60 protein-coding genes and 1 pseudogene (2 of these 61 only partly in view) are annotated in these 54,828 nt (G+C 67.2%); 25 read left to right on the top strand and 36 right to left on the bottom strand.

Features of this window, described 5'->3' with window-relative positions; genetic code table 11:
• On the bottom strand, positions 1–1,130 hold the 5' portion of the coding sequence (locus tag DR843_RS16670; RefSeq protein WP_109687611.1) for an alpha/beta hydrolase family protein. The gene continues 442 nt to the left of window position 1, outside the view; 1,130 of the gene's 1,572 nt are visible here — the first part of the coding sequence; the start codon lies at positions 1,128–1,130; its stop codon lies off the left edge, out of view.
• Positions 1,131–1,349: 219 nt separating this feature from the next.
• On the opposite strand from DR843_RS16670, the gene DR843_RS16665 reads away from it, so the two are divergent.
• Positions 1,350–2,126 carry a hypothetical protein gene (locus DR843_RS16665; protein ID WP_109687609.1) on the top strand — a complete coding sequence of 259 codons (777 nt, stop codon included), beginning with the start codon at positions 1,350–1,352 and terminating at the stop codon, positions 2,124–2,126.
• 42 nt (positions 2,127–2,168) lie between these two features.
• On the opposite strand, the gene DR843_RS16660 is transcribed toward DR843_RS16665, so the two are convergent.
• The gene (locus tag DR843_RS16660) at positions 2,169–3,365 is read right to left on the bottom strand and encodes an ATP-binding protein (protein WP_109687607.1); all 1,197 of its coding nucleotides are present in this window, start codon (positions 3,363–3,365) and stop codon (positions 2,169–2,171) included.
• Positions 3,366–3,476: 111 nt separating this feature from the next.
• Between DR843_RS16660 and DR843_RS16655 the strand changes: the two genes are divergently transcribed.
• Both DR843_RS16655 and DR843_RS16650 read left to right on the top strand, forming a co-directional pair.
• On the top strand, positions 3,477–3,677 hold the full coding sequence (locus DR843_RS16655; protein ID WP_170119908.1) for a CopG family transcriptional regulator: 201 nt from the start codon (positions 3,477–3,479) through the stop codon (positions 3,675–3,677).
• Between the two features lie 2 nt (positions 3,678–3,679).
• On the top strand, positions 3,680–4,069 hold the full coding sequence (locus tag DR843_RS16650; protein ID WP_109687605.1) for a type II toxin-antitoxin system death-on-curing family toxin: 390 nt from the start codon (positions 3,680–3,682) through the stop codon (positions 4,067–4,069).
• On the opposite strand, the gene DR843_RS16645 is transcribed toward DR843_RS16650, so the two are convergent.
• Entirely contained in the window at positions 4,066–4,431 is a 366-nt protein-coding gene (locus DR843_RS16645) for a hypothetical protein (protein WP_109687603.1), read from the bottom strand. The genes DR843_RS16650 and DR843_RS16645 overlap by 4 nt on opposite strands.
• 47 nt (positions 4,432–4,478) lie before the next feature.
• On the opposite strand from DR843_RS16645, the gene DR843_RS16640 reads away from it, so the two are divergent.
• Positions 4,479–5,228, top strand: a complete 750-nt coding sequence (locus DR843_RS16640; RefSeq protein WP_109687601.1) for a VC0807 family protein — start codon at positions 4,479–4,481, stop codon at positions 5,226–5,228.
• 87 nt (positions 5,229–5,315) lie between these two features.
• Here DR843_RS16640 and DR843_RS20170 read toward each other — a convergent pair whose 3' ends face one another.
• Positions 5,316–6,155, bottom strand: coding sequence for a CHAP domain-containing protein (locus DR843_RS20170; protein ID WP_211310273.1), 840 nt, complete (start codon positions 6,153–6,155; stop codon positions 5,316–5,318).
• Positions 6,156–6,174: 19 nt separating this feature from the next.
• A complete protein-coding gene (locus DR843_RS16630) occupies positions 6,175–7,023 on the bottom strand; it encodes a phage tail tip lysozyme (protein WP_109687599.1) in 849 nt (282 codons plus the stop codon).
• Between the two features lie 232 nt (positions 7,024–7,255).
• Here DR843_RS16630 and ppk2 point away from each other — a divergent pair, with 232 nt between their 5' ends.
• A complete protein-coding gene (gene ppk2 / locus DR843_RS16625) occupies positions 7,256–8,164 on the top strand; it encodes a polyphosphate kinase 2 (protein ID WP_245934169.1) in 909 nt (302 codons plus the stop codon).
• A 3-nt stretch (positions 8,165–8,167) separates the two neighbouring features.
• Here ppk2 and pdxY read toward each other — a convergent pair whose 3' ends face one another.
• On the bottom strand, positions 8,168–9,016 hold the full coding sequence (gene pdxY, locus DR843_RS16620; RefSeq protein ID WP_109687598.1) for a pyridoxal kinase PdxY: 849 nt from the start codon (positions 9,014–9,016) through the stop codon (positions 8,168–8,170).
• Positions 9,017–9,089: 73 nt separating this feature from the next.
• On the opposite strand from pdxY, the gene DR843_RS16615 reads away from it, so the two are divergent.
• Both DR843_RS16615 and DR843_RS16610 read left to right on the top strand, forming a co-directional pair.
• Entirely contained in the window at positions 9,090–9,689 is a 600-nt protein-coding gene (locus DR843_RS16615) for a TetR/AcrR family transcriptional regulator (protein WP_109687597.1), read from the top strand.
• On the top strand, positions 9,686–11,068 hold the full coding sequence (locus tag DR843_RS16610) for a CapA family protein (protein WP_109687595.1): 1,383 nt from the start codon (positions 9,686–9,688) through the stop codon (positions 11,066–11,068). The genes DR843_RS16615 and DR843_RS16610 overlap by 4 nt, the downstream gene beginning before the upstream one ends.
• 3 nt (positions 11,069–11,071) lie before the next feature.
• On the opposite strand, the gene DR843_RS16605 is transcribed toward DR843_RS16610, so the two are convergent.
• Together DR843_RS16605 and DR843_RS16600 are read right to left on the bottom strand one after the other, a co-directional pair.
• Positions 11,072–11,863 carry an ABC transporter permease gene (locus tag DR843_RS16605; protein ID WP_109687593.1) on the bottom strand — a complete coding sequence of 264 codons (792 nt, stop codon included), beginning with the start codon at positions 11,861–11,863 and terminating at the stop codon, positions 11,072–11,074.
• Positions 11,860–12,756 (bottom strand): ABC transporter ATP-binding protein, encoded by an 897-nt coding sequence (locus DR843_RS16600; protein WP_109687592.1) that lies wholly within the window; start codon positions 12,754–12,756, stop codon positions 11,860–11,862. The genes DR843_RS16605 and DR843_RS16600 overlap by 4 nt, the downstream gene beginning before the upstream one ends.
• A 126-nt stretch (positions 12,757–12,882) precedes the next feature.
• Between DR843_RS16600 and DR843_RS16595 the strand changes: the two genes are divergently transcribed.
• Positions 12,883–14,046 carry a sensor histidine kinase gene (locus tag DR843_RS16595; RefSeq protein ID WP_109687590.1) on the top strand — a complete coding sequence of 388 codons (1,164 nt, stop codon included), beginning with the start codon at positions 12,883–12,885 and terminating at the stop codon, positions 14,044–14,046.
• On the top strand, positions 14,043–14,672 hold the full coding sequence (locus DR843_RS16590; RefSeq protein WP_109689106.1) for a response regulator: 630 nt from the start codon (positions 14,043–14,045) through the stop codon (positions 14,670–14,672). Before DR843_RS16595 ends, DR843_RS16590 begins: the two co-directional genes overlap by 4 nt.
• Here DR843_RS16590 and DR843_RS16585 read toward each other — a convergent pair.
• Together DR843_RS16585 and DR843_RS16580 are read right to left on the bottom strand one after the other, a co-directional pair.
• The gene (locus DR843_RS16585) at positions 14,669–15,148 is read right to left on the bottom strand and encodes a YbaK/EbsC family protein (RefSeq protein ID WP_109689104.1); all 480 of its coding nucleotides are present in this window, start codon (positions 15,146–15,148) and stop codon (positions 14,669–14,671) included. The two genes, DR843_RS16590 and DR843_RS16585, sit on opposite strands and share 4 nt — an antisense overlap.
• 91 nt (positions 15,149–15,239) lie before the next feature.
• Entirely contained in the window at positions 15,240–15,839 is a 600-nt protein-coding gene (locus DR843_RS16580; RefSeq protein WP_245934168.1) for a DUF1269 domain-containing protein, read from the bottom strand.
• A gap of 185 nt (positions 15,840–16,024) precedes the next feature.
• Between DR843_RS16580 and DR843_RS16575 the strand changes: the two genes are divergently transcribed.
• Positions 16,025–16,333, top strand: coding sequence for a rhodanese-like domain-containing protein (locus tag DR843_RS16575; RefSeq protein ID WP_109687588.1), 309 nt, complete (start codon positions 16,025–16,027; stop codon positions 16,331–16,333).
• 3 nt (positions 16,334–16,336) lie between these two features.
• Positions 16,337–16,963 carry a DUF1345 domain-containing protein gene (locus tag DR843_RS16570; RefSeq protein WP_109687586.1) on the top strand — a complete coding sequence of 209 codons (627 nt, stop codon included), beginning with the start codon at positions 16,337–16,339 and terminating at the stop codon, positions 16,961–16,963.
• Between the two features lie 3 nt (positions 16,964–16,966).
• Here DR843_RS16570 and DR843_RS16565 read toward each other — a convergent pair whose 3' ends face one another.
• The gene (locus DR843_RS16565; RefSeq protein ID WP_109687584.1) at positions 16,967–17,662 is read right to left on the bottom strand and encodes a GAP family protein; all 696 of its coding nucleotides are present in this window, start codon (positions 17,660–17,662) and stop codon (positions 16,967–16,969) included.
• Positions 17,663–17,718: 56 nt separating this feature from the next.
• On the opposite strand from DR843_RS16565, the gene DR843_RS16560 reads away from it, so the two are divergent.
• Positions 17,719–18,303, top strand: a complete 585-nt coding sequence (locus tag DR843_RS16560) for a TetR/AcrR family transcriptional regulator (RefSeq protein ID WP_109687583.1) — start codon at positions 17,719–17,721, stop codon at positions 18,301–18,303.
• Here DR843_RS16560 and DR843_RS16555 read toward each other — a convergent pair.
• Both DR843_RS16555 and DR843_RS16550 read right to left on the bottom strand, forming a co-directional pair.
• On the bottom strand, positions 18,245–19,408 hold the full coding sequence (locus tag DR843_RS16555) for an MFS transporter (RefSeq protein ID WP_170119906.1): 1,164 nt from the start codon (positions 19,406–19,408) through the stop codon (positions 18,245–18,247). The genes DR843_RS16560 and DR843_RS16555 overlap by 59 nt on opposite strands.
• Positions 19,409–19,436: 28 nt before the next feature.
• Positions 19,437–20,204 carry an isocitrate lyase/PEP mutase family protein gene (locus tag DR843_RS16550; protein WP_109687579.1) on the bottom strand — a complete coding sequence of 256 codons (768 nt, stop codon included), beginning with the start codon at positions 20,202–20,204 and terminating at the stop codon, positions 19,437–19,439.
• Positions 20,205–20,240: 36 nt separating this feature from the next.
• Here DR843_RS16550 and DR843_RS16545 point away from each other — a divergent pair, with 36 nt between their 5' ends.
• Positions 20,241–21,248, top strand: a complete 1,008-nt coding sequence (locus DR843_RS16545) for an LLM class flavin-dependent oxidoreductase (RefSeq protein ID WP_109687578.1) — start codon at positions 20,241–20,243, stop codon at positions 21,246–21,248.
• Here DR843_RS16545 and DR843_RS16540 read toward each other — a convergent pair.
• Complete coding sequence (locus DR843_RS16540; RefSeq protein WP_109687576.1) at positions 21,241–22,095, bottom strand: Fpg/Nei family DNA glycosylase; 855 nt, start codon at positions 22,093–22,095, stop codon at positions 21,241–21,243. The two genes, DR843_RS16545 and DR843_RS16540, sit on opposite strands and share 8 nt — an antisense overlap.
• The gene (locus tag DR843_RS16535) at positions 22,088–23,197 is read right to left on the bottom strand and encodes an App1 family protein phosphatidate phosphatase (protein ID WP_109689100.1); all 1,110 of its coding nucleotides are present in this window, start codon (positions 23,195–23,197) and stop codon (positions 22,088–22,090) included. The genes DR843_RS16540 and DR843_RS16535 overlap by 8 nt, the downstream gene beginning before the upstream one ends.
• 51 nt (positions 23,198–23,248) lie before the next feature.
• Here DR843_RS16535 and DR843_RS16530 point away from each other — a divergent pair, with 51 nt between their 5' ends.
• Entirely contained in the window at positions 23,249–24,529 is a 1,281-nt protein-coding gene (locus tag DR843_RS16530; protein WP_109687574.1) for a glycoside hydrolase family 15 protein, read from the top strand.
• Between the two features lie 73 nt (positions 24,530–24,602).
• Here the strand turns inward: DR843_RS16530 and DR843_RS16525 are convergent, their stop codons facing one another.
• The 6 genes from DR843_RS16525 to DR843_RS16500 all read right to left on the bottom strand — a co-directional run bounded on the left by DR843_RS16525 (position 24,603) and on the right by DR843_RS16500 (position 30,344).
• On the bottom strand, positions 24,603–25,853 hold the full coding sequence (locus tag DR843_RS16525) for an MFS transporter (protein WP_245934167.1): 1,251 nt from the start codon (positions 25,851–25,853) through the stop codon (positions 24,603–24,605).
• 75 nt (positions 25,854–25,928) lie between these two features.
• A complete protein-coding gene (locus DR843_RS16520) occupies positions 25,929–26,387 on the bottom strand; it encodes a MarR family winged helix-turn-helix transcriptional regulator (protein WP_109687573.1) in 459 nt (152 codons plus the stop codon).
• Positions 26,388–26,498: 111 nt separating this feature from the next.
• Positions 26,499–28,025, bottom strand: coding sequence for a long-chain-fatty-acid--CoA ligase (locus tag DR843_RS16515; protein WP_109687571.1), 1,527 nt, complete (start codon positions 28,023–28,025; stop codon positions 26,499–26,501).
• A 31-nt stretch (positions 28,026–28,056) separates the two neighbouring features.
• On the bottom strand, positions 28,057–28,476 hold the full coding sequence (locus tag DR843_RS16510) for a YrdB family protein (protein WP_109687569.1): 420 nt from the start codon (positions 28,474–28,476) through the stop codon (positions 28,057–28,059).
• Positions 28,477–28,587: 111 nt separating this feature from the next.
• Complete coding sequence (gene murQ, locus DR843_RS16505) at positions 28,588–29,334, bottom strand: N-acetylmuramic acid 6-phosphate etherase (RefSeq protein WP_245934166.1); 747 nt, start codon at positions 29,332–29,334, stop codon at positions 28,588–28,590.
• Between the two features lie 77 nt (positions 29,335–29,411).
• A complete protein-coding gene (locus tag DR843_RS16500) occupies positions 29,412–30,344 on the bottom strand; it encodes a MurR/RpiR family transcriptional regulator (protein WP_109687567.1) in 933 nt (310 codons plus the stop codon).
• A 126-nt stretch (positions 30,345–30,470) separates the two neighbouring features.
• Between DR843_RS16500 and DR843_RS16495 the strand changes: the two genes are divergently transcribed.
• Both DR843_RS16495 and DR843_RS16490 read left to right on the top strand, forming a co-directional pair.
• On the top strand, positions 30,471–31,385 hold the full coding sequence (locus tag DR843_RS16495; protein ID WP_109687565.1) for a BadF/BadG/BcrA/BcrD ATPase family protein: 915 nt from the start codon (positions 30,471–30,473) through the stop codon (positions 31,383–31,385).
• A complete protein-coding gene (locus tag DR843_RS16490; RefSeq protein ID WP_109687563.1) occupies positions 31,382–32,536 on the top strand; it encodes an anhydro-N-acetylmuramic acid kinase in 1,155 nt (384 codons plus the stop codon). The genes DR843_RS16495 and DR843_RS16490 overlap by 4 nt, the downstream gene beginning before the upstream one ends.
• Here the strand turns inward: DR843_RS16490 and DR843_RS16485 are convergent.
• The 4 genes and pseudogenes from DR843_RS16485 to DR843_RS16470 form a co-directional block, all read right to left on the bottom strand.
• Positions 32,529–33,947 carry a hypothetical protein gene (locus DR843_RS16485; RefSeq protein WP_109687561.1) on the bottom strand — a complete coding sequence of 473 codons (1,419 nt, stop codon included), beginning with the start codon at positions 33,945–33,947 and terminating at the stop codon, positions 32,529–32,531. The two genes, DR843_RS16490 and DR843_RS16485, sit on opposite strands and share 8 nt — an antisense overlap.
• Positions 33,944–34,540 (bottom strand): annotated as a pseudogene (locus DR843_RS16480) (ABC transporter ATP-binding protein); the annotation flags it as partial. The pseudogene DR843_RS16480 and the gene DR843_RS16485, both read right to left, overlap by 4 nt.
• 213 nt (positions 34,541–34,753) lie before the next feature.
• Positions 34,754–35,581 carry a CPBP family intramembrane glutamic endopeptidase gene (locus tag DR843_RS16475; RefSeq protein ID WP_342767191.1) on the bottom strand — a complete coding sequence of 276 codons (828 nt, stop codon included), beginning with the start codon at positions 35,579–35,581 and terminating at the stop codon, positions 34,754–34,756.
• A 25-nt stretch (positions 35,582–35,606) separates the two neighbouring features.
• Positions 35,607–36,113, bottom strand: coding sequence for a hypothetical protein (locus tag DR843_RS16470; protein ID WP_109687557.1), 507 nt, complete (start codon positions 36,111–36,113; stop codon positions 35,607–35,609).
• Positions 36,114–36,266: 153 nt separating this feature from the next.
• Here DR843_RS16470 and DR843_RS16465 point away from each other — a divergent pair, with 153 nt between their 5' ends.
• Positions 36,267–37,814, top strand: a complete 1,548-nt coding sequence (locus DR843_RS16465; protein WP_109687555.1) for an amidohydrolase — start codon at positions 36,267–36,269, stop codon at positions 37,812–37,814.
• A gap of 6 nt (positions 37,815–37,820) precedes the next feature.
• Here DR843_RS16465 and DR843_RS16460 read toward each other — a convergent pair whose 3' ends face one another.
• Positions 37,821–38,333, bottom strand: coding sequence for a phosphorylase family protein (locus tag DR843_RS16460; RefSeq protein WP_245934247.1), 513 nt, complete (start codon positions 38,331–38,333; stop codon positions 37,821–37,823).
• On the opposite strand from DR843_RS16460, the gene DR843_RS20165 reads away from it, so the two are divergent.
• Positions 38,296–38,595, top strand: a complete 300-nt coding sequence (locus tag DR843_RS20165) for a hypothetical protein (protein WP_170119697.1) — start codon at positions 38,296–38,298, stop codon at positions 38,593–38,595. The two genes, DR843_RS16460 and DR843_RS20165, sit on opposite strands and share 38 nt — an antisense overlap.
• A 46-nt stretch (positions 38,596–38,641) precedes the next feature.
• Here the strand turns inward: DR843_RS20165 and DR843_RS16455 are convergent, their stop codons facing one another.
• The 5 genes from DR843_RS16455 to DR843_RS20160 all read right to left on the bottom strand — a co-directional run bounded on the left by DR843_RS16455 (position 38,642) and on the right by DR843_RS20160 (position 44,034).
• Complete coding sequence (locus tag DR843_RS16455) at positions 38,642–39,739, bottom strand: DUF475 domain-containing protein (RefSeq protein ID WP_109687551.1); 1,098 nt, start codon at positions 39,737–39,739, stop codon at positions 38,642–38,644.
• Positions 39,736–41,094: a toxic anion resistance protein gene (locus tag DR843_RS16450; protein WP_109687549.1), complete on the bottom strand. Its 1,359-nt coding sequence runs from the start codon at positions 41,092–41,094 to the stop codon at positions 39,736–39,738. The genes DR843_RS16455 and DR843_RS16450 overlap by 4 nt, the downstream gene beginning before the upstream one ends.
• A gap of 91 nt (positions 41,095–41,185) precedes the next feature.
• The gene (locus DR843_RS16445) at positions 41,186–42,322 is read right to left on the bottom strand and encodes an AI-2E family transporter (RefSeq protein ID WP_109687547.1); all 1,137 of its coding nucleotides are present in this window, start codon (positions 42,320–42,322) and stop codon (positions 41,186–41,188) included.
• A 16-nt stretch (positions 42,323–42,338) separates the two neighbouring features.
• Positions 42,339–43,772, bottom strand: coding sequence for a dihydrolipoyl dehydrogenase family protein (locus tag DR843_RS16440; protein ID WP_109687545.1), 1,434 nt, complete (start codon positions 43,770–43,772; stop codon positions 42,339–42,341).
• Positions 43,773–43,872: 100 nt separating this feature from the next.
• Positions 43,873–44,034 (bottom strand): hypothetical protein, encoded by a 162-nt coding sequence (locus DR843_RS20160; protein ID WP_170119904.1) that lies wholly within the window; start codon positions 44,032–44,034, stop codon positions 43,873–43,875.
• Positions 44,035–44,116: 82 nt separating this feature from the next.
• On the opposite strand from DR843_RS20160, the gene DR843_RS16430 reads away from it, so the two are divergent.
• On the top strand, positions 44,117–45,010 hold the full coding sequence (locus tag DR843_RS16430; RefSeq protein WP_109687541.1) for a LysR family transcriptional regulator: 894 nt from the start codon (positions 44,117–44,119) through the stop codon (positions 45,008–45,010).
• A 46-nt stretch (positions 45,011–45,056) separates the two neighbouring features.
• On the opposite strand, the gene DR843_RS16425 is transcribed toward DR843_RS16430, so the two are convergent.
• The 4 genes from DR843_RS16425 to DR843_RS16410 form a co-directional block, all read right to left on the bottom strand.
• Positions 45,057–46,079: a CapA family protein gene (locus DR843_RS16425; RefSeq protein WP_109687539.1), complete on the bottom strand. Its 1,023-nt coding sequence runs from the start codon at positions 46,077–46,079 to the stop codon at positions 45,057–45,059.
• 212 nt (positions 46,080–46,291) lie between these two features.
• Positions 46,292–47,512, bottom strand: a complete 1,221-nt coding sequence (locus DR843_RS16420) for a CapA family protein (protein WP_146202606.1) — start codon at positions 47,510–47,512, stop codon at positions 46,292–46,294.
• A 35-nt stretch (positions 47,513–47,547) separates the two neighbouring features.
• A complete protein-coding gene (locus DR843_RS16415) occupies positions 47,548–48,744 on the bottom strand; it encodes a fatty acid desaturase family protein (RefSeq protein WP_109687535.1) in 1,197 nt (398 codons plus the stop codon).
• A 51-nt stretch (positions 48,745–48,795) separates the two neighbouring features.
• The gene (locus DR843_RS16410) at positions 48,796–49,986 is read right to left on the bottom strand and encodes a ferredoxin reductase (protein WP_245934164.1); all 1,191 of its coding nucleotides are present in this window, start codon (positions 49,984–49,986) and stop codon (positions 48,796–48,798) included.
• A gap of 93 nt (positions 49,987–50,079) precedes the next feature.
• Here DR843_RS16410 and DR843_RS16405 point away from each other — a divergent pair, with 93 nt between their 5' ends.
• Positions 50,080–51,234 carry a PucR family transcriptional regulator gene (locus tag DR843_RS16405; protein ID WP_109687533.1) on the top strand — a complete coding sequence of 385 codons (1,155 nt, stop codon included), beginning with the start codon at positions 50,080–50,082 and terminating at the stop codon, positions 51,232–51,234.
• A 1-nt stretch (position 51,235) separates the two neighbouring features.
• On the opposite strand, the gene DR843_RS16400 is transcribed toward DR843_RS16405, so the two are convergent.
• On the bottom strand, positions 51,236–52,189 hold the full coding sequence (locus tag DR843_RS16400) for a Fic family protein (protein WP_245934246.1): 954 nt from the start codon (positions 52,187–52,189) through the stop codon (positions 51,236–51,238).
• Between DR843_RS16400 and DR843_RS20635 the strand changes: the two genes are divergently transcribed.
• The 5 genes from DR843_RS20635 to DR843_RS16380 form a co-directional block, all read left to right on the top strand.
• The gene (locus DR843_RS20635) at positions 52,112–52,411 is read left to right on the top strand and encodes a hypothetical protein (RefSeq protein WP_245934250.1); all 300 of its coding nucleotides are present in this window, start codon (positions 52,112–52,114) and stop codon (positions 52,409–52,411) included. The two genes, DR843_RS16400 and DR843_RS20635, sit on opposite strands and share 78 nt — an antisense overlap.
• 349 nt (positions 52,412–52,760) lie before the next feature.
• Positions 52,761–53,240, top strand: coding sequence for a DUF1524 domain-containing protein (locus DR843_RS16395; protein ID WP_109687529.1), 480 nt, complete (start codon positions 52,761–52,763; stop codon positions 53,238–53,240).
• The gene (locus tag DR843_RS20155) at positions 53,230–53,382 is read left to right on the top strand and encodes a hypothetical protein (RefSeq protein ID WP_170119903.1); all 153 of its coding nucleotides are present in this window, start codon (positions 53,230–53,232) and stop codon (positions 53,380–53,382) included. The genes DR843_RS16395 and DR843_RS20155 overlap by 11 nt, the downstream gene beginning before the upstream one ends.
• 78 nt (positions 53,383–53,460) lie before the next feature.
• A complete protein-coding gene (locus DR843_RS20815; RefSeq protein ID WP_109687524.1) occupies positions 53,461–53,700 on the top strand; it encodes a FitA-like ribbon-helix-helix domain-containing protein in 240 nt (79 codons plus the stop codon).
• 215 nt (positions 53,701–53,915) lie between these two features.
• A protein-coding gene (locus tag DR843_RS16380) for a plasmid pRiA4b ORF-3 family protein (protein ID WP_109687522.1) crosses the window boundary here: on the top strand, positions 53,916–54,828 show its 5' portion. The gene runs 608 nt beyond the window's last position; the window shows 913 of its 1,521 coding nt (coding positions 1–913); it begins with the start codon at positions 53,916–53,918; the stop codon falls past the right edge of the window.

Below are 54,828 nucleotides of genomic sequence, written 5' to 3'. Positions count from 1 at the left end.
ACCAGCGACAACGTTCCGGACCCGCCAGCGCTCACACCGCGGTGGCTGACCTTGTTCGGCCGGTACGACGCGGCGGAGTGCCAGACCCCGTTCTGGTCCACCCACTCGAACCCGGCGCCGGTGCTCACGCGCTGACGCTTCACGTATCGGTTCAGCCAGGCGAGGGTGTCCCGCTCGATGACACTGGTGTCGCCGGGGTTGGTCAGGCACACGCCGTGGCCGCCGCAGAACCACACCATCTTGACCGGCACCCGGTTGCGGCTGACTGCTGCGTAGTTGGCCGCGGCCTCATCCAGGGGGAACAGGGTGTCGACCGTGCCCTGCAGGATCAGCGCCGGCGCATGCACCCAGGCGGCGAGGTTCGTGCGCTGCCAGGAACCCAGGAAGTTGATCCCCTGCTGGGAGATCGTCACCGAGCTGGCCGCCTGCTGGAAGGTCGTGTCGATGACGGGGTTGTTGCGCTGCCCCGCGCCGACGGCCGTGAGGTAGAGCGAGGTCGCCCACCCGGACTTCGCGGTGCGGTTGGGGTAAAGGCTGGTCGTCAGCGAGTTCCACGAAATGTCCGGGGCGATCGCGTCGATCCGTCGGTCGAGGGCCGCGGCCGCCCACTGCACCCCGCCGCCGTACGAGCCGCCCACCATCCCAACGGCCGGGTCGCCGGGACGGTCCAACTGGGCCCACGGCTGGTGGGCCACCCAGTTCAGGATCGCCGAGACGTCGCGACCCTCGTAGAGCAGACTGTCGGCCTGCGCCTGACCGGTCGACGTACGGAATCCTCGCGGGTTCCAACTGACCACGTTGTAGCCGTTGGCCAACAGCGGCGCCACGCCGATGGTGCCGCCGGAGGTGCTCGTGCCTGCCGTGGGGTCCGTCAGCGCCGCCCCGCCCCAGCCCGGGCCCTCCAACACCGTGGGTGCTCGGCGCCCGTCGCTGGCGGGTGACCGGAAGTAGTTGCCCGTGATCGTCGTACCGTCAAACGACTTGATTGAGAACGCAATTGGGCCAGAAGGTACGGCGGCCGGTGCCGCCTTCGCGATCGTTGCGGTGCCGAGGAACCCACCACCGGCAATTCCTACTGCACAGATCGCGGCCAGGCTGCGGTTGCGCATGCGGCTGGTGGCTGGGGTCATCAGGGACCACTCCTTCGAGGTCGGGTTTCGCTATGCCGACGCTGTGCGCCAGGTCACAGCGACTGACGCTAGACCTGCCCGGCAGGCACGGCAACAGCCGGGCGTGTATCTGCGGCGAGATTGGCTGCTCCTTGCCCATGCCGGGCGTTGCGGGCCGATGCCGGGTCCCGTCTCCTATCCAAGGCCCACCCCAGAAAGGCACGGCTGATGAATGGTGCAATGCGATTCAAAGTGATCGGCACTCTGGCGACGACCGGCGTACTGGCGATGACCGGCAGCGCGGCGATGGCGTGTGTGCCCGGCCCCGGCGGTTCCTCCGGGTACACCTGCACCGGCGGGCTCGTCCCGTCCGGCACCTACTCCAACCTGAAGGTCACGGGTCAGTGCGGGGTTGCCGATGGCGCGACGATCACCGTCCGCGGCAACGTCTGGGTCGCATCCAACGCGACCTTTGACGCCCAGAGTGCACCGGCCACGATCACCGTGGGGGGCGATGTCACCGCCGGCTCAGGCTCGTTGCTTGGCTTGGGTTGTCAACCGGCTGAGCTCGTCGGCAACTCCGCTCACCCATGCGAGACCAACCCGACCGGCCACTCGACGATCTCGGTCAAGGGCAACGTGACCGCGTTCAAGGCGTCCGTGGTGCTGCTCAACGGCGTCACCGTCCGGGGCAACGTCGCGGTGCTCGGCGGTGGCTCACCGGTGATCCCGTGGTCGATCAAGAACAACAACGTCGGACGCAACATCACCGTCGCCGGTCAGAACACCGAATGGATCGGCGTGATGTTCAACAAGGTCGGCCGCAACGTCCTGCTGTACGACATCGCGCTGAGCGACCCTGACCCGGGCGCCCCCGGCGTCTTCATCGTCAAGAACACGATCCAGCGGAACCTCATCTGCTACCGGCTGACCCCCGGTGTCTCGGGTGGGTTCGCGCCGGGTTCGGTCAACGTGGTGGGCGGAAGCGCGCTCGGCCAGTGCGCGTCACTGGTGTAGGCCGCGCCCACTCCGGACCCGCTCGGGCAACGGAGCAACCAGCTAGGCATGCGAGCGCAGGTACTGCCCGAAGTGCGGCACCGTGAACGCGATCCGCCCACGCTCCCCGGAGTAGATCAGCCCCTTCTTCAACAACGCATCCCTTGCAGGAGAAAGGGATTGGGGTTTGCGGCCCAGCACGACCGCCACCTCGGACGTCGGCACCGACTCGGTGTCGTCCAACTCCTCCAGGGCCAGTGCTGCGTCAGCCATCGCCCGCAGATACTCCCGCTCGCCCGGCGTCGCCCGGTCGAACCGCGAGCCGAAGAAGCCCACCGCCAGCTCCGCCTCCGCGATCGGCGCCGCCATCTCCACGTCGGCCGCCGTGATCGGCGAGGCCGTCGCCGCGTCCCACACGACCTTGCCGTACGCCTGGATGAAATACGGATAGCCGCCCGTCACGGCGTACATCGCCTCCAATGCTTCCGGCTCGTACGCCGCGCCCTCCTCTTCGGCGGGCGTCACCAATGCGCGGTCAGCCTCCGCACGCGGTAGCCGGTCGATGCGCGCGAATCGAAACAGCCTCTCGCTGTACGACTTTGACGCCGACAGCACTGCCGGCACGTGCGGCAACCCGGCTCCGACGATCAGCACCGGCAGCCCCGACTGGCTGATCTCGTGGCACGCGGCGCACAGCGCCGACACGTCCTCGGGGTGCAAGTCCTGCATCTCGTCGATGAAGATCGCCACCCCGCGACCGACGTCCGAGGCGAATCCGCCCACGTCTGAGAGCAATTCGACCAGGTCGATCTCGATGTCACCGGAGTCTGCACGTCCGGATACCGCAGGTACGTCGATCCCCGGGCTCCACTTGTCCCGCAACTTGGCGTTCGGTCCGGCCTCGCGTTGTGCGAAGGCCTTCACCACCCCGAGCACCTGATCGAAGACCGGCCCGGATGCTCCGAGCTCACGCAACCCCTGGTGCAGCGCCGAGGACAGCGGTCGGCGCAGTCGCTGCTCCGGACGGGCCTCGAGCTTGCCGGTGCCCCACCCCGCCCGCACCGCCGAGGAGCGCAACGCGTTCAGCAGCACCGTCTTGCCGACACCCCGCAATCCGATCAGCACCACCGACCGCTCCGGACGCCCTCGGGCGACGCGTTCCAGGGTGATCGCGAAGGTCGACAACTGCTCATCGCGACCGGCCAACTCCGGCGGTCGCTGCCCGGCGCCGGGCGCGTACGGGTTACGGATCGGGTCCACGATCGCACCGTATACGCGAATCTAGCGTCCGCCCGATATATCCCTAGCGAACCCGATCGTGTCGCAAAAATTGGATTGATACTGCGCGATACCACTCGGTATCATCGGCCCATGGCCATGACACTACGGCTGACCGACGATCAGACCGCTGCTCTTCGCAAGACGGCCGAGCACGAAGGTCGCTCGATGCATGCCGTCGCGGTCGAGGCGATCGAGCAGTACACGGCAGCCCGAACCGCTCGCCGCGATGCGCTTCTGGAACGATTGGTCGTCGAAAACCGCGAGGTACTTGACCGCTTGGCCGATGCCTGATCGTGACCGACTTCCTCACACTGGACGACATCCTCGCTGCCGGAACCGCCGCCCTCGGGCAAGAACCGGTCGTCCTCGATGCCGGACTGCTCGAGTCCGCGATCTTCCGCCCGCAGGCCACGGTCTTCGGTGACCCCGCCTACCCCGACACCCACGAACAGGCGGCGGCGCTCTTGGAGTCGCTGGTCAAGAACCACGCCTTCCAGGACGGCAAGAAGCGAACCGCGCTGATCTCCACGTTGCTCTTCCTCGCGATGAACGGTTGGCGAGTGACCGCCACGCAGGACGAACGGTTCGACCTCGTCATCGCCGTCGCGACAGACGAGTTGAGCGGAGTTGCCGACATTGCTGCGCGGCTGCGCGAACTCACCGAGCCCTCCTCAAGGCCCTAAACGCGCGGGACCTCGTGCCGCGCCATCACCGCGTCGACGAACTCCTTGAGCAGCGGCTGCGCGGCGACGTTCGGGTACTTCACCGCCACGTTGCCCTTGCCACCGGCTGCCCCCGGGATCCGCGCGCGATACTCCGACACCAGGTCGAAGTCGATGGCGTGCGTCGCGAAATGGGTTTTGGCGGCCGTGAACATCACGTACCCCTTGAGGTAGGAATCCTCGAATTTATACATCGGCACTCCCCGGAACATCACGAGCGGCACCGTCGGGTAGTGCGCGTCGACGTACGCCCAGAACTCACGCAGCCACCCCCGACCTGCCTCGGGAGCGCTCGCCAGGTAGTCCGCCACAGAGTCCGCCACCCTGGCAGTATGGCCTAGGTCACACCCCACCGACGCAGGAGCGCCACGTGCACCCCATCCGCACCGTCAACGAGATGATGGCTGACGGCGGTCGCTATGCCAGCACCATCGCGATGCGCGGCCTCGGCACCATGATGGCGCTGGACGTCGCGATCCCGCTGGTCGCCTACTACCTGGCCCGGCTGGCGCACATCGGCATGACCCCGTCGCTGTTCATCGCCACGATCGCTGCTGGCATCCGGATGGTCTGGCTGATCCGCAAGAACGGCGAACTCGACGGCTTCTCCGTCTTCATGCTGGTGGTTTTCGCCGGCGGCCTGGCGTTGTCGCTGGTCACCGGCGACCCCCGGTTCATGCTCGCCAAAGGCGCAGCCGCCACGATCGCCGGTGGCCTGGTCATGATCGGATCCGCCGCCGTCAAACACCCGATCACCTTCATGGTCGGCAAACGCTTGGCCGGCAAGGACGTTCAGGCCCGCGGTGAACTCGAACGCGGCTGGGCCGTGTCCCAGAACTTCCGGATCGGGTTCTACGTGATGGCGTGCGTGTGGGGCATCGGTCTGATCCTCGAATCCATCCTGCGCCTCTGGCTGATCTACACCGTGAATCTCGATGTAGCAGTAGCCAGTACGACGGCCATCACCGTGGTGACGTTCCTGATCCTGGTCGCGTGGCAGATCTGGTTCGTCCAGCGCTCACGCACCCTGGCCAAGCGAGCGGGCTACCTGACCAACGACAACGTGCTGCGCATCGACGCACCGGAGGCGGCAACCGCCGAGGCCGCCTTCCTGGAATAGCGCGCCGAAGCGGCCGGTGCTGCGGCGTACCCCGCCGCTGTGCACACCAGCGACGGGGTACGTCGGTCCCTACCGACCGAGCGCGTCCTACTTGAAGTGGATGAACGCGTCGAACGAGTTCGTGCCGCTGCCCACCGAGGCCGTGCGGTGGTCGTAGGCGTCCTTGTGGACGAAGTTGTACTCGTCGACCTCGACGGTCCCGTTGCTGTTGACCTTGGTGACGAACGCAACGTGGCCATAGGTACCGCTGTTGCGTACGGCGATGTCCCCGGCCTTGGGGGTACCGCTCACCGGGATCCCGGCGGCCCGGGCCGCGTTGTCCCAGTTGATCGCATTGCCCCAGTGCTGGCCCTTGTAGGAGTTGCTGAACTTGATCCCGAGGCGCGAATTGACCGTCCAGGCAGCGAAACTCGTGCACTGGCCCTTGTAGAAGTTCCACGGGTCGACGCCGCTGGTCGCGCCCTTGTACGGGTAGTCGTCCTTCGGTGTGTAGGAACCGCCGCCGGTGCTGACGCCGATCTTGTGCGAGGCGTTCTGGTTCTTCAGCGCACCCAGGTTCACCTTCGCACCGGCCTTGATGTCCAGGTACTTCCCGCCGTAGTTGCTGTTGTAATACACGCGCACCGTCTTGGACGTGCGGTTCCATGCCGAGGCCGCTTGGTTCTTGATGCACTTGCCCTTGCCGGCACCAGCACCCTTGAAGTCGTAACAGGACGGCTGGGTTGTCCCGTAGTCCGCAAGTGAGCCGGTGAAGTCCGACACCGACCCCGCCTGGCCGGAGTTGTAGTAGTAACAGAACTCGCCACTGTCACAGACACCGTTGCGACCCGCAGCCTGCGCCGGCGCTCCCTGCGCCAGCATCCCGCCAGCTACGACACCGGCGACGCCGAGGACGCCCAGAACTCGTTTGGTAGCAGTCGTTTTCATCATCATTCCTCCGTTGCGATCAGTGGTACTGGTTGTAGACATCGGTCGCCGCGTTGACCCGCGCGGTGGAGTTGCAGGCACCGCATCGCTCGAACTTGCTCATGAACGTCGTGGTGGCGCTGGAGATGGTCGTGGTCCCCTTCAGGGAGGACAGACCGTAGGTCGAGAACGTATTCAGCTCGTACCAGGTGAAATTCAGCTGTGTCGACAAGCTCAGCGAGCTGGTGCCCTTCTGCCCGGCGTACCAGATCACGTTGTCTTTGCTGTCGTGATCCCACCGGCCGCCAACACTCCACTGCGCGATGCCCCGGCCCGGGCCGCCGCCGATCTGCTTGATCGTGGGATCCACTCCTGACTCGACCACGAGGTTGCCGACGATGCCCGCGGACTGCCGCGCGGTGAGTCCCTTGCCCACGAAGAAGTCGAAGGCGACCTCCTTGTTGGACTTGGTCGCGGAGACACCGATCTTGTGCGAGGCGTTCTGGTTCTTCAGCGCACCCAGGTTGACCTTCGCACCGGCCTTGATGTCCAGGTACTTCCCGCCGTAGTTGCTGTTGTAGTAGACCCGCACCGTCTTGGACGTGCGGTTCCACGCCGAAGCCGCCTGGTTCTTGAGGCACTTGCCCTTGCCGGCACCCGCACCCTTGAAGTCATAACAGGACGGCTGGGTTGCCCCGTAGTCCGCCAGCGACGACGTGAAGTCCGACACCGACCCCGCCTGACCGGAGTTGTAGTAGTAACAGAACTCACCGCTATCACAGACACCGTTGCGACCAGCAGCCTGCGCCGGCGCTCCCTGGGCCACCATTCCGGCGGCAATCACGCTGAACGCGCCAACCGCGCCCAGGGCCTTGCGTGTGGTGCTCATCCCGTTCTCCCGCATCGTCGTACCTCCGCGTGCTGGGCCCACCGGGTCGGTGGACTGACGCTGGAGACGTTAGGAGCGACGTACGCCGATCGACCCGGTCTGAGCGCCAACGTGCATAACGCTGGGGGTGACGTGCATGACCCCGGCGGATCCCCGCGCGACCCGGCGCGTAGCACGCAAACGCGGTAGTTTTTCGGCGTACCACTCATTCGTTCCTGCCGGAGGTTTCCCCGTGGCCAAGTCGAAGTCCGCCAAGAAGACGGACCTACTTCAACCCGAAGAGGGCACGGTCCTCACTCCTCTCGGCGGCGTGGACGAGACCGAGACGTGGAAGCACAACTACCCCTACGACAAGAAGATGTCGCGGCGGGAGTACGAGCGGCTGAAGAAGGGTATGCAGATCGAGCTGCTGAAGATGCAGGCCTGGGTCAAGGAGTCCGGTGAGAAGGTCGTCCTGGTCTTCGAGGGCCGCGACGCCGCCGGCAAGGGTGGCTCGATCAAGCGGTTCACCGAGCACCTGAACCCTCGTGGTGCGCGCGTCGTCGCGCTGGAGAAGCCCACCGAGCGGGAGATGTCCCAGTGGTATTTCCAGCGCTACGTCACCCACCTGCCGACCGCGGGCGAGATCGTTTTCTTCGACCGCTCCTGGTACAACCGGGCGGGCGTCGAACGGGTCATGGGCTACTGCACCGACGCGCAGTACGACGAGTTCATGCGGTCCGCGCCCGGCTTCGAGCAGATGCTGGTCAACTCCGGGACCCGCCTGATGAAGTTCTGGTTCTCGGTGGGCCAACAGGAGCAGGTGACCCGCTTCGAGAAGCGCCGCACCGATCCGCTGAAGCAGTGGAAGTTGTCGCCGACCGACCTGGCCAGCCTCGACAAGTGGGACGCGTACACCGAGGCCAAGGAGGCGATGTTCGCCGCCACCGACACCCCGTGGGCGCCCTGGACGGTCGTGAAGTCCAACGACAAGAAGCGCGGCCGCATCGAAGCCATGCGCTTCGTGCTGTCCCGGTTGCCCTACCCGGCCAAGGACCCGACGGTGGTGGGCGCACCGGACCCGCTGATCGTCGGCTCGGGCAAGCAGATCCTGGACGAGGGCGAGGCCGGCTTCCAGGGCGGCTACCGCGCCGGTCGCTAGACCTCAGCGCAGCCGCACTGCCTCGAATTGCCCACTGGGATGGGCGATTCCGTCCTGTGCAGCGATCAGCGCGATCTCCCGAGAACCCGCTTCGTGCGTGGTCGCCATGATCGTGAAGACCGAGTCGGCGGTCTCCGCGAGCGCCGTGGCCGGGTCCTGACCCAGCACGTGCGCCAAGAAGATCGCGGCCGTCGCATCGCCTGCACCGGAGACGTACATCGGCAGCAGCGGAGTGGTCACCAACCACGCGCCCGCATCGGTGGCCAGGACCATCTGCACCGAGTCGGCCGGTGTCTCGTCGGTCTGCACCGAGGTGACCAGCACCGTTTTGGGACCCCGTTCCCGTACGTCGTCCACGGCCCTGAGCAGGTCATCAACCGTGGCGATGGGCCCACCGGTGAGGTACTCCAACTCGAACTGATTAGGGGTCAGGATGTCGGCAACGGGTACGACCCGGTCACGCATGAACTGCGGGATGCCCTCCCGCACGAAGAAACCCCGCCCCACGTCACCCATGACCGGGTCGGCACAGTAGACCGCCGCCGGGTTCGCGGCTTTGACGCGCGCGACAGCATCGAGGATGACTTCGCCGATCTCGGCATCCCCCATGTACCCCGACAGCACCGCGTCGCACTGCGGCAGGACGCCCCGCTCCTCGATGCCCAGCACGACGTCGGCCACGGTGTCGGGACTGAAGACCGGCCCGCGCCACTGGCCGTACCCGGTGTGGTTGGAGAAGTGCACGGTGTAGACCGGCCACACCTCGTGGCCCAGCCGCTGCAGCGGGAAGACCGCGGAAGAGTTGCCGGCGTGCCCGTAGGACACGGAGCTCTGGATCGACAGGACCTTCACGACCGGTCAGCTTAATCGCGCAGTTCCGCACAAACGGTCGACAGACGCATTTCCGATACATACCGTCACGTAAATGAAGGCCAAGCAACCCGGCACGATAGGCCGACCACAGGACGAGGGCCTGACCGACCGAATCCTGGCGGCGACGGTCCAGCTGGTACTGGACGGTGGCTATGCCGCTTTGAGTATGGAGGCTGTCGCACAGGTCGCCGGCTGCGGGCGACCGGCCATCTACCGCCGGTTCTCCGGCAAGGACGAGTTGGTCGCCGCCGCCGCCGCCACGGTTCTACACCTCGGGCCGCTGCCGGACCACGGCAACCTCGAGGACGATCTGATCGATCACGTCCTCTACAGCCGCGACTACCAGAATCAACCGCGACTGATCCGTGCGGGCGTCGTGCAGGGCCTGCCGGCCATCTTCGAACCGGGCGTCTTCGCGCTGCTGTGGGACAGGCTGCTCAGCAAACGCCGTGACCAAGGCGTCGAGATCATCGAGCGCGGCATCGCGCGCGGTGAGATCGATCCCTTGGTCGACCCGGACGTCGTCCTCGATCTGCTGGCCGGGCTGACGCTCTACCGGCAGTCCATCAAACGCATCGACGTACCCGAGCAGCAGTACCGCACCGCCATCCAGGCCCTCATTGCCCACCCGCCGCTGATGGTCACGCCATGAGCAGCCAAACACCGAAGGTCCCGGTCGAATACTCCGCCGCCTTCGTGGGCGACATCATCATCACGCAGCCGATTCTGCAGCTGCTGCAACGGGATTCGACTGACCTGCTGCAGATCCTCGAGCAGGCGGATCTGGTGGTGGGCAACTTCGAGGGCAGCATCGTGGACCTGCACACCTTCACCGGCCACCCCGCGGCACAGTCCGGGTTCGGCTGGCTCAACTCCCCACCCGAGGTCGCGGCGGACCTGGCCGGGCTGGGCTTCCACCTGCTGTCGCGGGCCAACAACCACAGCACCGACTGGGGACACGAAGGGCTACGCAGCACTGATGACCACCTGCGTGCGGCGGGTCTGCGTGTCGCGGGGACCGGGGCGACGCTGTCCGCGGCCCGGGCTCCGGTCACCCACGACGGCCCGGCCGCCCGGTCCGCACTCGTCTCCTGCACGACGACGTTCGAAGGAGACACCCCGGCGGAGGACCCACTCGGGCAGGTCGCCGGCCGGCCGGGTGCGAGCACGATCGGCCTGAACCGGGTGGCCCTGGTGACCCCGGAGCAACTCGAGCAGTTGCGCTCGATCCGCGATGCCCAGGTCGCTCATCTACGCCCTGACATCCTGCTGCTGGTCGACCAGTTGCTCGAGGTCGTCACTCTCTTCGACCAGCAGTACGCCGCGCTGCCGGAGGGCGCCGCTCAGGTGGTCGATGCGATCTACCGGATGGACGAGCAGGACCTGGCGGGCGTGCTGCTCAACGTCCGGCAGGCCCGACAGACCGCGGACTACGTGGTCGCAGCGGTGCATGCCCACGAGCCGAACAACTGGGCCACGCAGGCGCCGTCGTTCCTGCGTGACCTGGCCAGACAGGCGGTCGCCAACGGTGCGGATGTCGTGGTGGGTCACGGGCCGCATCAACTGCGGGGCATCGAATGGATCGACGGCCGGCCGGCGTTCTACTCGTTGGGCAACTTCTGTTTCATGGACAACGCCCAACCGGTGGTCACTCGCAGCGAGTGGGAGCGTCGGATCTGGCGTCTGTCGCCCGCCTGGACCGGGATGGATCCGCGCACCACCACACCTGCGGAGTTCCTGGAGTGGCAGCGGGTGAACGGAGTCTTCGGGGAGTCCGTGTGGTTCGAGAGTGTGATCCCGGTGGTGCGCTACCGAGCCGATGGTTGCGTCGAGCAGATCGTGCTGCGTCCGATCGAGTTGCGGTACGACGGTCGAGACGCGGAGCGGGGCATCCCCCGGGTCGCCCCGCGCGATATCGCCGTGCGCATCCTGCAGCGGCTCGCCCGGTTGAGCGAGCCGCTGGGCACCCGCATCGAGATCGACGAGGCGACGGGGCAGGGCGTCATCGACGGGATCACCATCGGCACCTGAGGGCTACTTCACCTCGCGGTGCAGCACCCGCCAGACCCCGATCGCCATCGGAATGCCGACCCAGACGGCCGCTCCGGTCGCCAGGTGTGCCCAGTCCGAGCCGTGCAGCTCGCCGTCCAGCAGCGGACCGGTGACCCGGTTCAGGTCCAACCAGACGGCCGCCTTGTCCAACCAGGTGGCCAGCGAGGACGCAGCGGTCCAGATGGTCGGCAGCACGAAGGTCGCCACGATGGCCAGCGGGGTGTTCAAGAAGGCGAAACCGAAGGCCAGACCCTGCAACACGAAGATCAGCAGACCCACGATCACCCCCAGCAGCAGACCGACGCTGCCGTCCCAGCCGCCGTCGGCGCCGCGCACCCCACCGGCGATGACCTGCGCGATCGCGGACGCCGCGATGGCGATGGCAATGACCAGCAGGCCCAGGACGATGGCCGCGACAACCTTCGCGACGATCACCCGGCCGCGGCGCGGTTCCAGCGTGAAGGTGACCAACCCGGTGCGCTGGGTCCATTCGGCGGTCCCGGCCATCACGCCGATGATCGGCATGATCACGCCCAGCACCAGGGTGTTCAGCCCGAGGAAACCCTTGAAGGTCATCTCCTGCGGGTGACCCCAGATCAGCAGGCTGCCGGTGACCACGATGACGAGCACGCCCATCGCGATCAGCATCCAGCGGCCGGCCCGGGTGTCGACCATCTTGCGCAGTTCGACCTCGATCAGTCGGGTCATCGGGGTCCGGTCCCCGCCCATCTCCCCCGAGGTGATGGGCGGGGTGGTCTGTGTGTCGGTCGTCATCGTGCGTCGCCTTCCCGGGCGTGGTCCGCCGTGAGTTGTAGGAACATCTCTTCCAGTCCGTCGCTGCCTGCCGCCCGCAATTCGGTGAGTACGACGCCGCTTGCCAGAGCGGCACGCCCCACCTCATCGGTGCTGGCGGCTGTGTGCACCGCGTCCCGGTCCGGACGCGCCTCGAAGCCAGCCGCGACCAGAGCGCCCGCGAGCGCCGGGGCATCCAAAGACCGCGCGATCGAGCCGCGGCTGCCGAGCAATTCGGCTTTGCTGCCCTGCGCGACGATCCGTCCGTTGCCGATCATCACCAGCTCATCGGCGACGATCTCCACTTCGTGCAAGAGGTGGGAGGACAGCAGCACGGTGCCCCCGCGGTCGGCGAAGTCGCGCAGCAACGTCCGCATCCAGTGGATCCCTTGCGGGTCAAGGCCGTTGGCGGGTTCGTCCAGGATCAGGACCTGCGGGTCGCCGAGCAACGCGCCAGCCAGACCGAGTCGCTGGCGCATCCCCAGGGAGTAGTTGCGCACCCGCCGGTCGGCTTCCTTGGCGCTCAGGCCGACGCGGGCCAGGGCAGCGGGCACGGCATCCTTGCCCAGCCCCAACTGCATCGCCACCAGTCGCAGCACTTCACCGCCGGTGCGACCGACGTGCTGCGCGGACGCGTCCAGCATGACGCCGACGTGCCGCCCCGGGTTGGGGATGTCGCGGTACTCGCGGCCGAGTACCAGGGCGCGGCCGCTGGTGGGTGGGGTGAGGGCGGTCATCATCCGCATCGCGGTCGACTTGCCGGCACCGTTCGGGCCGAGGAAGCCGGTGACGGCTCCCGCGCGGGCCACGAACGACACGTCGTCGACGGCGGTCATCGCGCCGTACCGCTTCGTGAGGTTCTCCGTGACGATCATGGCCTCAACCCTGCCCGCGCCCAAGGGCAGCCCACATCGGCCAGGTGGCTATCGGCGTACCGACTTTGGTCTACGGCTAGCCGCTGGAGGCAGTCGGCTGGCCGGTCGCGCCCTAACCTGGCGGACATGTCCTCCCTGCCGGCCCGCACCCCCTGGGGTATCGCGTGGCGCTTCGTGCTCGCCCTGCTCGTGGGTGCGTTGTCGTGGGTGGCCTTCTTCCCGCAGGAGCAGGCGTCGGACCTGGTCAACCTGTGGCTGATGGTCGGCGATCCGTTGATCGGCGTCCTGTCTTTGATCGGGGCGCTGCGGTGGGTGCGGCGCTATCCGGTCGCGGTCGGGCTGATCACCTCGGCGGTGGCGTGCGTTGCGCCGGTCGCGGGCGGCGCCGCGTCGTACGCGCTCGGGTCGGTGTCAACCCGGCGGCGCTGGAGCGAGATCGCCGTGGTCGGTGTCGCCAACGTGCTGTCCGGGATCGTCGCGGGGCGCCTCTACAACCGCATCGAGGACGCCTCGCCGTGGTGGTCCGATCTGCTGATCGGGGTCCTCGTGACCGCGGTGGTGATCGCGGTCGGTGTGGCTGTCGGGCAGCGGCGGGAGTTGGTGGCCAACCTGCGCGAGCAGGTCGCCTCGGCGCAGCGCGAGCAGGCGGTGCGCGAGGATGCGGCGCGCGCCGGTGAGCGCACTCGGATCGCGCGGGAGATGCACGACGTTCTGGCCCACCGGATCTCACTGGTCGCCATGCACGCCGGCGCGCTGGCCTACCGACCGGATCTGACGGAGACAGAGCGCAGTACGGCGGCCCGCACCATCGAGGAGAACGCCCACCAGGCGTTGCAGGAGTTGCGCGACGTACTGGGCGTGTTGCGCGACCCGGCGTCCGGTCTGGATGCACCTGAGGGACCGCAACCCCTGATCGGAGACATCCCATCGCTGGTCGCCGAGAGCCAGGCGGCCGGCGTACGCATCGAGTTGGAGCAGCGGGTCACCGGCGAGCCGCCGGCGACCATCTCCCGCACGGCGTACCGCGTGGTCCAGGAGGGCCTGACCAACGCACGCAAACACGCCCCCGACACGGCGGTCCAGGTCTTGGTCGACGGCGCCCCCGAGGACGGCGTCAGCATTGTGGTGGCCAACCCACTTCCTCTGTCCCGCAACGGTTCTCAGCTTCCGGGCGCGGGGATGGGGTTGCTCGGGGTCAGCGAACGCGTCAGCCGGGTCGGGGGAACGGTCAGCCACGGGCCTGAGCGGGGCGACTTCCGGTTGGCCGTGTGGTTACCGTGGTCGACGTGATCTCGCCCGTGCGCATCGTGCTCGTCGACGACGACCCGATGGTGCGTACGGCGCTGGGCATGATCCTCGGGGGCGACCCGTCGCTGCAGGTCGTCGGTGAAGCCGCTGACGGGCAGGAGGCGCTGGAGGTCGTTGCTGCGCTGGACCCGGACGTCGTGCTGATGGACATCCGGATGCCCCGCATGGACGGGTTGACCGCAACCCAGGAATTGTTGCGTCGGCAGCCGCCGCCGCGGGTGATCGTGCTGACCACCTTCGACACCGACGACATGGTGGTGCGGGCTCTGCAGATCGGCGCTGCCGGATTCCTGCTCAAGGACACCCCACCGGCGCGCCTGGTGGAGGCGGTGCGTTCGGTAGCGGCCGGTGCCTCCACGCTGTCACCACAGGTCACCGCGGCGCTGGTCGCCTCGGTCAGCGGTTCGGGTGCCTCGAATCCGGCGCTGGGCGAGTTGTCCGAGCGGGAGCGGGAGGTGGCCGAGGCCATTGCGCGCGGGCTGTCGAACGCGGAGATCGCCGCTGAGCTCTACATGTCGCTGGCCACGGTCAAGGCGCACGTCGGCCGGATCCTGACCAAACTCGGGGTCGACAACCGGGTGCAGATCGCGTTGGCGGTCCGGGGCTAGTTCTCCGGCAGTTTGCTGACGGTCACCCAGCCGGCAGCGTGCGACAGTCGCTCGAGGTCGGGCAGGGTGAGTTCGACGGCGGAATCCGGGCTGCCGGCCGCGGGGAACACGGTCTCGAAGCGTTGCAGCGAGGTGTCCAGCCATACCGTTGCGCCCGGTGGATTCGCGAACGGACAGACGCCGCCGACCGGGTGGCCGGTCAACGTCAGGACGACCTCTGGTTTGAGCATGCTGGCCTTGCGGCCGAAGCGGCTCTTGAACAGCGCGTTGTCGCTGCGGGCGTCGCCGGCCAGCACGATGAGTTCGCAGCTGTCGTCGGTCTCGCCTTTGTAGGCAAGCGTTTTGGCGATCCGGGCCGGTTCGACACCAAACGCGGCCGCGGCGTCGGCGACCGTGTGGCTGGAACCGGGCGTCACGAGCAGTTCACCCTCGCGACCCAGCGCGGCGAAGTAGGCACGGACGGTGTCGAGCGACATGCCGTCACCGTAGTGCGGGCCCGGCCACAGACGCCGCATGGCCCACGAGATCAGCTCTCGTGGGCCACGTCGGGTTGTGATCCAACCGAGGTCAGTCGTGGCGCAATTTGGCCTTCAGGTTGGCGATCTTCTCGTCACGCTTGGCCTTGCGCTCGGCCTTGTGGGCCTCGTGCAACTTCTCCTCGGCGGCAGCAGCCGCGGCGTCAGCAGCCTCGTCGGCGTCGGCGATCTCGTCCAGCACGTCCTCCTCGGAGCGGCGCAGCACGGTGGCGCCGTTCTGGGACGCAAACTCATCGAGGGTGTCATTGGAGGTCTCTTCGACCTCGGCGACGATCGCGGTGCGACCGGCCGGAATGGCCCGACCAGCGGAGGACACCACGCTGTCGGAAGCCTCGCCCCGGTCCAGGTCCGCCAGCGACCCGATCAGGCCACCGGTGGCGCCACCCAGGAGCACCCCGAGCGGACCGCCGAGGACGCCGAGCAGCAGGCCGATGGTGCTGCCGCCCAGGGTGCCGATCCCGATCACGTTGTCCTGACCGTCGGTGACCTTCAGTTGACCGTCGGTCCCACGCTCGACAACGGCAGAGCTGTTGATGCGGATCGTCCCCGCGTCGAGATCCTTGAACTTGCTGAACGCCTCGTAGGCCTTGCTGGAATCGTCCCAGCTGATCAGCACGATGTTTTTGGTCATCACGAACTCCTTTGTCGCATAGGCAATCTGGCTCTTCGCGGGGCTCCCGGAAGCAAAGATCGTGGTTGCCCCGACCACGTGCGACGCTACCGATGCCGACCCCTCCCTAGGGGTGAGGTGACGGCAGTCCGGAACCCGTTGACGCAGGTGGGACAGCGGATCCCCGGACAGGGGACAATGTGGGCATGACGGATATCACTGTGAGCCAGGTTCCCGACGATGCGGTCATCCTCGATGTGCGCGAGCAGGACGAATGGGACGCCGGACACGCGCCGAACGCCGTACACATCCCGTTGTCGGAGCTACCCACGCGGATCGACGAGTTGCCGGAGGTCGATGAGTTGCCGGTGGTCTGCCGCCGGGGCGGTCGTTCGGCCCAGGCGGTGGCGTGGCTGGAGCAGCAGGGCTTCGACGTGGTCAACGTCGAAGGCGGGATGAGCGCGTGGGAGTCGGCCGGTAAGCAGCTGGACCGCGACGGCGCGACGATCATCTGACCAGTGCTTCCGAAGGAGTCGCCGTCAGCGGCGCATCTGGCGGTCGGGGCCGTCCTGGGGGTCATTGTCGGCGCGATCTTCGCGGCGACGACCGGGCGGTTGGTGGCCTCGGTCCTTGCGGGTTGGGCGGCTCTGGCGCTGACGTTCGTGGTGTCGATGATCTGGACGCTGTGGCCGCTGGACCCCGCGCAGACCAACGCCCGCTCGACCCGGGAGGAGCCCTCGCGGCGGCTCACGCACACGGTGGCGCTGGCCGCCGCGGTGCTGAGTCTGGCCGGGGTGATCGCCGTGATGGCCTCGGGTAACCAGGAGGACCGGATCGCCAGCATCGTGGTCGCCGTCCTCGCCGCGTTGTCGTCGTGGGCGATGATCCACGTGCTGTATGCGCTGCGCTACGCGCGGATCTATTACACCGAGCCCAAGGGCGGGATCGACTACCACCAGACCCAGGACCCGCAGTACTCCGACTTCTTCTACACCGGGTTCGCGGTGGGCATGAGTTACGCGATCTCCGACACCGATCTGGCGTCGACGCAGATGCGCAAGTCAGCGTTGGCGCAGAGCCTGCTGGCGTATGTGTTCGGCGCGATGATCCTGGCGGCGCTGATCAACCTGATCGCGGGGCTATAGGGGTCAGCGACCGATCCAGCCCAGCTCACCCGCCGCGCTGCCGGCGAGGAACAACCCGGCGAGTGCAGCGATCCACAACGTGGTCTCCCGGGCGCTGCGGGTGAGCCACTGGTCGAGCCGTTGCAACGCTGGAGCAATCTGCCGGTGCGCGGCCAGTCTGGCGAGGGTGGCCAGCGCAGCTGGCAGAATCATGACCAAGCAGTACGCCGCGACCAGGGCGACCGCGACCAACAGGTTCGATGCCTTCCGGGCAATCAGCCCGGTTCCGATCAGGTAGGGCAGCATCGTGGCGACTTCGATCACGACCGCAGCGATGGCCAGCCCCATCAGAGAGTTCCTCGCACCCTCGCCGGTGACCCGATCACGCCATTCGCGCAATCGCCCGGAACTGCCCCTGGGCGTGGAACTGGCTCCGACCCCGAAGGCGAAAAGCCCCACACCGAGCGCGAGTTGACCCAGAAGGACGGGCGTGCTCGAGATGAGCCCACCGGCTCGATCGAGGACCGCACGGCCACCGGACACCAGGACGACGCCGATCACCAGGTACGCCGTCGCGACGGTCGCGAGATACGTCGCCAGGGCGCGACCTCGGAGAACCCCTGGGGCCGTGAGGAACCACAACGGAATCAGCAGGGTGCCAACGCTCATCGAGTCCGCGAGAGCGAGCGCCGCGAGGACGCCCAGGTCGTTCATCGTCATCGTGCACCCTTCGTGTTAGTACGGTCGTACTAATACGACTGTACTAGACTGTGGCCATGGCGCAACTATCTCGCGACGCCCGCCGGGCTCGATTGGCAGAGGTGGTGTGGGCGATCATTCGCGAGGACGGCATCAGCGCAGTGTCCGTGCGATCGGTCGCGAGTCGGGCGGGGATCGCGGTCGGGTCACTGCGGCACCTGTTTCCCACGCAGACCGAACTGCTCGAATTCTCCGCAGAATTGATGCTTCGGCACGCTACCGAGCGGATTCAAGCCGTGCCTCGCGAAGGCGATCCGCTGGAAGTCGCCTGCACGATCATCGATCAGTTGCTGCCGATAACCGATGATGTCCGAGCTGAGTTCGAGGTCAATCTGGCACTTATCGCCGAGGCCCCTGCGTATCCAGGGGTACGCCGTTTGCGCGACCAGACCCATCAAGCATTGCTGGAGTTGACCTCGGCCGTCGCCCAGTGGCTCGACCCAGCCGCGACCGAGACGGACGGAAGGCGCCTGCTAGCCCTGACCGACGGTCTGGCCCTGCAGTTGCTGCACGACGAGACGATCGCCGATCAAGCTCGGTATCTCATCCGGACCGAACTGCAGTCGATCGCCGATCGGGGAGCAGCACGACGGGGATCGTGAGGGCCAGCAGCACCGCTCCGAAGAGCATCACCGCAGTGCCGGAGACGTGCTCCAGCGCCAGGGTGATGAGGTACGGAACGGCGAACCCGACGTACGTCAGGCTGTAGAAGATCGCGTTGAGGGTGCCCAGGTCGCCCGGTTGGGCGACCGACTCCACCCCGGTCAGGCCACCGACGAGGATCAGCCCGTACGCCGCGCCAAGCCCGATCGCGGCCGGCACCACCAGCCACCACGCGCCCGTCATCGCCATGACCGCAGCGATCAGCAGACCGGCGGTCCCGGCGAGCGCCCCCGCGATCAGCATCTTGGACGCGCTGCCCAGACGCCGACCGAACGGTTGCAACAGCACCCCTGAGTAGAGCGTAAGCGCCGCGAGCGCACCGCCGACTGCGATCGAAGGACCGGGGATGTGGGTCAGCACCGGAAGCGTCGCAAAGCTGACGGATGCACAACCGAAAACCCATGGTGCAGTGGGCAGTACGCGACGGATGAAGGTCGGCTGACGCAGGGCCTCGGCGACCTCACTCTCCTGCTCGCGCTCGGTGACCACAGCTCGCGCGGGCTCGGGCGTGTTCCACGCGATCGCCGTGATGACGGCAGCCAGGACCAGGTGTGGCAGGTAGGGCAGCACGGTCGGCCAGGGCGCCCATTGCGCGAGGACCCCGGCCACCAACGGTCCGCTGGCAAAACCGGACGACAACGCGATGGTGGCGCGCCGGGCACCGGTCCCGGCTGCTCCGGCGGACAGTTCCTTCACCCAGGCCGTACCCGGCGCGAACGCCGCGCCGGAGGCGATCCCGGCCAGCAACCGGCCGAGCAGCAGCAACCACAGGTGGCTGCCGCCGGCGATCAGCACGCAGGTCGCGACGATGGACAGCAGCAACACCGGTCGCAGCACCCGGCGCCGCCCGATCCGGTCCGAGATCGGCGAGACGATCAGCAGCGCGGGGATGATCCCGATGGCGTAGGCACCGAAGAGCAGGGTGACCGCAGCGGACGAGGCGTGATCGTGCGCTTTGTAGACCGGCAGCATCGCGGCGAACTGGTTGGCTCCCCAGCCGACCGCGAACAGCGCGAGGGCAGCGCGCAACCAGGGAGTCTTCACGCCGCCCCACCATACGGAGGCTATGGATTCAGTTCAGGGCGGGGGTGTCGGTCGGGATGACCCCACCGTCGTAGAGCGACTCGCCGAGGTCGCGCAGCGCCCGCAGCGCGACGCGCTGGGTCAACGGTCCGTAGGAGATGCGCGCGACACCGAGCGCTTCGTATTCCTCGGCAGGCAACGCACCGGGCAGACCGATGACCGTGAGCCGGCCCGGCCCGAGACCCTCGACCAGTCGCCGCACGTCACCGGCGCCCACGGCACCCGGCACGAAGACCACGGGAGCGCCCGCGTCGATGAACGCCCGGCCGCGCCTGATTGCTTCCTCGATCCGGTCCTCCCGAGACAACGTGTCGTTGCGCATCGCGTCGGTGCGCGCGTTCAACTGGAACTGCACCCCCTCTGCCAGAGCGGCCTTCGTGATCGCAGCCACCCGCGCGACGGCCTCGTCGAAGGGCCGGTTGCGGTCCTCGACGTTCGCGCCCACGATCCCCAGCCCGATCGCGCGGCGGACCGTCTCGCCCGGGTCGTCGTACCCGTCGTCCAGATCCGCAGACACCGGCAGATCCACGGCATCGACCACGACCTTCGCGCCCGCCAGGGCGACGTCCAGCGGCATCCCGCCATCGTCGTACCCAAGGGAGGCGGCGATCGAATGCCCAGCGGTGGCAATGGCTTTGGTGCCGGGCAGGTCAGCGATGGTCTTGGCGCTGATGGCGTCCCAGACGTTGACGACCTGCAGGATCTCGGGGGCTTCGTGCAGCGCCTTGAGGGTGAGGGCGCGGTCCGCGGTGCTCATATCCCTGGACTGTAAGCACCCGTCTACGATCGCGCTATGACCCTTCGGCGGCTGGGCTTCCTCACGATCGGCCTCTTCGACCCCTCCGATCCGGCGCCGGGGCACGAGTCGTTGCTGCAGGTGATCGAACTCGGCGAGCAACTCGGCTTCGACAGCGCCTGGTTGCGGCACCGGCACTTGCAGCACGGCGTCTCCTCGCCCATCGCGATCCTGGCGGCGGCCTCCCAGCGCACGTCGCGGATCGCATTGGGCACGGCGGTGACGCCGTTGGGCTGGGAGAACCCGCTGCGTCTGGCCGAGGACTTGGCGACCGTCGACATCCTGGCCGGCGGGCGGATCAACCCCGGCGTGAGTGTCGGGCCGCCGATGAACTTCGACTCGCTGCGCGATGCGCTCTATCCCGACACCGCCGACGTCGAGGACTTCACCTACGAGCGGGTTCTGCGCCTGGTGCGCTTCCTGCGCGGTGAGCGGGCCTCCAGCTTCGAAGGCACCCGCGGCATCGAGGTGTTCTCTTCCATCGTCCAGCCGCACTCGCCGGGTCTAGCCGACCGGGTCTGGTACGGCGGGGCGAGTCTGCGCTCGGCGGTCTGGGCCGGCCGCGAAGGGCTGAACTTCCTGACCAGCAGTGTGCTCAAACCCGAACCGGAGGACGGGCTGGATTTCGCGCGCATCCAACAGGAGCAGATCCGCGCCTACCGTGCGGCGCACCCGCTCGGCTCGAAAGCTCGTGTGTCCCAAGGGTTGGTGGTCATCCCGACGGACTCGGCGAGCCCGGAGCAGAAAGCCAAGTACTCGGCGTACGTCGAGGCTCGGCTGCCGCGCACGCGCGAACTCCAGGGGCCGGGCATGCTCTTCTCCCCCGACCTGATCGGCACGAGCGCCCAACTCGCAGAGCAGCTTTCGGCGCACGCGGGCTATCAGGAAGTCGACGAGGTGGTCTTCGCGCTGCCGTTCAGCTTGCAGCACGAGGACTACGTGCAGATCCTGACCGACATGGCCCAGCACCTCGGGCCGGCGCTGGGCTGGTCGCCAGCTACTTGAGCAGCCGGGACATTCGCCGGTCGGCGAGGATCTTGCCGCCGGTCTGACAGGTCGGGCAGTACTGCATCGACCGGTCCGCGAACGACACCTCGCGCACCGTGTCCCCGCACACCGGGCAGATCTCGCCAGTGCGACCGTGCACCTGCATCCCGGCCCGTTTCGCGTCCTTCAGATCCTTGGCCGGCTTGCCTTCGGAGGCGGCGATCGCCGTCTCCAGCGTGGCTCGCAGCGCCAGGTAGAGCCGTGACACCTCTTCCTCCGTCAGCGATCCCGCCACGGCGTACGGCGACAGTTTGGCCGTGTGCAGCACCTCATCGGAGTAGGCGTTCCCGACGCCGGCGATCACCGACTGGTCGCGCAACAACCCCTTGATCTGCGTACGCCGACCGGCCAGGAGCGCGGCGAAGTCCGGTTCGGTGAGGGACAGCGGCTCAGGTCCCAACGACGCAATTCCCGGGACCTCGGAAGGTGCTCGCACGACGTACGCCGCCAGTCGCTTCTGGGTCCCGGCCTCGGTCAGGTCGAACCCGGATCCGTCATCGAAGCGCATCCGCACCGCGATCGGCGACTTCCCTGGCCGCAGAACGGTATTCGACAACGACTCCGACCAGCGAAGCCACCCGGCCCGGGACAGGTGGAAGACGAAGTGGATGCCGTCCACGTCGATGTCGATGAACTTCCCGTGCCGGGCAACGGACGTCACCATCAGGCCGGAGAGGGCCGTCACCGGCGGGTCATACGTCTTCAACACACTGAACGAACCCAGTTCGACCCCGGCAACCGCGTGATCCACGATCCGCGAGGACAGGAAGTCGACCAGGCCCTGCACCTCCGGCAGCTCAGGCATCCCGCTCCCCGGCCGACGACAGCGTCGTCGCATCGATCCGAGGCGTCACTTGCTCCCACTGCCGCCGCGTCGCTGCGCGGGCGAACTGGAACGCACCGCGCAACTGCCGGTGCAACGCGTAACCATCCGGTCCTTCGAAGACCATCACCCGCACCGGGCGACCGGTCACATCGTCGTGGGTCAGCGGGTGCCCGTGGGAGAGCACCTTCTGGGTCGCGGTCAGTTTGCGGATCGCGATGCCAGCGACATGGTCGGGCTGCTCGAGGGTGAACTCCTCGTAGATCTTCGGGTCGTGCTGGCCGTCGTCGCCGACGAGTAGCCATGACACCTGGGGGAATTCGCTGGCCAACCGACGCAGCGCACCCCGTTTGTGACCCTGCCCGCTGCGGAACCACGAATCCTCGGTGGGTCCCCAGTCGGTGAGCAGCATCGGGCCGGAGGGAAACCCGTGCCGGCGCAGGAACCGTCGCAAGATGGGTTCGTTGTTCCACGCTCCGGTGGACAGATAGATCACCGGGGCGTCGGGTTCGCGGGCCCGCAGCGCCCGGTAGAGCGCAGCCATTCCCGGCACTGCGCGACGGGCGGTCTCGACCAACACGAACGAGTTCCAGGCCGCGATCATCGGCCGCGGCAGTGAGGTGACCAGGCAGGTGTCGTCGATGTCGCTGACGATCCCGAAGCGCACGTCGTCGCCGATGATCTGCAGCTTCACCTGCTGCACGACCCCGTCCGCCGTGATCGTCGCCTGCTGCCAGCCGTCGGGCAGACCGTGCCCTTCGACGACCAGATCGAAGTAGCCGCCGCGGTCGGTCACCGTGGTCACTTCGGCGTCGCCGACCGTGATGGTGACGTCGATCTCGGTCAGCGGCGCCGTGAAGTAGGCCCAGTACCCGCGTCGACCATCGGGGTGCTCCTGCTCCCAGTCCTGGTTGGGGTCTCCCGGGCGACTCAACACCACGCGCCCGAAGACGCGCGCGAACCGCGGGCTGCCGTACCCGACGTACCCCAGAACCCGCGTCGTCCAGCCCCGACCGGCCAGGCGCCCCGCGAGCCAGTCGTTCAGCGCGTCTTCGGCGCGTGCAGCTAGATGCCTCTCGGACATGGGCACAGCCTATGCGTCGACCTGCCCCGGCACATCTATCCTGACGCGGTGGTGAGCGACCCGCAGGCTGGTCTGAGCCGGCGGGGTGTGCTCGCGGGTGCAGCCGGAGTCGCCGGCATCCTGGGCGCAACGCAGTGGTGGCTGACCGAGCACCCCGGACCGATCTCGCTGCTGTCGCAGACGATCGCCTGGCAGCGCCCTGGTCACCGGGTGTTCGTGCAGGACCCGAGGGACGTCGTACCCTCCTCCCGCGTCCTGACCGATGCCACCTCCCGGGAGGAGTTGCTCGCCGGGGAGCAGGAGTGGCGCGCAGCGGCGCCGGCCTGGCTGCGGCAGGGCCCGTTCAGTGTGCTGGCTGACAGCGCCATGCTGGATCTGCGGGTGCTGAGCCTGGGATTGCCGGCGACCGCCGCGGGTTGGTCGAAGCGGTGGCGTTACGTGTGGCCCCGTGATGCGAGTACGGCGGCCGCGGCCCTGGCCGTGATCGGCCAGCCCGCGGGGGCGCTGGCGAATCTGTCCTATTTGCAGCAGGTTCAGCGAGCTGACGGCTGGTTCCAGGCTCGCTACGACCCGCTCACCGGGAAGTCACCCGACGACCGGACCCGCCAGTTGGACGGGGTGGGTTGGGCGCTGTGGGCGACCGATCAGGTACGCCGAGTGCTCACCTCCGGCGCGGACCAGGCGGTGGCGTCGTTGGCTGACCTGGTGCGTCGTAGCACCGCCCTCATCCTGGAGGTGACGGACAACGGCCGGCAGTTGCCACCCGCGGGTCCGGACTACTGGGAGATCAGCGAGCGGATCGTCACGCTGGGCACGGTGGCGATGCTGGCCGCGGGTCTGGAAGCAGCCACGCACCTGTTGCCGATCCTGGACGACGATCCGGCACCGGCGACGGCCGCACTGCGAGAGTTGGACGCGTTGCGCGAGCAGCACTTCGCCGCTTTCCCCCGGCATGCCGATGGCGATGACCCCGACGTCTCGATTGTTTTCACGATGCCGCCGTTCCGCCAGGAGCCGGCCCCCGGGGCACTCGAGGCGCTGGTGTGCTTGAAGCCTCGGATCACCCGCAGCGCCGGCGGTCTGGCGCCGGGGTCCGGCTGGCGCGACGACGGGATCAGCTGGACCCCGGAGACGGCTCTGGTGGCGTCGGCCTTCGCGGGTACGGGTGCAGGCGACAACGCGACGTACTTGCTGCATTGGCTCGAGAATCACCGGACGGCGGCCGGCTCGCTGCCCGAGAAGGTCCTTGCCTCGGGGGCGCCGGCCGCGGTGGCCCCGCTGTCCTGGACGGCCTCGCTGGTGCTGCTGACCATCCCCCGCCTGACCCCCTGACTTTTGATGCGCTAGCGACGTGAGATCGCAGACCTCAGGTCGCTAGCGCATCAAAACTGGGGGGGCAGGGGTCTCACATCTCGTCGGCCGTGGTCAGCAGCTCGGCTTCCTCGATGGAGTCCCGCTCGAGAGCGCCGTGGCGCGGCTCCTCGTCGATGTGTGCGAACAGCGGCCGCCAGGCAATCAGCACCCCCATGGCCAGCAGCACCATCACGGCACCCAGCCAGAACGGGGCGTGCGGGTTGATCTTCTCGCCCAGTTTGCCCGCCAGGTACGGCGCGATGGAGCCACCGAGGAACCGCACGAAGCTGTAGGCGGCAGACGCTACGGGCCGCTCCACCGGAGCCGCCTTCATCACGGTCTCGGTGACCAGGGTGTTGTTGATACCGAGGAAGATTCCGGCGACCACCACGCAGATGATGACCACCGGCTTCGATGAGGTCGCCAACGCCATCACCGCCAGGATCAGCGCGAAGCAGAAGAGGGCGCCGGTGACGGAGTTCATCGTGCCGAAGCGAGCCTGCAGTTTCGGCGCCACGAACACCGAACTGATCGCCAGCATGATGCCCCAGCCGAAGAAGATGAAGCCGACCTGGATGGCGGTCATGTTCAGGGTGAACGGGGTCCACGCCAGCAAGGTGAAGAAGCCGAAGTTGTACAGCAGCGCGGTGATGCCGACCGTGCGCAGCGCACCATGCCGCAGCGCCCGCAGCGGCTCGAGGACGGAGGTGTGGTGATCGGGCTTGGGCGTCGTGGGCAGCAGGAAGGCGGTCACCAGCATGGCGATGACCATGAGCACGGAAACGCCGAAGAACGGTCCGCGCCAGGAGATCTCACCCAGCAGGCCACCGATCAGCGGACCGGCCGCGATCCCCAGACCCAGGGCGGCTTCGTACAGCAGGATCGCCTGGGCGACCGAGCCCCGGGCAGCGCCCACGATGGCCGCGAGCGCGGTGGCCACGAACAGCGCGTTGCCCAGACCCCAGACGGCACGCCATCCGATGATCTGGTTGATCGTGCTGGAGGATCCGGCCAGCGCCGAACCCACGACGATGATGCCCAGACCGACCAGCAGGGTCTTCTTGGCGCCGATCCGGCTGGAGACCGCGCCGGTGATCAGCATCGCGAAGGCCATCACGACCAGGTAGCTGGTGAACAGCAGCGATACCTGCGACGGGCTGGCGTGCAGTTGTTCGGCGATCGGGGCCAGGATCGGGTCGACGAGGCCGATGCCCATGAAGGCGATGACCGAGGCGAACGCCACGGCCCACACGGCTTTGGGCTGTTTCCACATCGACACCTGCGACGAGGGTGCGTGTTCCATTTTGTTCCTTTGTGTATCTATATATGTGGGCGGACTTCACCACGCTCGTCGGGAACGTGGAAAAACTGCGGGGTGCTAGTCGTCGTCGACCGCGGAGACCATCCGGTCGATCGCGCCGATAGCAGTCTGGATCGCCGCGATTTCGTCCGTCGTCAGCGACGCGAGGGCCGGTGCGAGCGCGACTCGACGGGCTCGGCGTACCTCATCGAGGGCGGCACTGCCCTCGGGGGTGATCTCGATCAGGGCAACCCGGGCGTCGGAGGGATCCGAACGCCGTTGCACGAAGCCGGCCGCCTCGAGCCGCTGCACCTGGATGGTCATCGTCGGCTGACTCGAATGGTCGGCCACGGCCAACTCCCCGATCCGCGCCGGACCCACCTCGCTGATCAGCGCGAGCAGCCGGGCTTGTGCCGGCGGTGTGTCGAACTCCGCCTGACGAGTCGCCCAACGGTTCAGTCGCGCGACGGCGGACAGCAGCCGGGAGCCGGTGTCGGCCACCTCGGGGTCGATCACGACGGCAGCGGGAGCGTTCATAGGACCATGTTAAATAGATACACTATGTTTCGTCAACACCAGGCGCCCCGGCCGCCATTGGCCGGGGCGCCTGGTGTTCAGGACGGGCATGAAAACCCTGTGGGTAATGTTTTACACGCCCGCGCTCTGGTTCGTCTCCGTTTGCGCCGAATCTTCGGCCAACGTGCGCAGTTCGCGCTTGAGGATCTTGCCGGTGGCACCCTTGGGCAGCTCACCGATGAACTCGATCACCCGCGGGTACTTGTAGGCCGCGACCCGCTCCTTGATCCACTCGCGCAGCGTGTCCACGTCCAGGTCGGCACCCTCGGTCGGCACGACGTACGCCGCCACTTCCTCCCCGTAGTGCTCGTGGGCGATACCGATCACGGCCGCCTCGGCCACCTGCGGGTGCTCGTAGATGACCTCCTCGATCTCTCGCGGGTACACGTTGTAGCCACCGCGGATGATCATGTCCTTGGCCCGGTCGACGATGTAGTAGTAGCCGTCCTCGTCCTTGTTGGCCAGGTCGCCACTGAAGAACCAGCCGTCGCGGATCGCCTCGGCAGTCGCGTCGGGACGGTTCCAGTAGCCCTTCATGATGTTGTGGCCCTTGATCGCGATCTCACCGATCTCACCGGCAGGGGTGTCCGAGCCGTCGGAATTGGCCAGACGCATCTCGACGTCCTCGATCGGCGTGCCGATGGAGCCGGGCTTGCGCTCGGCGTTCGGGTGGTTGAAGGAGGCGACCGGCGAAGTCTCCGACAGGCCGTAGCCCTCCAGGATCTTGGTGCCGAAGCGCTCCTCGAACTTGCGCATGACCTCCACCGGCATCGACGAACCACCCGAGCAGCAGGTGCGCAGCGAGGAAACGTCCACATCCGGCAGCGACGCACCGGCCATCAGCATGGCGTTGTACATCGTGGGTACCCCCGCGAAGACCGTCGCCTTGTCGCGCTCGAGAATCTGCAGCGCCTTGACCGGCTCGAAGCGCGGGATCAGCGTGAGGGTCGCGCCCTTGGCGATGGCGGTGTTCATCGAGCAGGTCAGCCCGAAGACGTGGAAGAGCGGCAGACAGCCGAACAGCACGTCGTCGGAGGAGATCTGGATCAGGGTGCGGGCGACGACCTCCTGGTTGGTGTTCAGGTTGGAGTGGGTCAGCTCCGCGCCCTTGGGCCGGCCCGTGGTGCCGGAGGTGTAGAGGATGACCGCCGTGTCGTCGTCGGCGCGCTCGACGACGTCGGTCTTCGGCTCGTGCTGGGGCAGCAGCGCCAGCAGCGAGGCCGGGTCGGTTTCGAAGAACTTCACCCCGGCCTGCTCGGCGCCGGTTGCAGCATCCCCCGCCATCCCGAACAGCAGCGAAACGCCCGCGTCGGAGAGGTAGTACTCGACTTCGCGCGGCTTGAACAACGGGTTCATCGGTACGACGATCGCGCCAGCCTGCAGCGCGCCGTAGAAGATCACCGGGAAGGTCGGCAGATTCGGCTGCGACAGCGCGATCCGGTCACCCGGTTTGACTCCTTCGGACTCCAGGTAGCTGGCCAGTCGTCCAGCGGCGTCCTGGAGAGCGGCGTACGTCAACTCGAAGTCGTCCAACTTGATGGCGACGTTGTCTGGGTACGCGGCGGCGGAAGTGTGCAGATTCGCGGCGAGGTTGGTCATACTCCACGGTAACCGGCAAGTGTTGTCCGCGTCACACGGGCTGGTACAACCGCCGCACGAGCAGGGCCGCCACGGCGCCGGCCAACGGGATTCCGACCGCGGGCAGGCCGGCGACCAACCAGCCGGCGACCCCGACGATCATCCAGCCGTATTCCAGCACCAGACCCCACCGGCCCGGCAGTCGATGCGCCGCGTGCGCCGCCGCCCACAGGCCCCACACCACGGCCATCACCGCGATCACGCCCGCGGCGGCGAGCAGACCCCAGAGGCTCAGATCGCTCCAGGCCCCGTTGACCAGGCGCAACGCTGCGACACTGACCCCGCTGTAGACACCCATCTCGACCAGGAAATACCCCACGTCCCAGCCCGAGACCGGCCGCGGCGGCGCCGGTTGTGACGCTTCGGTACGGGCCTCCCGCGCAGCGCGACGGGTTGCCGGTACGTCGGTCATCACAGGCAGAACTCCAAGGGTTGAAAGATCAATCGATCGCGGCTGCGACGATACCTTCCGCGGCCTCCAGTCGCGTCATCGCCTCGTGCACCCCCAGGCCGCCGCGCAGCATCACGATGGCGACCTTGGCGCTCCCCCGGCCGCATCAATCGCCGCGTGCGCGGTGGCCGGGTCCACGCCACTGACCTGGGCCACGATCCGCTCCGCCCGATCGGCCAGCTTGGCGTTGCTGGCGCGCATGTCGACCATCAGATTGCGGTAGGTCTTGCCGATCCTGACCATGGCGACCGTCGAGAGCATGTTGCAGACCATCTTCTGCGCGGTGCCGGCCTTCAACCGGGTGGATCCGGTGAGCACCTCCGGTCCAGTCTCGACCTCGATCGCGACGTCGGCGAAGTGACTGATCGCCGCACCCCGGTTGCACGCCACCGACACCGTGGCGCTGCCCCGCTCGCGGGCCCGGCGCAAAGCCCCGATGACGTACGGCGTGCGCCCGCTGGCCGCCAACCCCACCAACACGTCGTGCCCGCCAAGCTCCTCCTGGTCCACGTCCCGGGCACCCGCGGACTCGTCGTCCTCGGCGCCCTCGACGGCCTGTTTGAAAGCTCCGGGGCCGCCGGCGAGCAGTGCGATCACCTGCTCCGGGTCGGTGTCGAAGGTGGGCGGGCACTCGACCGCATCGAGCAACCCGAGCCGGCCACTGGTGCCCGCACCGGCGTAGACCAGTCGGCCGCCGGAACCCAGCGCAGCGGCAACCGTGTCTGCCGCGCGGGCCACGTCGTCGAGGACCGCATGCACCGCTGCCGCGACCGTGGAATCCTCGGCGTTCATCAGATCGACCATCTGCCGAGTGGTCATCGAATCCAGTTGGGCTGAGGCTGGATTCGCCTGCTCTGTGCTCAGACCACCCAGGGAGAGGTCTGCTGGCGGGCCCGTCACTGTGGCGCCGTCCGGCGGCGCTGCCCGCGCCGGTTGAGCGACCTGCGGGAGTCGACGGCATCGAACGTGCGGCTCAGGGCGTCCGTGGTCTCAGCCAGTTGAGTGCGGGCCACCCCCACGAACAGCAGGTCAATGACCGCCAATTGCGCTGTGCGACTAGCGGTTGCCCCGGAGCGGAAGACGGTCTCGCGGGCGACGGTCGTGAGCACGATGTCCGCCATGGTCGCGACTGAGCTACTCGGGAAATTGGTGATGCCGATGGTGGTCGCACCGCGTTCGCCGGCCAGCCGCAACGGTTCGATCGTGTCAACGGTCTCCCCGGAGTGCGACACCCCGATGAATACGTCGCCTGCTCCGGCCAGCGCGGCAGCGGTCGCGGCGCCGTGGAAGTCCTCCCAGCAGAACGCGATTCGCCCCGAGCGGTGCAACTTGGCCGCGAGATCGCGAGCAACCCCGCCGCTGGCGCCCATCCCGATCACGTCGGTGCGCCCCGCTGCCGCGACGGCATCGATCGCGGCCTGCAGCGCCGTCAGATCCAGGTGCTCAGCGGTCTCCTGCAGGGCCCGCACTTCGTGATGGACGATGGTGTTGACCACGTCCGCCAGGGGCGAGTCGGCGTTCAGGTCCTCTGGTGGTTTGCGACTGGGGGCACTCAGCGCCCGCTCCCGGGCAGCACCGGCCGCGAGAGCGAGCCGTAACTGGGGGTAGCCGCCGAATCCGGTGGATCGGCTGAACCGGGCGACCGTGGCCACGGAGGTTCCGGCCTGGTGTGCCAGCTCGGTGATCGACAGACCTGCGGCACCGGCCGGGTCGTTCAGCACGACCTCGGCGACCCGGTGCTCGGCCGGCTGCAGGGACGGCAGCGCAGAGCGCAACCGCACCAGGACATCGAAGGACGGATCCGACTGGGTGTCACTCTGAGTCGCCATCGCACTCCTTGCAGCTCCGCCGGGAATTACCCGGCAGTGGGCTCCGGATGCGGCTACGATAGTGCACCCGTGGCAAAAAATGGCGTTTCGCGCTCTCGGGTGGAAAAAATTGCCATACTCGGACGCGTGACTGAGGCGAACCGGTTCCAGACTAGCCCCGCGCTCCTGGTGGATCTGGGCAAGACGAAGACGGCCGCCGCGGTGTCGCGCAGCGCTGTCTCCCGTCGCGACCTGCCGAGTGCCGCCGGTGCGCCCGGGCTGAGCACCCCCGGCGGTCTGGCCGCCGCGACCGCCGCGATCGTGGCGGTTCGCCCGGCGGATCCGATCGCAGCAGTCACTGTCGGTGCTGCCGGCGCCCTCGCTGCCCCGGAACGCAGCGCCGAGTTGGCCGCCGCCCTGCCGTCAGCGACCGGTGCCACACACAGCGCCGTGACCAGTGACGCCATCACCGCTCATCTCGGCGCGCTCGGCGGCGCACCCGGCGTGGTCCTGATTGCCGGCACCGGTGCAGCGGCCGTCGCGGTCACCCGCAACGGAGCGGTCCACGTCTGTGACGGCGCCGGGCCGGAGCAGGGGGATCGCGGCAGTGGCGGATGGCTCGGCCGCGCCGCGCTGGACCTGATGTCCGACGGTCAGGCGCAGGTCGGCGTACGTGCGGTGGTGCTCGACGTGCTCGGACCCGACTGGCCGGCGCTCGCAGCACGCACGGATGCGGCGGCGGCCGCTGAGCGCGGTCGCCTGGTCCCTGGCCTGGCGCGCGCCTGGGCGGCCGGGGACGCGCAGGCGGAGCAGTTGTTCCAGCAGGCGGCGGACCAGTTGGCGGGCACGGTGCGCGAGGCGATCGGGTACGACGATGCGGACCAGGTCGCGCTGATCGGCGGTCTGAGCGGGCTCGGCCGCCGATTCCTTGACCTCCTGGCCGCGAAGGTGCCCGACGTGAAGTGGATCAGGCCCGCGGGCGACGCGCTCGACGGGGCTGCACTGCTGCTCACCCGCCAGGACCTGCCGCACGAATCCGTCGTCTGCAGGAGCGCCGCATGATCATCGCCGGCAGTATCTCCGGGACCTCGATCGACGGGATCGACGTCGCCGTCGCCGAACTCACCGGTATCGAGACCGGCGCCATCACCTTGCGACCGATCCACGCGGCCACCTACCCCTGGTCGGACGGAATTCGGGACCGTCTGCTCGCGGCCCTGCCGCCAGGATCCTGCGATGCCGGCGAGTTGTGCGAGTTGGACGTCCGCTGCGGCCAGGAGATCGGCGCGGCGATCTCGCTCGCCGTGCGGGCCGCCGGGGTGGCGGCGGATCTGATCGTCAGTCACGGGCAGACGATCTTCCACTGGGTTCGCCCCACGGGGGTGGCGATGGGGTGCATCCAACTGGGCCAGCCGGCGTACATCGTGCAGGCCACCGGACTGCCCGTCGTGTCGGATCTGCGCAACCGCGATATCGCCGCGGGTGGGCAGGGAGCGCCGCTGGCCGGCACCATGGACGGCCTCCTGTTGCGCTCCCTGCCCGCCGGGTCGGCCCTGCTCAACCTGGGGGGCATCGCGAATGTGACCGTGTTGCAGGGTGATTCGGTGTTGGCGTTCGACACCGGCCCGGCCAACTGCCTGATCGACCTGGCCGTGCAAGCACGCACCGGGCAGGCCTACGACCGCGACGGCTTCCTGGCCGCGACCGGGACCGTGGACATCCTGGCGCTGACCGGGCTGCTGAACGACCCGTACTTCTCCCTCGAGCCGCCCAAGTCGACCGGGCGGGAGCATTTCGACCGTGAGTACGTCGCGGCGCACCTGGCCGGATTGAGTCCCCTGAGCGACGCGGACCTGGTGGCGACGCTGACCGAGTTCACCGCGGTGACCGTCGCAGATTCGCTGCGGCCGTTCGGGATTCGCCAGTTGTACGCCTCCGGGGGCGGAGCCCAGAATCCGGCGATGCTGGCCCGGATCGAACATCACCTCGGTGCGCCGGTCAGCACCACCGCCGCTCTGGGACTCGACCCGGACACCAAAGAGGGCTATCTGATGGCGCTGCTTGGCTACCTCACCTGGTACGGCGTGCCCGGCGTGTTGAGCGGCATGACCGGATCGGCCACGCCCCGGGTGCTGGGCCGGATCAGCCCGGGAGACCAGCCCTTGCGGCTGCCCGAGCCTGCCGAGCCGCCGACCCGGTTGACGGTTACTTAGCCTTCTTGGCCTTCTCGGCGGCGCGCTCCTGGGCCTGTGCCGCGGCCTGCTCGAAGATCGATTCCTTCAACCGCGCGGGCGCGTAGCGGCTGGCCGCTCGCTGCCAGCCGATCAGCACCACGAAGGCGCCGGCTGCCACGGCGATCGTCGGGCCAAGGTGCGCCAGGAACGCCGAGATGACGACCACGATGGCCGGGTGCGCCATCCACAACGCAGCACCACCTCCGCCGGCTCCGGTCGACATTCCGATCAGCGCCGACGGTGGGCTGGCCTTGTGCGCGGAGAGCAGTTGCCCGCCGATCACCGTGAGGGTCAGGGCGAGGGCGTGGGAGACCGCGAGCACCGGTGCGGCCCCGGAGAGCAGGCCGGTCGCCAGGGAGACCACGAGATCCAGCACCAGCAGCGGACCCAGGTGCAGGATCGTCTGCTCCTGCCAGGACAGGCCCAGGATCGAGGGCACGCCGGCGCCGTCGGCCTGCGCCTGATGGCCGCGGGTCAGACCGGTGGCCGACAGGTGCGCCAGCAGATAGAAGACGGGCATGACCAGGGGCGACGGCGCGTGCAGCACCACCGCGAGACTGCCGGCGATGATCGCCGCCAGGTGCGCGACCAGCCACGCCAGGCTGGCGGTGCCGGTGCGACGAAGGCCCGCCAGGTCCGCGCGCAGGATCGTCGCGCGCGGTCCGGCGACCGAGATCCGCTCCGGACGGTGACTCAGACGCAGTTGGAAGACCTGGGTGCGGGCCCGTCGCGAGTCACCGGCGGTCAGCGACATGGTGACGCTCTCGGACAGCAACGACTGCTGCAACACCGCCTGCGCGGGCAACTCCTCCAGCAACGCCGACGTACGCCGAGTGCCCACCGGGCCGTGCCCGGCCACCTGACCGGCCAGCCAGGCCCGCAGGATCCCGGCAGCCGCGATCGCACCGAGCACGATGCCGACCGGGATGACGGCCGGGGTGACGTTGGCCAGGGTCATGCCGATCGGGACGGCCGCGCCGAGGCCGAGGCAGGTCGCGGCGACCACGATGACACTGCCCCGCCAGGAGTTGCGCAGGGTCATCGAGCGCGGCAGGTCGGTGCGCACGATGGTCTCGATGAAGCCGGGCTCGGGCACCGCCGGACCACGGGTGCGACCGGCGCGCCATGCGACCAGGATCGCCAACGCGATCACCGCGATCGGGATCAGCGTGGCGATGACCGGGTTATGGTGCACGAAGGTCAGGGTCTGCGGCCACTGGGTGAAGACGTAGTGCATCAGCACCGACCCGTAGATAACACCAACCAAGCCCAGCACGTAGGCGGCGAAGAGGGATCCGGACAACGGGTTGCCCTCACCCTTGAGCCGGAACTCGTAGGCGTCGGCCAACCGATGTTTGTCCTCGCGGAGTTCTTCGGCGCTCAGCGTCATGCGGAGCCGTCCTGGCTCACGCGCCGCCCGCCCTGCGGGAAGTGTTCGATGCGGGTCGCGACGCTCTCGGCCATCACCGGGTCGTGACACACCCACACGATCGAAGAGCCCTGTTTGCGGCGCTCATCGAGCACCTCGGCCAGCATCGCCCGGCGGCCGGCGTCCAGTCGCTGCTCCGGCTCGTCCAGCACCAACAGCGCGCTGGGTCGCAGCAGCGCCATCGCCAGCTCGGCCAACTGCCGCTGACCGGAGGACACCTCGGACAGGTAGCGGTTGGCCAGGGACAGGATGTCCAGGCGGTTCAACACGGCGGCGATACGGTCGCCCGCGCCGCCACGGTCGCCGCCCCACGTCTGGTCCACCAGGATCAAATGGTCGGCGATCGTCATGTCGCGGAAACCGGCGATCGGGCCAATCAGACTGGAGATGATCCGCCGGGTGGCAGGGTCGCGCTCGTCGACAGGCTGCCCGTCGCGGGTGACGGTGCCGCCGCTGGGCTCGAGGTTGCCGCTCAAAACCCGCAGGAAGGTCGTCTTGCCGGCACCGTTCTCACCCAGGATGGCGACGTTCTCGCCGGGGCGCACCCGCATGGTGGTCGGCGGCAGCATCACGTTGTCGCCAACCTTGCAGGTGACGTCCTTGGCGAGGAACTCGGTGAACGTCGGCGGGTGGGCGACGTTGGTGCCGCCGGGCAGCGCGGGCACGGTCTTCTCAACCGCGGTCTTCTCACCCGCGGCCGGTGCGGCGGCGTTCTTGGGCGGCGTCTGCGCCGGACCCTTCTGCGCCGGACCCTTCTTGCGCGCCATCTACAGCCACCCGACGTTGTTGTGCAGCAATGCGTATCCCACGAAAGCCACGGTATCCAGGATTGTGTGCGCGACCACCATCGGCAGCACGCGGCGTACCCGCAGATAGACCAGCCCGAAGATCAGGCCCATGATCAGATTCCCCAGGAACCCGCCGAACCCCTGGTAGAGGTGGTAGCTGCCGCGGACCACCGCCGAGGTGATCAGCACGGCCGGTAGTCGCCATCCGGCCTGCGTCCAGCGGGTGAACAGATAGCCCAGCATGATGACTTCTTCGACGATGGCGTTCTGCGCCGCGGAGGCGATCAGCACCGGCCAGGACCACCAGGTGTCACCCAGCCCGGAGGCCACCACGGTGGTGTTGAAGCCCAGGTCGCGGGCGATCACGTAGAGCGCCAGGCCCGGGATCCCGACGCACGCGGCCAGCAACGCGCCCAGCGACAGGTCGAACTTCGGCCGGGTCAGATCGAAGCCCAGGTAGCGCGTGGCGCTGGTCATCTCCCGACCGAGCAGATGGATCACCAGGATCGCCGGCACGAGGGCCAGGGCGATCCCGACGACCTGATAGATGAAGTCGAGCCACTGCTGTTGGGCCTGCGAGGTGTTCAGCGACGAACTCTGCTGGTTCAGGCTGGTGTTGGTCTGCGCCGCGACGACCAGGCGGCGGATGATCGACAGCAGGCTGTAGATCGCCGACGCACCCAGGCTGAGCAGCAGCACCAGGACGGTCTCGGTGGTGAGTTGACGCTTGGTGAGGGGCGTCGGGGGCACGCTCATCGGCGTACGCCATAGGTCTGCCACCCCGGCCGGGCGCTCGCGGATCGTCACGATCGATCAGCGTACGGCGGTCGACTCACCTTCTACGGAACCAACCACGACCGTGGGTGCGGTGCTCCGCACCCTCGCGGTAGATCTCCAACACCATTCCGGGGTCGAACTCGATCCCCGTCACGTCGCGGATCACGGCGAAGATGAAGTCCTCATCGACTCCCCAGTCGGGCATCCGGTAGCGCGACTCGATCGCCAAGGGCGTCCCCTCGTCCTGGCTGACCGCACCCTCGATCGACATCCACCGCCGGACGTGTTCCCCGTCGTGCAGGGTGAAGCCCCAGACGCTAGCGGTGCTGCCGAAGACGGTTTCCAGCACGCGAGTGTGGGGAGTCACCCCGTCGGGGACGCTGAGAGCGCCGCCCCACAGCTGGGTCCAGGCCCCCTTGGTGCCGACGAAGACCTCGCCGGGATCGAGCTCGGCCATCTCGAGGTTGCTGTGCTCCCCGGTGGGGTGCAGCGGGCCGAGCAGTGCGGCCGCCTCCTCGGGGGAGGTGCCCTCGACGAAGACGGCCATGAAGTTCCAGCTCATCCCGACAAGCTATCCGCAATCGGACAGTTCGCTACCGGTCGCTCCTAGTGCGCTGCGCGCCAGATTGTTTAACGCTTGGGATGCGTGAAAGCCCTGGTCAGGGGCGGAGCGCCTGGGCCAGGACCTTCAGCGCAGCCCATCTAGAGTGGTCGGGTGCCGACGCTCTACCGCCACCCGCGCATCTGGACCGGTGACCCGCAGCAGCCCTGGGTGACCAGCTTGTTGGTCGATGGCGAGCGCATCGTGTCTTCCGGTGACGTCGATGAAACCATTGATCTGCCAGGGGAATTGGTGATCCCCGGGCTGCACGACGCGCACATCCACACCGGCTGGATGGCCCGGTCGATGGCCGATGTGGATCTGCGCCCGACCCGTTCGTTGGAGGAAGCGCTGGCCCGGATCGCCGCTCACGCTGCGGCACGGCCCGCCGGCGAATGGTTGTTCGGCGGGTGGTGGGACATGAACCTGTGGACCCCGAGCGTGTGGCCGGACCGGTGGGCCCTCGACGCTGTCAGCGGTGACCATCCGATCGCCCTTTCCAGCCGTGACGGCCATTCCATGTGGGCCAATTCCGCTGCGCTGCAAGCGGTTGGCATCACCCGTGACACTCCCGACCCCGAAGGTGGCGCCATTGACCGTACGCCGGACGGCGAGCCCACGGGGCTCCTCCGGGAAGCCGCCGGGCGGGGCTTGGAGGCCCTGCAGACCACGGACCTCGGTGGCGACCTGGCCGTGTTGCTGCCGCGGCTGCAGGAGCATCTGCTGTCGCTGGGCGTGACCGCGGTGACCGACATCGACGGTGAAGACGTGCGCGCGGCCTACCTGGCGATGGCGGCCGCGGGCACCCTCGACATTCGCGTGGTCAAGTGTCTACCGGTCACCGCTCTGGACGTCGCGATCGCGGATGGCCGCCGCTCCGGGGACGGGGACGACTGGGTGCGCACCGGGCCGATGAAGATCTTCAGCGACGGGGCTCTCGGTTCGCACAGTTGCGACATGCACCACGGCTTCCATGGTGACGAAGACAACCAAGGCATCGAGGTCACGGACTCAGATCTGTTGTGGGAGTTGACATCTCGGACTACGGCCGCCGGCATCGCGGTCACGACCCATGCGATCGGCGATCGGGCCAACACCCGTGTGCTCGACGTCTACGAACGGCTCCGGCACATGGGCGTGACCCTCCCACTGCGGATCGAGCATGCCCAGCACCTCCGGCCGAGCGACGTACCTCGATTCGCCGACCTGGGCGTCATCGCCTCGGTCCAACCCACGCACGCCACCAGCGACATGGACCTGGCCGACGATCTGCTCGGCGGTCACGACGTGCTGCAGTACCCCACCCGCACGTTGCTCGACGCCGGCGCACTGGTCGCCTTCGGAACGGATGCGCCGGTCGAGCTACCCGACCCGATGGCCACGCTCTACGCGGCGGTCACCCGCCAGCGCCGCGACGGCACACCCCCCGACGGCTGGCACCCCGAAGAACGCGTCACCTTGGACCAGGCGATATCCGCTCATACGACCGGATCCTGGCTCGCCGCAGGCGGATTCACCGCCGCGGGTCGGCTCACCGAGGGTCAGCTGGCGGACTTCGTGGCGCTGGACACCGACTTCTTTGCCGCGGACTCACCGTCGGCGATCAGCCAGGCACGCGCCGTACGCACCGTGGTCGGCGGCGTCACGCGCTGGTCGGCCTGACGCCGGTCACAGGTCGAGCGCGACACAGGTTTCCAGGGCTGCCTCGATGCTGCGCATCCAGCCGTCCTTCAGCCGCGAGTTCTTCTCGTCGTAGAGACTCGCGCCGTCGACCAGGTTGCTCGAGCATGCACAGATCATGCCTGCTCGCAGGCCCCGAAGCCGCGCCACGACGTACATCGCGGCGCTCTCCATCTCGACGTTGAGGATCCCCAGCTCGCTCAGCGACCGGATCCACTCCGGCCCCTCGGCGTAGAACGCGTCGTCGGTCGCGTTGATCCCGAAGTACACGTTCGTCGAGGTCCCCGACACCAGCCGCTGAGCCTGCTGGAGCAGGTCGAGGGCGATGGCCAGGTCGGGCACCGCGGGGAATCCCGGATGCGCGTACGCCGCGGTGGTGCCGTCGTTGCGCAACGAACCTTCGCTGACGAGCAGGTCACCCGACTCGATACCGGGTTGTAGCGCCGCACTGCTGCCCACCCGGATGACGGAGGTAACGCCTACCCGGGCCAACTCCTCCACGGCGATCGCCGTCGACGGACGCCCCACCCCCGACGAGCACCGCGGCTCGGTCTCCGCCGCGATGAACGGGATCACCCAAACTGCTGCCCTGGTCGGTCTCCCGCTGGGACCGCTGCTCGGCGACCTGCTGGGAATCCGCGGGGCCCTGGTCGCAATGGGCGCGACGACCGTGCTGCTGTCGGGGGTCCTCGCGGTTCGCCTGGCCCGAGTCGTAGCCGGCGAAGACTCGGAAATCCGCACTAGCTCGGAAATCTCAGCTTGAAATCTCCGAGATAGTGCGGATTTCCGAGCTAGTGACGCACGCGGCGCTAGATCGTCACGTGCGCGTCCGTCGGCTCCGCCAGGGCACGCCGCCGGGCGATCACCGAGTTGACGATGGCGGCGATGATGAACGAGATGCCTACCGCGCCGATCACGAATTCGCCCAGGTGCCAATGGATCGACAGCAGCAGCATGATCGCGAGCGCCCCGATGGCCCAGTGCGCGCCGTGCTCGAGGTACTTGTACTCACCCAGCGTGCCGTTGTCGACCAGAAAGACGGTCATCGACCGCACGTAGAGCGCACCGACACCCAGGCCGAGCATGATGATCAGCGGATCGGGAGTCACCGCAAACGCACCGATGACACCGTCGAAGCTGAACGTCGCGTCCAGCACCTCCAGGAACATGAACATCGAGAAGGCCGCCTTGCCCGCGAGCAGCACGGTGTGTCCGGCCGAGCGATCCGCTGCCTCCAACTCGGCGGTCCGTGCCGCGTCCCGCTCCTGCAGGACCGAGGACAACCCGTTGACCAGCAGATAGATCACGATTCCCAGCAGCCCCGAGAACAGCACCGTGGTGTCCTCGGAGTCCGGGACCAGGAACTGCACGACCAGCAGCAGGATCGTGCCAGCAACGGCCACGGACAAGGTGGAGAGCCGGCCCAGCTTCTGTAGCGGCCGCTCGATCCAGGACAGCCAGGTGATCTCCCGCTCACCGTCGAAGAGGAAGTCCAGGAAGAGCAGCAGCAGGAACATCCCACCGAAGGCGGCGATCGCGGGATGCGCATCGTTCAGCAGATCGGCGTACGACCCCTCCTGATCCACCGAACCCTTCTGCAGCGCAAGGTGAACCGCTTCCACCGGGGTGACGCCGCCGGACAGGCAGACGATCACGAAGGGGAAGATCAGCCGCATTCCGAACACGGCAATCAGGATCCCGACGGTCAGGAACATCCGCCGCCAGAAGTGATTCAGCCGCACCAGGTACTTCGCGTTGACCGCGGCGTTGTCGAAGGAGAAGACGATCTCCACCAGGATCAACACCGCGGTCAGGTAGACACCGGCCCACGAGTCGTAGAGGAACGCGATGATCAGCACCGCGAGGGTGATGATCAGGTCAATACGGAAGTGTTTGAGCGCCTTCACGAGGTGATCTGCGGGGAATCCCCTGCAGAAGAGGACGGCAGGTCCTGCCCGCTCTGGCGCATCGAGCGCTCCATGTACGGCTTGGACCGCTCGATCTGGGTCTGCAGGGCACCGATGGTCTGCTGCATGTTCTGCGCGGCCTGCACCCGGAAGGTGTCGATCTCGTCCATGGCCTGGAACACGTTGTCGAACGCCTTCTCCAGCTTGTCGACCTCGATCGTGCTACTGGCGGCCTGCTGCTGGATCTGCACACCCTGGGTCTTCAACTGCTCGGACGTGGCCTCGATCATCGAGGAGGTCGTCGCGTTCAGTGAGGAGATCTGGTCAAGCACCAGCTTCTGCTGCGACAGGGCCTGGGAGGTGATGACCGCCGTACGCAGCGCCGACACGGTGGTGGTCTGCGCACGGTCGACGCCACGGATGAGTTCCTGGTTGTTCTTGCGCACCAGATCCAGCGCCAGGTAGCCCTGCACGGACACGGCCATCTGGGTGGCGATGTCCTGGCGGCGCTGGCGCACCGCGAACAGCACGTCGGACTGCAGCGTGTTGGCGTCATCAGTGCGCCCGGCGGCCTGCAACTCACCGACCTTGCGCTGCACTTCGCCATCGAGTGCCGTTGCGAGCTGGTTGTATTCGCCCAGCTTCTGCATGGTGTTCCACATGTTCGTGCGCTCGACATCGATCGAGGCGTTGTCCTTGCGCAACTCGTCCTGACCGGAGGCCAGCGAGCGGATGATCGCGTCCAGGTGGGACTGCGCGGACTGGTACTTGGCGAAGTAGTGGTCGACCTTGTTGCCACCGGGCAGCCACTTCAGCAGCTTCTTGACGCCGGTCAGGTCGGCGCGGTGCGGGTCCAGATCGGTGACGGTGTTGCGCAGGTCGACCAGCGTCTTGGCGACCTTGCCCTGCGGGCTGCTGTCGTCCATCTTCGCGGCGGGGCGCTGCAGCATCCGGTTGGACACCTCGGAGGAGCGCTTGATGTCCGAATCACCCATCAGGATGATCGAATTGACCTTCTCGGTGAACGCTGGCGACTTCATGTCGATGCTGGTCAGGTCGTTCACGAACGCCTTGGCGCGCTCGTCGATCTTGGCTTGCGCCTCATCGCTGATCGGGACGGCCTGGACTGCCTGCTCGTCCTTGACGACCGCGACGGCGGCCGGCGGCTCGAGGGTCAGCGCGGTGGAGGTGACGGGGGCTACGTCGGGGATGACCGGCGCCGGGGTCGGCTCGACGGTCGCCACCGGGGCGGCCGGTGCCGCAGCCGGGGCAGGCGCGGCAGCCGGAGCGGGCTCAGCGGCCGCCGCCTGCTGGGGCTCTTCGGGCGTGGGGGCGTCAAGATCGAGACTGGACATCAGGGGTTCCTCCTTGTGCGCCCTCGTCGGCGCGATTCGACTGCGCCCCACTCTAGGGAAGGCAGACGTTGACTGTCAGGACCAACGACTATCAGGCCGGTGCTGGTTCCCCGGCGTCGTCGCCTTCTTCACCAGCCACCAGCGAAGCCACCTCGGCCTGCGTCTCGTCGGTCACGGCGTACTTCGTCTTGTAGATCTCCGTCAGGGCGACACAGGTCGCCCCGATCGGCACACCGAGCAGCGCGCCGGCGACGCCGAACAACTGCCCACCCAGCACCGCGGCACCGAACGACACCGCCGGATGCAGATCGACTGCCTTCGCCGAGATGTTCGGCTCGATGGTGAGGTTCTCGATCTGCTGGTAGACCAGCGCGTAGGCCAGCACCCACACGCCATTGGTCCAATGACCAGAGGTGAGACCGACGATGACCGGCAGGATGATCGAGATGTAGGTGCCGACATTGGGCACGAACTGTGCGACCAAACCGGTCCACAACGCCAGCGGCAACCAGTACGGCAGGTCGATCAGATAGAACGCGACGGCACTGCACGCGGAGTTGATCGCGGCCAGCACCACGCGCGCGGCCATGTACCCGCCGACCTTGATCTTCATGATGTCCCAGGCGGCGAGGAAGGGCACCTGCCGGTGCGGTTTCATCCGCGAAGCGCACCAGGTGCGCAACTGGGGCATCGACGCGGAGATGTAGAAGGCGAAGAAACCTAGGACGAACAGCCCGAGGAAGCCCGAGACGATTGAGGCGATGAGTCCCAGTACGCCGCCCGCGACGTTCTCGGCGTACCCCGCCAGATCCGAGTTGGACAGGTCCAGGTTCTTCAGCAGGGTGTCGGCCGACATCGAGGAGCCGCTGATCTTGTTCCACCAGGACAGCACGTCATCGGTGATCGACGGCACAGCCTTGATCAGGGAGACCAACTGGTCGATGAAGAGGTTGCCGAAAACCAGGATGAACACGACGACACAGATCACCGCGATCACCATGACCACACCGGTGGCGACTCCGCGGCGCATCCGCTGGCTGAGTTTGGCGACCGCCGGTTCCATCGCGAGCGCCAGGAACCAGGCGGTGATGACATTGATGATCAGGCCGGAGCCGCGCCAGACGATCAGACCGACCAACGTGCACAGCAGCGCGATGCCGACCACGAGCCAGGCACGACGCCAGAACGGCCGGTCCGACTCGTCCGAGAGCACCTTCAGATCGGCCATGGACCAAACCTAGAGGTCAACCCCGCACAGTTTCCAACAGCCGCAGCCACACTTCGCTGACCGTGGGATAGGACGGTACGGCGTGCCAGAGCCGGGCGAGCGGCACGCGCCCCACGATCGCGATGGTCGCCGCATGCACCAATTCGGCAACGTCCGGGCCGGCGAAAGTGGCTCCGACGATGAGGTCTCCGTCGATCACCAGGCGGGCCTGCCCGGTGTAGCCGTCGCCCTGCAGCGAGGCGCCGGCAACGGTGGCCAGGTCGTAATCGACCACGCGGGCATGGGGTGCCTGCGCTGCGGTCAGACCGACGGCCGCGACCTGCGGGGTGGTGAAGACGACCTGCGGGACGGCCCCGTCGTCGGCGAGATCACGGAATTCGTCGCCGTCGATCGGCCGGCCGGTCGCGCGGGCCGCGATGACCGCTCCGGCGATGCGGGCCTGGTACTTGCCCATGTGGGTCAGCAGCGCCTTGCCGTTGACGTCGCCGACCGCGTACAGCCACGGCTTGCCCGGTACGGACAGGTGCTCATCGACCCGCAAATAACCATGGTCCGTGCTCACGCCGACACAGTCGAGAGCCAGATCAGCGGTGGCGGGAGCCCGCCCCGCTGCCACCAGGATCTCGTCCACCTCGACCCGGCGATCGGCGTACGTGATGGTGACCGGCCCGCCGTGGAGGTGCCCGACACCGGTCTGGCGCGCGTCGGAGCGGCTCACCGAATCGATCGATGAGTTCAGGACTACCTCGATTCCCTTGTCCCGCAGTCCTTTCAACACCAGCTCGGCGGCGAAGGGCTCGACTCGTTCGAGTGGACGATCGCTGCGACCGATCAGGGTCACGTCCGCTCCGAGTGCGGCCAGCCAGGTCGCCGCCTCGCAGGCGACGACACCCAGACCGAGGATGGCGATGCGACCGGGCACCTCGTGCAGGTTCGTGGCGTCGCGGGAGGTCCAGGGGTACGCCGCGCGCAGACCGGGGATGTCCGGCACCACCGCCGTCGTGCCGGTCGCGATGACCACCGCATGCCGGGCTCGGACCGTGTGCTGGTTGCCGTCTTGGTCGGTGATGGTGACCGAGCGTTCCCCGCTGAGGCGGGCGGTGCCGCGCAGGACGTGGATGCCGGCGCCCTCGGCCCACGCCACCTGACCGGAATCGTTGAGGTGCGAAGTGAAGTCGTCACGTCGCAGCAAGGTCTTGGCGAGGTCGGGGTGCACGTCTCCGGTCAGCGGCAGGGCGTGCGCCGCGTCGGCCACTTCCACCGGACGCAACAACGCCTTGCTCGGCATGCATGCCCAGTACGAGCACTCGCCGCCGACAAGTTCCCGCTCGATCAGGACTGCGGTGCGATCGCTGCCCTGGATCGCGTACTGCGCAGCGTTCTCTCCGGCGGGCCCACCTCCGATCACGACGACGTCATAGTCCTCGTGCGGCGCGGGCTCGGTGGTCATAGATCAACGCTAGCCCCCTCGCGGGTCTGGATACGTGTGTCGGGTTCGCGTCTTCGAAAGCCGCCACACCCATCCAAAGTCGGGTCGGGGCTGGGGGTCCTTACGAGCGCGGCGTGCGGTGCAACAGGCGACCGAGCAGACCCGGTGCGCGCTCGGCGTACTCGGGAGCGCCCAGGGCGCGCAGGTCGCTGCTGACGCGGGCGAGGTCGCGGTCCGCGAAGGCGAGGTGGTCGTTGTGGCTGTAGCTGTTTCGTGTGCTCATGGATCCAGCGTGACGCCGCAGACCGATTAGCACCAGCGATTCTTTCTTCACAACTATTCAGTTCTGCTGTACGTTCGACGGCGTGATCGACGTCCACCGACTCCGGGTCTTCCGCGCAGTGGTCGCTAGCGGTTCGGTGCAGGCCGCAGCGACCAACCTTGGCTACACCCCGTCCGCGATCAGTCAGCATCTGACCGCGCTGCAGAAGGAGACGGGGCTGGCCCTCTTCGCCAAGGACGGCCGCGGGATCGCACCGACCCCAGCCGGGCGGGTCCTGGCCGAGCAGAGCGATGCGGTGATGGCGCAGTTGTCCCGGTTGAACGGAGTCGTCGACGATCTGCGGGAAGGCCGCACCGAAACCCTCACGATCGCCAGCTTCGCCTCCGCGGGGCAGGTCTGGATGCCGCAGGTGGCGCGGGGTCTGCGCGATGAGTTCCCTGACCTGCAGCTGACCGTCAACCTGAACGAGTTGCCCGGTTCGCCCGCTCCCGACGGCGCTCAACTCGATCTGCGCACCGAGGATCCGGCCGGTCCACCGACGAGCATGCCGGGCTACACCCGCACGCTGTTGTGCGAGGAGGACTACGTGGTGGCGGTTGCGATGGATCACCCGCTCGCACAACGTGATTCGACCCCGTTAGCCGACCTGGCGGTCGAGCGGTGGATCAGTGACACCAGTGGCGCGGACATCTGTGCCCGGATCCTGCGCGGCGCCACACAAGCAGCCGGCTTCACCCCCCGCTACGCCGCGGTGACCTCCGATCATCACTCGTCGTTGGCGTTCGCAGCTGCCGGTATCGGGGTCGCGGTCCTGCCCCTGCTCACCGTCGCCACCCCGCCGCCCGACGTCGCGATCGTGCGGATCAGCGACGCGCCACGTCGGCGGATCGTGGCCTTCGTGCTGGACGATGCGACCACCTCTGCGGCGGTACAGCGAGCCATCGCCCTGTTGCGCACGGTGAGTGCGGGAGACTGACCGGGTGAGCAGCGCGGACCCGCCTCATCCCCGGCAGTGTGGAGACTCAGCTGATCGCCGACAGGTTGCAGCCGTTGCCGCGACTGGTGATGAGTTTCGAAGTGCGGGCCCAAGAGCCTGGGTCGACCGCGGCGGGCGCGCCGGATTCGGGTACGACGTACGCCCGGTAACCGTGTAACCGATCCACCCAGGTGGGCTGGTAACGCTCCTTCGTCGCAGTGATCGTGCCGTCCGCAGCCCGTTCGAAGGTCACGACCACGCCGATTCCGTCCTGGGTCTGCACCGGATAGCCGAATTGCGTTCCCTGGTCGGACAACTCGTTGCCCAGGCCGTAGTTGACGAACATCGCGCCGATCTTGTCGCAGCCCTGCACGACGTGCGGATGGTTGCCGATGATCCAGTTCACGGCGCCGGACTGTCCGATCTGCTGGGCGAGCGCGATGTCGTCGGCGTCGGGGGTGAACTTGAACTGGGTACCCCAGTGCATCGACACGACCACGATGTCCGCGCCGGCCGCCCGGGCCGCCTTCGCATCGGCGATGATGCCCTGCGCACCGATGACACTGAAGAGGTTCTTCTTCAGGAACGGCGCTGCTGCCGGGGTCCCCGTCTGGCTGCCTTCGGCGAAGTTGTCCAACGTGTAGCTGTAGGACAGTTGGGCGATCTTGAACCCGTCCGCGTCGTACCAGGCGGGTTGTCCGGGCTTGCCGTCCGAACTGTCCTGCGGCCCAGCCAGTTGCAGCCCGTTGGCACCCATGATGGCGCGGGTCTGCACCATCCCGGTCAACCCGTTGTCGAAGGTGTGGTTGTTGCTGAAGCTGCACCCGTCGTACCCGGTGGCTTTGATCGCTGGTGCCAACTGATGCGGACTGTTGTGCACGATGCCGTGGCCCAGGTTCGTATTGGTCTGGGTCAGAGGTGTTTCCAACTGGCAGATCGCGACGTCACCCTTGGTGACCAGCGGCTTGAGGCCGATGAGCTGGGGCATGAAGTCGTAGCCGTTGCTGCCGCCGTCGGCCTTCGCCTGGGCGATCAGGCCTTCGTTGGTGAAGATGTCGCCGCCGGCCATGATCGTGACACTGCCGACCGGTTTCGCAGCGGTCGTGCTCGAGGTTGTCGAGGAGGCGGTCGTCGACGACGAAGTCTGAGAAGACGAGGAGCTACTCGCCGCGGAGGTGACGGTCGAAGAGGAGCCGGGGGTCGACGTACCCGAAGGCGTCCCTGAGCAGGACGCCAACGCCAACCCGACGATGGCCAGCCCGGCACCCGCCCGCGCCCGCATCAGCTGATGGCCGTCAGATCGCAGGAGTTACCGGCCTTGTGGATCTGAATCTCAGTGCGGCCGTAGGACGTTGGGTCGATCGCCGCCGAGCCACCGCTCTTGGGAACGACGTAGATGCGGTAGCCGTGGGTGCGGTCGACCCAGGTCGGCTGGTACTTCTCGGCCGACGGGGTGATCTTGCCGTTCGCGTCGCGGGTGAAGGTCACCTCGACGGCGATACCGTCCTGGCTCTGCGGCGGGAAGCCCCACTGGGTGCCCATATCGGACAACTCGTTGCCCAGGGAGTAGTTGACGATCATGTTGTCGATCCGCTCGCAGCCGTGCACGACGTGCGGGTGGTTGCCGACGATCCAGTTGACGGCACCGGATCTGGCGATCTCGGCGGCCATCTGCGCGTTGTCGTCGTCATTGGTCATCTTGTGCTCGGTGCCCCAGTGCATCGACACGATCACGAGGTCCGCACCCTCCGCGCGCACCTTCTTGGCGTCGTCGATGACACCCTGCGCACCGCGCACCATGAAGAGGTTCTGCTTGAAGAACGGCGCGTCGGCCGGCGTGTGCGTCATGTTGCCCAGTTGCAGGTTGTCTGCGGAGTAGGTGTAAGAAAGCTGCGCAACCTTGAAGCCCTTGGCTTCGTACCAAGCCACCTGTCCGCCAGGGGAGTTCGCCGGTTCGTCAGCGCTGTCCAGCGGTCCGGCCAGCTGTAATCCGTTGGCCTTCATGATCTCCCGGGTCTGTTTCATCCCGGCCAACCCCGCGTCGTACGTGTGGTTGTTGGCGAAACTGCAGCCGTCGAACCCGACGTTCTTCAGCGCGGTCGCGAGCTGGTAGGGGCTGTTGTGCCGCTTCTGGTAACCCAGGTTGGTGTTGGTCTTGGTCAGCGGAGTCTCCAACTGGCAGATAGCCAGATCGGCTTTGGAGACAATGGGTTTCAGCCCCGCGAGCATCGGGTTGAAGTCGTAACCCTTGCCGCCGGCATCCTTCTTGGCCTGGGCCATCGGCAGTTCGTTGGTGAAGATGTCGCCACCGGCCATGATCGTGATGCTGCCGGGCGTCTTGTTACCGGCAGCTTCGCTGCTGCCCGCGGAGGTGGCCTGCGACGACTGGCCGCCACCCGACGTACCTGCTGGTGGTGCTCCGTTGTCGTTGCTGCACGCGGCCAATCCGAGGGCAGCGGTGGCGACGAAAACGGGCAATAACGCAGTACGGCGGGTGGGCACCCCACGATGGTAGGTGCCCACCCGCCGTACCCGGGTCAGGCTGCAGCCGTGTCGGTCTCGACGGTCACAGTCGGGTTGATGCGCGACGGCAGCGCGGTCGGCTCGACCCGCTTGCGGCGCGACGGGAACTTCAGCTTCGCGGCCAGGTGGTTCGGCAGCGACAGGCGGATGACCTTCATCCAGGCCGAACCGACCTGCTTGGGCAGCGGACCGGTGACGTACTGCAGGCCGTAGCGCCGGCACACGTCCTCCACCTGGGGGGCGATCTCCTGGTAGCGGTTGCTCGGCAGGTCGGGGAAGAGGTGGTGCTCGATCTGGTAGCTCAGGTTGCCGGTCGCGATGTGCATCGCCTTGGAACCGGAGATGTTGGCCGAGCCGATCATCTGCCGCAGGTACCAGTCGCCGCGGGTCTCCCCGACGATCGAGGTGCGCGTGAAGGTCTCGACGCCCTCCGGGAAGTGACCGCACATGATGACCGAGTGGCTCCAGATGTTGCGGGTCACGTTGGCGATGGCGTTCGCGGCGAGCGTGGTCTTCCAGGCGCCGAAGGGGGCGGCGAGCAGCGGGTTCAGGACGTAGTCCTTGGTCATCTGCTTGCGGATCTTGTTCAGGACCTTCTTGCCGTTGGTCTTGAACACCTCCTTGTCACCCTTGCCGGCCATGACCTTGCCGATCTCCAGGTCGTAGGCGGCGATGCCGTATTCGAACAGGCAGGCGTTGATGCCGTTCCAGAGCGGCTGGAACAGGTAGAACGGGGTCCACTTCTGGTCCTCGTCGACCCGCATGATGCCGTAGCCGAGGTCGTTGTCCTTGCCCAGCACGTTGGTGTAGGTGTGGTGCAGCTCGTTGTGCGAGTGCTTCCACAGCTCGGCCGGGGCGGCGTTGTCCCACTCCCAGGTGGTGGAGTGGATCTTCGGGTCGCGCATCCAGTCCCACTGGCCGTGCATGACGTTGTGCCCGATCTCCATGTTCTCCAGGATCTTGGCGACGGTCAGCCCCGCGGTGCCGACGAAGAACGCCGGCTTCCACTTGCTGGCCAGCAGCACGCCGCGGCTGCCCATCTCCAACCAGCGCTGGGTCTTGATGATGGTGCGGATGTACTTGGCGTCGGCCTCGCCGCGGGTGTCGATGACCGACTGGCGGATGGCGTCGAGTTCCTTGCCGAGGGCCTCGATGTCCTCACGGGTGAGGTGGTCGATCGGGCTGGTTTCCTTGCGCTGCAGGGCAGTCATGGTTGCCTTTCCTTGATTCCGGTACGTCGAGTGGTCGAGTTGGTCAGTTGGCTAGAGGACGATTTCGCATTTCCCGGCGGCCGCCGAGATGCAGGTTTGGACGAGGACGTTGTCTCCGTCGAGGGCTTGGGTGACTTCGCCGGTGCGCAGGTCGCGGACGGCCCCTTCGCGCATCGGCAGGACGCAGCCGTAACAGATGCCCATGCGGCAACCGGACGGCATGAGGACTCCGGCTTCTTCGCCGATGTCGAGGATCGGTCGTGCGCCATCGCACTCGAGTTCTTTGTCGAGTTCGGTGAAGTGGACGGTGCCACCCTCACCGGGTTCGACCAGTTTGGGCCGGAACTGCTCGACGATGAGCTGGTCCCGTCGGCCCTCGCGCTCCCAGTGGGCTTCGAGCATCTCCAACATGCCGGCCGGACCGCACGCGAAGGTCTGCCGCTCCCGCCAGTCCGGCACGAGGGTGTCGAGTTCGACCGGGTCGAGCATGCCGTGGGTGTCGGTGTGCCGTTCCAGGAGCGTGAGCTTGCCCTGCTGCGCGAGGTCGTGCAGCTCGGTGGCGAAGATGACGTCCTCGGGCCGGGGGGCGGAGTGCAACATGACGACGTCGAGGTCCTGTTGGGCGCCGACGGTGTGCCGCAGGATGCCCATCGCGGGGGTGATGCCGCTACCACCGGTCAGCAGCAGAACGGGCTTGTCGAGGTCCTCGGGGATGACGAAGTCGCCCTCCGCCTGCTCCATCTGCACGACCTGACCCTCGCGCAGGTGCTCGTGCAGATAGGTGCTGACGGCGCCACCGGTCAGGGCCTTGACCGTGATGGCGATGTGGCCGTCGGTGCGCGGGCCGGAGGTGATCGAGTAGGCGCGCCACAGCCGGATGCCGTTGATGTCGACGCCGATCCGGGTGTACTGCCCAGGGCGGTGCCCGGTCCAGGTCCGGCCCGGCTGGATGACGACGGTGACGGCGTCCTCGGTCTCGCGGATGACTTGCTGCACCCGACCGCGCAGGACGGTGGACGTCTTCAGCGGGTCGACGAGATCGATGAAGTCTTCGGGCAGCAACGGGGTGGTGAAACCCTTGACCACGCTGAACGCACGCTGCTTCCAGCGGCTCGGCTCAGCGGTCTGCTGCCGGAAGCGGTCGCCGGAGTTGCGCACCGGTTTACCTGACGGCTGCCGGGCGAGAGCACCAGTCTCGGGGCTGGCATCTCCACCATCGGTTCGCAGGAACATCACCACCATGCCAGTCTGCTGCGTTTCACGACGTAAAATCTTGGCCACGCGACGTGAATCTGCGCCGTCGAACTGTTCACGCTGAACAATCATCGGAGGGTCATGCCCACGGAGGCCAGCAGTCCAGCGCTGGGTGCACGGCAGGTGGCGGCGGTCAGTCGCGAGCTGCCGCGGATCGCGGTGCAGTGCGTCGACGCCATCGTGACTGAAGTTCCGGCCTATCGAGCCGCGCTGCGCGGGGAGATGCGCCTCGCCATCGAGCAGGCGGTGCACCTGGCGTTGGCTGGTTTCCTCCGCCTCGCGGCGGGGCGGCGCGTGGGCGATCCCTCGACCCCGATCGACCAATCCCTCGCTGGCGCATACGAGTTGGGTCGCGGTGAAGCCAAGAGCGGTCGACGGATGGATTCTCTGCTGTCCGCCTACCGCGTCGGTGCCCGAACGGCGTGGCGGGAGATGTCGTCGTTGCCTGCTGTGCAGAAGGCGTCCGCGTCAGACGTTGCACACTTCGCCGAGCTGGTGTTCGCCTACATCGACGAACTGTCGGCGTCCTCGGTGACCGGTCACGTAGACGAATTGACCGACGAGACGAACCTGCGCGGACGATTGGCGAATGCGCTTCTGGCGGAACGTGATCCGGCAACGATCGAAAGTCTCGCGGCAGAAACGGGATGGGCGCTGCCAGAGTCCTTGACCGCCGTACTGGTAGCCCCGAACCGATTGTCGATGTTGCTCGGCCGGTTGCCCGATGGGTGGTTGCGGGCCACCGACGATCCGGGCCGGCTCGGGCTGACCGTCTTCCTGGTGCCCGGTGGGCGAGGGCGGTTGCTCAAGGCGCTGGGCGATCGACGCGCGTACGTCGGGTGCACCCGCCCCTGGGTACAAGTCACCACCTCCTACGGCCGGGCCGCGCGCGCCGCGGAGTTGGACGCCCTGGGGGCGTTCGCGACGGTCGACGGGCCGATCGACACCGACGCGCATCTGTCGACGCTGGTGCTGAACTCGGATGTCGGCGCGTTGGCCGACCTGCGCGCGAGAATGCTGTCGCCACTCGCCGAAGAGAACGAGTCCTCCCGGGATCGGCTGGCCGAGACGCTGCGGTCGTGGTTGCTGCACCAGGGCCGGCGTGACGCGGTGGCGGCGGAGTTGCACGTGCACCCGCAGACGGTGCGCTACCGGATGACGCGGATCCGGGAACTCTTCGGCGACTCGTTGGATGACCCGCTGGTGGTGCGCGACCTCGTGATCGCCCTCGGCTGATTCAAGTGCTTGCATCCGTGCTGGAAGCACGCGGCACGGCGGGGACACCGCGATTCGGCGATGCGACCCGGGTGTCGAACTGGGTACTGGCCAACGCCCGTTCGGACAGAGTGATGAGGTCGAGTACTTCTCTGGCGAGATATACGCGAGCCCCTCGCTCGATGGATTTGGTGGAGAGAATCTTGGCTTGATGCAGCTCGTCGAGTCCGGCGCTCGCCGCGGGGAAGGAGATACCGAAAATGCGCGTGAGGGTCGCGGTCGTGACCACCGGCGCTTCCGGTAGCTGATGGAGTAGTCGTGCGGCTGCAGAGTCCGAGCGCGGCACCGGTCGCTGACCGATGCTGGTGCGATAGGCACCCAGGCGTGCCGCCCACTCGTCGCGCAGTGCTGCGATCGCTGTCATGATCTGCTCGGACTGGGCTGCGGCTATTGCTGCGGCGTCGATGAACGTTGCAAGCCACTCGTTGGTTGCCGCAGCAGACGCTGTGCTGCCCGGGGCGCTTTCATGCCGGTAACAGCTGAGGCCGTCGACGTATCGGTCCCGCAACGTCGCCAGCACCAGGCTCACCGGCAGCACCGCTTGCTCGGTCAGGCCGCGGCGCGCGAGCACGGTATGGATGAGGGCTCGCCCGACCCGGCCGTTGCCATCGGTGAAGGGATGGATCGTCTCGAACTGGGCATGCACCATTGCCGCTTGGATCAACGGCGCGTGGGCGGCACTGTTGAGATAGTCGACGAGATCGGCCATCAGGGCGGGCACCCGCGCTGGATCGGGTGGGACGAACTCTGCGCCGACGGGCGACCAGTTCGACCTACCAATCCAGTTCTGCACCGTGCGAATACCGTGATGGCGGGGGTCGTCGGGGAGCAATGACCGATGAAGATCGACGATGTCGTCGACCGTCACCGCATCCCGCTCGACAAGGCGGGTCGTCGCCTCGCGCACGACCGTCATGTTGTTTGCGACGAGTTTCGCCTGTTCACTGATCCCGCGAACGGCCTCGGATTGGCCGAGTTCAGCGAGTGCCACCTGTTGAGCGGATGGAGCGATGCCCTCGATCTGGGAGCTTGCGATCGCTTCCGATCGAAGCAAGAAGCGCGCGATGGCGGCCAAGCCTTCGGCGCCAGCACCGTTCAACGCTCGAGTTCTACGTTCGACGCTCGCCGCATGTCGTGATACTTCGGGCGAAACTGCCAGCCATGCCCCGTTCAGGAGGTCGGGCACGTACCGCGCATACTGTCCTGACCGCTGATCCGCACGCGGCACTCCGGAGTCGAGGTCGGACTCCCAAGGGGCGAACTCCCATGAACCCATCCGATGTTTCCTTTCACCACAGGCCCTCGGATTAAATTTTAGACTACTAACCTTTAACCATGATGCCCGTGATGTAAGGCTCCGCGCGACTTCTTGAGCCGAGCTAGTCGGTCACGCCGCGTCGGCAGCGAGTTCGTAGAAGGCTTTCGCCAGAGCGAGCACAGGCTGGTCGGCCCGGGGCGCCGGAGAAGAAGTAGTCGGCGATCTTGTTGTGGGCGCCTTGGTTATCGCTGACCGCGTCGACGACGGCCTCAGCGAGGTCGGGGCTCTCGGCGAACTGCCGCAGGGAGTTCACCTTCGCCTGCTGCACTGGCTTGACTCATTGGTCACGACCGAGCAGTCGGGAGACATCCACCACATTGTGCCGAAAGACTACCTACAGAAGAACGGCTACCCCGACCGCGCCGACTACAACCAGGTCGCCAACTTCGCCCTGACGGAGACTTCGATCAACATCAGCATCAGCAACAAGCCACCGTCGATCTATATGGCCGAGGTCGACGAGCAAGTGGCTTCCGGCATCCTCAGGCTCGGCGAGATCGTCGACGCTGAGGACCTCGCAAGGAATCTGCAGGAGAACGCCGTTCCGTTGTCCGTGCGCGAGGCCACCGCTGGTAGCTATCCCGAGTTTCTGGATCAGCGTCGCAAGCTGATGGCAGGCACCATCCGGGACTTTTACCGTGCCCTCTGAGCCCGAACAAAGACTCGAGACGGGCGCGACTCAGCCCGCCTCCGGTCAAGCGATCGACGACGAGACCTGGCTCGCGCAGTTCCATCTCGACGCCCAACGCATCTGCTCCGAGGATCTGAATTCGGAAGCAGAAACCTGGTGAACCTGCCCCTTCAAGGACGACGAGGTGTCGAAGTTTGACATCGTGGAGGAAAGTAAGATCAGCTGAAGCGAGAGCGCCATGGCGGCCATCACCATCCGGAATCTGCCCGACGAGACCCACCGAGCTTTGAAAGCGCGGGCGCTCGCCAACGGGCGTAGCACCGAGGCGGAAGTCCGCGCCATTCTCAACGACGTCGCCAGCGGGATTGCCGATGCCGGCCTCGGAACGCGGATACACCGGATCGCCGCAGCAGCAGGGGGATTCGATCTCAATATCGCGCGGAGCTCCACTTCCAGCGACCCGATCGACGTCTCGTGATCGTCCTCGATACCAGCATCGTTTCCGAACTCATGCGGCAGGATCCGGACGCGAGCGTCGTCGACGGGGATTGGCGATCAGTGACTCCGAAGCGTTGATCGCCGCCACTGTGCGCGCACACCGTTTCCAGATCGCCACCCGAGACGTCAGACCGTTCGAAGTGGCTGGCGTGCGGGTCATCAACCCGTTCGCAGACTGACCGCGAGAATAGCCACATGCCACGCAAACCAGCCGATCCGCGAACCGAAGCCCTCCTGCAGCAACTGCTCGAACGCTCCGGCATGTCGCCGGCGCAGTTGGCGCAGTGGATGCTGAACGGTGGTCTGAATCAGACTTTTCAGACCGGGCCCCAACCTGCCGCCGCCGTGTTCCCCGACCCACCCGCCGAGCCCTTGCTGATCCGCCTCAAGGTGCAACTCGACGGCGCTAAGCCGGCGATCTGGCGGCGACTGGAGGTCCGCGGCGATCTCACGATGGCCGACCTCCACGACGTCCTGCAGGCCGCGATGGGCTGGACCGACTCTCACCTGCACCGCTTCTGGCTCGGCCCGAAGAAGCAGATCTGGCGGGGCCCGCACCTGACCAACGACCTGGACGACGACGAGTTCGGCGACGACCCCGGAGTCGGCGAAGAGGCTGACCTGCGGGTCGACCAAATCCTGCGTTCACCGAAGGACCGCCTGTTTTACACGTACGACTTCGGCGACAGTTGGCAGCACACCATCACCGTCGAAAACGTCCGCACCGCAACCGAAGACGACCCACGCGCGCGATGCCTCGCCGGCAAGAACGCCTGCCCGCTTGAAGACTGCGGTGGTGTCGGCGGGCACGAAGAGATCCTGGAACTGCTGCGCACCGATCCCACCAGGCGCAGCTGGCGGGAGGAACTGGTGAATTGGGTTCCGCCGCAATGGGATCCACTGACCTTCGACGTCGACGAAGCCAACCAGGCGATCAACCTCATCGGCGCCCATCCCCTTGCCGCGCTCGGCGCACCCGAGCTTCATCCCGCACTCGATGACCTCATTGACCGCCTCGACTCAGGTGACGTCGACTCCTTCACCGGGCTCCTCGTCCTCGCACTGGACCCGACCGTGCGCGAGGTGTCCGACGAGCAGGTGCGGGACG

Source organism: Branchiibius hedensis, from assembly GCF_900108585.1.
Taxonomy (GTDB): domain Bacteria; phylum Actinomycetota; class Actinomycetes; order Actinomycetales; family Dermatophilaceae; genus Branchiibius; species Branchiibius hedensis.
The sequence above is the reverse complement of the archived record's forward strand: the minus strand, read 5'-3'. Positions and strand labels throughout refer to the sequence as shown.

Excerpts from the sequence above, each read along its gene's own strand:
- DR843_RS16665 (WP_109687609.1), top strand. The coding sequence starts at position 1,350 with ATGCGATTCAAAGTGATCGGCACTCTGGCGACGACCGGCGTACTGGCG.
- DR843_RS16655 (WP_170119908.1), top strand. The coding sequence starts at position 3,477 with ATGGCCATGACACTACGGCTGACCGACGATCAGACCGCTGCTCTTCGC.
- DR843_RS20170 (WP_211310273.1), bottom strand. The coding sequence starts at position 6,155 with ATGAAAACGACTGCTACCAAACGAGTTCTGGGCGTCCTCGGCGTCGCC.
- DR843_RS16630 (WP_109687599.1), bottom strand. The coding sequence starts at position 7,023 with ATGAGCACCACACGCAAGGCCCTGGGCGCGGTTGGCGCGTTCAGCGTG.
- DR843_RS16615 (WP_109687597.1), top strand. The coding sequence starts at position 9,090 with ATGAAGGCCAAGCAACCCGGCACGATAGGCCGACCACAGGACGAGGGC.
- DR843_RS16610 (WP_109687595.1), top strand. The coding sequence starts at position 9,686 with ATGAGCAGCCAAACACCGAAGGTCCCGGTCGAATACTCCGCCGCCTTC.
- DR843_RS16605 (WP_109687593.1), bottom strand. The coding sequence starts at position 11,863 with ATGACGACCGACACACAGACCACCCCGCCCATCACCTCGGGGGAGATG.
- DR843_RS16600 (WP_109687592.1), bottom strand. The coding sequence starts at position 12,756 with ATGATCGTCACGGAGAACCTCACGAAGCGGTACGGCGCGATGACCGCC.
- DR843_RS16595 (WP_109687590.1), top strand. The coding sequence starts at position 12,883 with ATGTCCTCCCTGCCGGCCCGCACCCCCTGGGGTATCGCGTGGCGCTTC.
- DR843_RS16585 (WP_109689104.1), bottom strand. The coding sequence starts at position 15,148 with ATGTCGCTCGACACCGTCCGTGCCTACTTCGCCGCGCTGGGTCGCGAG.
- DR843_RS16580 (WP_245934168.1), bottom strand. The coding sequence starts at position 15,839 with ATGACCAAAAACATCGTGCTGATCAGCTGGGACGATTCCAGCAAGGCC.
- DR843_RS16575 (WP_109687588.1), top strand. The coding sequence starts at position 16,025 with ATGACGGATATCACTGTGAGCCAGGTTCCCGACGATGCGGTCATCCTC.
- DR843_RS16565 (WP_109687584.1), bottom strand. The coding sequence starts at position 17,662 with ATGACGATGAACGACCTGGGCGTCCTCGCGGCGCTCGCTCTCGCGGAC.
- DR843_RS16560 (WP_109687583.1), top strand. The coding sequence starts at position 17,719 with ATGGCGCAACTATCTCGCGACGCCCGCCGGGCTCGATTGGCAGAGGTG.
- DR843_RS16550 (WP_109687579.1), bottom strand. The coding sequence starts at position 20,204 with ATGAGCACCGCGGACCGCGCCCTCACCCTCAAGGCGCTGCACGAAGCC.
- DR843_RS16545 (WP_109687578.1), top strand. The coding sequence starts at position 20,241 with ATGACCCTTCGGCGGCTGGGCTTCCTCACGATCGGCCTCTTCGACCCC.
- DR843_RS16540 (WP_109687576.1), bottom strand. The coding sequence starts at position 22,095 with ATGCCTGAGCTGCCGGAGGTGCAGGGCCTGGTCGACTTCCTGTCCTCG.
- DR843_RS16535 (WP_109689100.1), bottom strand. The coding sequence starts at position 23,197 with ATGTCCGAGAGGCATCTAGCTGCACGCGCCGAAGACGCGCTGAACGAC.
- DR843_RS16525 (WP_245934167.1), bottom strand. The coding sequence starts at position 25,853 with ATGGAACACGCACCCTCGTCGCAGGTGTCGATGTGGAAACAGCCCAAA.
- DR843_RS16520 (WP_109687573.1), bottom strand. The coding sequence starts at position 26,387 with ATGAACGCTCCCGCTGCCGTCGTGATCGACCCCGAGGTGGCCGACACC.
- DR843_RS16515 (WP_109687571.1), bottom strand. The coding sequence starts at position 28,025 with ATGACCAACCTCGCCGCGAATCTGCACACTTCCGCCGCCGCGTACCCA.
- DR843_RS16510 (WP_109687569.1), bottom strand. The coding sequence starts at position 28,476 with ATGACCGACGTACCGGCAACCCGTCGCGCTGCGCGGGAGGCCCGTACC.
- murQ (WP_245934166.1), bottom strand. The coding sequence starts at position 29,334 with ATGACCACTCGGCAGATGGTCGATCTGATGAACGCCGAGGATTCCACG.
- DR843_RS16500 (WP_109687567.1), bottom strand. The coding sequence starts at position 30,344 with ATGGCGACTCAGAGTGACACCCAGTCGGATCCGTCCTTCGATGTCCTG.
- DR843_RS16490 (WP_109687563.1), top strand. The coding sequence starts at position 31,382 with ATGATCATCGCCGGCAGTATCTCCGGGACCTCGATCGACGGGATCGAC.
- DR843_RS16485 (WP_109687561.1), bottom strand. The coding sequence starts at position 33,947 with ATGACGCTGAGCGCCGAAGAACTCCGCGAGGACAAACATCGGTTGGCC.
- DR843_RS16470 (WP_109687557.1), bottom strand. The coding sequence starts at position 36,113 with ATGAGCTGGAACTTCATGGCCGTCTTCGTCGAGGGCACCTCCCCCGAG.
- DR843_RS20165 (WP_170119697.1), top strand. The coding sequence starts at position 38,296 with ATGACGGAGGTAACGCCTACCCGGGCCAACTCCTCCACGGCGATCGCC.
- DR843_RS16450 (WP_109687549.1), bottom strand. The coding sequence starts at position 41,094 with ATGTCCAGTCTCGATCTTGACGCCCCCACGCCCGAAGAGCCCCAGCAG.
- DR843_RS16445 (WP_109687547.1), bottom strand. The coding sequence starts at position 42,322 with ATGGCCGATCTGAAGGTGCTCTCGGACGAGTCGGACCGGCCGTTCTGG.
- DR843_RS16440 (WP_109687545.1), bottom strand. The coding sequence starts at position 43,772 with ATGACCACCGAGCCCGCGCCGCACGAGGACTATGACGTCGTCGTGATC.
- DR843_RS20160 (WP_170119904.1), bottom strand. The coding sequence starts at position 44,034 with ATGAGCACACGAAACAGCTACAGCCACAACGACCACCTCGCCTTCGCG.
- DR843_RS16425 (WP_109687539.1), bottom strand. The coding sequence starts at position 46,079 with ATGGCCGGCGGCGACATCTTCACCAACGAAGGCCTGATCGCCCAGGCG.
- DR843_RS16415 (WP_109687535.1), bottom strand. The coding sequence starts at position 48,744 with ATGACTGCCCTGCAGCGCAAGGAAACCAGCCCGATCGACCACCTCACC.
- DR843_RS16410 (WP_245934164.1), bottom strand. The coding sequence starts at position 49,986 with ATGGTGGTGATGTTCCTGCGAACCGATGGTGGAGATGCCAGCCCCGAG.
- DR843_RS16405 (WP_109687533.1), top strand. The coding sequence starts at position 50,080 with ATGCCCACGGAGGCCAGCAGTCCAGCGCTGGGTGCACGGCAGGTGGCG.
- DR843_RS20635 (WP_245934250.1), top strand. The coding sequence starts at position 52,112 with ATGAAGATCGACGATGTCGTCGACCGTCACCGCATCCCGCTCGACAAG.
- DR843_RS16400 (WP_245934246.1), bottom strand. The coding sequence starts at position 52,189 with ATGACGGTCGTGCGCGAGGCGACGACCCGCCTTGTCGAGCGGGATGCG.
- DR843_RS20815 (WP_109687524.1), top strand. The coding sequence starts at position 53,461 with ATGGCGGCCATCACCATCCGGAATCTGCCCGACGAGACCCACCGAGCT.